The sequence below is a fragment of the Robertmurraya siralis genome (genome assembly GCF_005502275.1).
GTDB lineage: Bacteria > Bacillota > Bacilli > Bacillales > Cytobacillaceae > Robertmurraya > Robertmurraya siralis.
The window spans coordinates 1-57,671 of record NZ_SWLZ01000013.1; the positions used below are offsets into that span (position 1 = coordinate 1).

The 57,671-nt window shown below is 37.5% G+C and carries 62 protein-coding genes and 3 pseudogenes (1 of these 65 running past the window's edge); 38 read left to right on the plus strand and 27 right to left on the minus strand.

The genetic code is table 11. The features are described from left to right. The first annotated feature begins 129 nt into the window (after positions 1–129). From FCJ93_RS14800 to FCJ93_RS14820, 5 genes are all read left to right on the plus strand, one after another. Entirely contained in the window at positions 130–309 is a 180-nt protein-coding gene (locus FCJ93_RS14800; protein ID WP_095306087.1) for a hypothetical protein, read from the plus strand. Positions 310–847: 538 nt separating this feature from the next. Beyond that, positions 848–2,038, plus strand: a complete 1,191-nt coding sequence (locus tag FCJ93_RS14805; protein WP_095306088.1) for a glycine C-acetyltransferase — start codon at positions 848–850, stop codon at positions 2,036–2,038. Between the two features lie 59 nt (positions 2,039–2,097). Next, entirely contained in the window at positions 2,098–3,033 is a 936-nt protein-coding gene (locus FCJ93_RS14810) for an L-threonine 3-dehydrogenase (protein ID WP_095306089.1), read from the plus strand. Between the two features lie 195 nt (positions 3,034–3,228). Beyond that, positions 3,229–4,332 (plus strand): PfkB family carbohydrate kinase, encoded by a 1,104-nt coding sequence (locus FCJ93_RS14815; RefSeq protein ID WP_095306090.1) that lies wholly within the window; start codon positions 3,229–3,231, stop codon positions 4,330–4,332. Further along, entirely contained in the window at positions 4,332–5,240 is a 909-nt protein-coding gene (locus tag FCJ93_RS14820; RefSeq protein WP_095306091.1) for a pseudouridine-5'-phosphate glycosidase, read from the plus strand. The genes FCJ93_RS14815 and FCJ93_RS14820 overlap by 1 nt, the downstream gene beginning before the upstream one ends. A gap of 185 nt (positions 5,241–5,425) precedes the next feature. Here the strand turns inward: FCJ93_RS14820 and selD are convergent, their stop codons facing one another. From selD to FCJ93_RS14835, 3 genes are all read right to left on the minus strand, one after another. After that, positions 5,426–6,526 carry a selenide, water dikinase SelD gene (selD, locus tag FCJ93_RS14825; protein ID WP_373315166.1) on the minus strand — a complete coding sequence of 367 codons (1,101 nt, stop codon included), beginning with the start codon at positions 6,524–6,526 and terminating at the stop codon, positions 5,426–5,428. A gap of 36 nt (positions 6,527–6,562) precedes the next feature. Next, positions 6,563–7,549, minus strand: coding sequence for a ketoacyl-ACP synthase III (locus FCJ93_RS14830; protein WP_095306093.1), 987 nt, complete (start codon positions 7,547–7,549; stop codon positions 6,563–6,565). Between the two features lie 142 nt (positions 7,550–7,691). Then, positions 7,692–8,042, minus strand: coding sequence for a hypothetical protein (locus FCJ93_RS14835; RefSeq protein WP_137744038.1), 351 nt, complete (start codon positions 8,040–8,042; stop codon positions 7,692–7,694). Between the two features lie 309 nt (positions 8,043–8,351). Between FCJ93_RS14835 and FCJ93_RS25920 the strand changes: the two are divergent. Further along, positions 8,352–8,537: pseudogene (locus tag FCJ93_RS25920) on the plus strand (Rdx family protein); the annotation flags it as partial. A gap of 302 nt (positions 8,538–8,839) precedes the next feature. Next, positions 8,840–10,246, plus strand: coding sequence for an L-seryl-tRNA(Sec) selenium transferase (gene selA / locus FCJ93_RS14845; RefSeq protein ID WP_095306096.1), 1,407 nt, complete (start codon positions 8,840–8,842; stop codon positions 10,244–10,246). Between the two features lie 162 nt (positions 10,247–10,408). On the opposite strand, the gene FCJ93_RS14850 is transcribed toward selA, so the two are convergent. Further along, complete coding sequence (locus FCJ93_RS14850; RefSeq protein WP_095306097.1) at positions 10,409–10,552, minus strand: small acid-soluble spore protein P; 144 nt, start codon at positions 10,550–10,552, stop codon at positions 10,409–10,411. 150 nt (positions 10,553–10,702) lie between these two features. Between FCJ93_RS14850 and FCJ93_RS14855 the strand changes: the two genes are divergently transcribed. Beyond that, positions 10,703–10,966 carry a hypothetical protein gene (locus tag FCJ93_RS14855; protein WP_095306098.1) on the plus strand — a complete coding sequence of 88 codons (264 nt, stop codon included), beginning with the start codon at positions 10,703–10,705 and terminating at the stop codon, positions 10,964–10,966. 194 nt (positions 10,967–11,160) lie between these two features. Here the strand turns inward: FCJ93_RS14855 and sspO are convergent, their stop codons facing one another. Beyond that, entirely contained in the window at positions 11,161–11,310 is a 150-nt protein-coding gene (sspO, locus tag FCJ93_RS14860; protein WP_095306100.1) for a small acid-soluble spore protein O, read from the minus strand. A gap of 317 nt (positions 11,311–11,627) precedes the next feature. Between sspO and acnA the strand changes: the two genes are divergently transcribed. The 10 genes from acnA to FCJ93_RS14910 all read left to right on the plus strand — a co-directional run bounded on the left by acnA (position 11,628) and on the right by FCJ93_RS14910 (position 19,834). Continuing rightward, entirely contained in the window at positions 11,628–14,336 is a 2,709-nt protein-coding gene (acnA, locus tag FCJ93_RS14865; RefSeq protein WP_095306099.1) for an aconitate hydratase AcnA, read from the plus strand. An 85-nt stretch (positions 14,337–14,421) separates the two neighbouring features. Continuing rightward, positions 14,422–14,634: a helix-turn-helix domain-containing protein gene (locus tag FCJ93_RS14870; protein WP_137744039.1), complete on the plus strand. Its 213-nt coding sequence runs from the start codon at positions 14,422–14,424 to the stop codon at positions 14,632–14,634. Positions 14,635–14,640: 6 nt separating this feature from the next. Next, positions 14,641–14,973 carry a helix-turn-helix domain-containing protein gene (locus tag FCJ93_RS14875; protein WP_137744040.1) on the plus strand — a complete coding sequence of 111 codons (333 nt, stop codon included), beginning with the start codon at positions 14,641–14,643 and terminating at the stop codon, positions 14,971–14,973. Between the two features lie 230 nt (positions 14,974–15,203). Then, on the plus strand, positions 15,204–15,743 hold the full coding sequence (locus FCJ93_RS14880; RefSeq protein ID WP_137744041.1) for a peroxiredoxin family protein: 540 nt from the start codon (positions 15,204–15,206) through the stop codon (positions 15,741–15,743). A 161-nt stretch (positions 15,744–15,904) separates the two neighbouring features. After that, positions 15,905–16,036 carry an FbpB family small basic protein gene (locus FCJ93_RS14885; protein WP_095306102.1) on the plus strand — a complete coding sequence of 44 codons (132 nt, stop codon included), beginning with the start codon at positions 15,905–15,907 and terminating at the stop codon, positions 16,034–16,036. Positions 16,037–16,103: 67 nt separating this feature from the next. Then, complete coding sequence (locus FCJ93_RS14890) at positions 16,104–16,256, plus strand: acid-soluble spore protein N (RefSeq protein WP_095306103.1); 153 nt, start codon at positions 16,104–16,106, stop codon at positions 16,254–16,256. 123 nt (positions 16,257–16,379) lie between these two features. Beyond that, the gene (gene tlp, locus FCJ93_RS14895; protein WP_095306104.1) at positions 16,380–16,610 is read left to right on the plus strand and encodes a small acid-soluble spore protein Tlp; all 231 of its coding nucleotides are present in this window, start codon (positions 16,380–16,382) and stop codon (positions 16,608–16,610) included. A 102-nt stretch (positions 16,611–16,712) separates the two neighbouring features. Beyond that, complete coding sequence (locus FCJ93_RS14900; protein ID WP_137744042.1) at positions 16,713–19,052, plus strand: AAA family ATPase; 2,340 nt, start codon at positions 16,713–16,715, stop codon at positions 19,050–19,052. After that, a complete protein-coding gene (locus FCJ93_RS14905) occupies positions 19,052–19,480 on the plus strand; it encodes an acyl-CoA thioesterase (RefSeq protein ID WP_137744043.1) in 429 nt (142 codons plus the stop codon). The genes FCJ93_RS14900 and FCJ93_RS14905 overlap by 1 nt, the downstream gene beginning before the upstream one ends. A 51-nt stretch (positions 19,481–19,531) precedes the next feature. After that, a complete protein-coding gene (locus FCJ93_RS14910) occupies positions 19,532–19,834 on the plus strand; it encodes a hypothetical protein (protein ID WP_095306107.1) in 303 nt (100 codons plus the stop codon). A 97-nt stretch (positions 19,835–19,931) separates the two neighbouring features. On the opposite strand, the gene FCJ93_RS14915 is transcribed toward FCJ93_RS14910, so the two are convergent. The 3 genes from FCJ93_RS14915 to plsY form a co-directional block, all read right to left on the minus strand. Next, a complete protein-coding gene (locus tag FCJ93_RS14915; RefSeq protein ID WP_095306108.1) occupies positions 19,932–20,114 on the minus strand; it encodes a hypothetical protein in 183 nt (60 codons plus the stop codon). 89 nt (positions 20,115–20,203) lie between these two features. Beyond that, positions 20,204–21,292: a two-component system sensor histidine kinase NtrB gene (locus FCJ93_RS14920; protein ID WP_137744044.1), complete on the minus strand. Its 1,089-nt coding sequence runs from the start codon at positions 21,290–21,292 to the stop codon at positions 20,204–20,206. 486 nt (positions 21,293–21,778) lie between these two features. Next, positions 21,779–22,363 carry a glycerol-3-phosphate 1-O-acyltransferase PlsY gene (gene plsY, locus FCJ93_RS14925; RefSeq protein WP_095306110.1) on the minus strand — a complete coding sequence of 195 codons (585 nt, stop codon included), beginning with the start codon at positions 22,361–22,363 and terminating at the stop codon, positions 21,779–21,781. Positions 22,364–22,807: 444 nt separating this feature from the next. Here plsY and FCJ93_RS14930 point away from each other — a divergent pair, with 444 nt between their 5' ends. The 8 genes from FCJ93_RS14930 to FCJ93_RS14965 all read left to right on the plus strand — a co-directional run bounded on the left by FCJ93_RS14930 (position 22,808) and on the right by FCJ93_RS14965 (position 33,600). After that, a complete protein-coding gene (locus FCJ93_RS14930; protein WP_137744045.1) occupies positions 22,808–24,526 on the plus strand; it encodes a glycosyl hydrolase family 18 protein in 1,719 nt (572 codons plus the stop codon). Positions 24,527–24,717: 191 nt separating this feature from the next. Continuing rightward, a complete protein-coding gene (locus FCJ93_RS14935) occupies positions 24,718–25,131 on the plus strand; it encodes a CoA-binding protein (RefSeq protein ID WP_137744046.1) in 414 nt (137 codons plus the stop codon). A gap of 406 nt (positions 25,132–25,537) precedes the next feature. Beyond that, on the plus strand, positions 25,538–27,517 hold the full coding sequence (gene parE / locus FCJ93_RS14940) for a DNA topoisomerase IV subunit B (RefSeq protein ID WP_137744047.1): 1,980 nt from the start codon (positions 25,538–25,540) through the stop codon (positions 27,515–27,517). After that, the gene (gene parC / locus FCJ93_RS14945) at positions 27,514–29,958 is read left to right on the plus strand and encodes a DNA topoisomerase IV subunit A (protein WP_095306114.1); all 2,445 of its coding nucleotides are present in this window, start codon (positions 27,514–27,516) and stop codon (positions 29,956–29,958) included. The genes parE and parC overlap by 4 nt, the downstream gene beginning before the upstream one ends. Positions 29,959–30,148: 190 nt before the next feature. Beyond that, entirely contained in the window at positions 30,149–30,628 is a 480-nt protein-coding gene (locus FCJ93_RS14950) for an ArsR/SmtB family transcription factor (RefSeq protein WP_235879498.1), read from the plus strand. After that, on the plus strand, positions 30,629–31,903 hold the full coding sequence (locus FCJ93_RS14955; RefSeq protein ID WP_095306115.1) for an MFS transporter: 1,275 nt from the start codon (positions 30,629–30,631) through the stop codon (positions 31,901–31,903). Positions 31,904–32,230: 327 nt separating this feature from the next. After that, a complete protein-coding gene (locus FCJ93_RS14960) occupies positions 32,231–33,001 on the plus strand; it encodes a hypothetical protein (protein WP_095306117.1) in 771 nt (256 codons plus the stop codon). Positions 33,002–33,120: 119 nt separating this feature from the next. Next, on the plus strand, positions 33,121–33,600 hold the full coding sequence (locus tag FCJ93_RS14965) for a staygreen family protein (protein ID WP_095306118.1): 480 nt from the start codon (positions 33,121–33,123) through the stop codon (positions 33,598–33,600). 253 nt (positions 33,601–33,853) lie between these two features. Here FCJ93_RS14965 and FCJ93_RS14970 read toward each other — a convergent pair whose 3' ends face one another. Both FCJ93_RS14970 and FCJ93_RS14975 read right to left on the minus strand, forming a co-directional pair. After that, a complete protein-coding gene (locus FCJ93_RS14970; protein ID WP_137744048.1) occupies positions 33,854–34,651 on the minus strand; it encodes a Cof-type HAD-IIB family hydrolase in 798 nt (265 codons plus the stop codon). Positions 34,652–34,998: 347 nt separating this feature from the next. Then, positions 34,999–35,415: a carboxymuconolactone decarboxylase family protein gene (locus FCJ93_RS14975; RefSeq protein ID WP_137744049.1), complete on the minus strand. Its 417-nt coding sequence runs from the start codon at positions 35,413–35,415 to the stop codon at positions 34,999–35,001. A 121-nt stretch (positions 35,416–35,536) separates the two neighbouring features. Here FCJ93_RS14975 and FCJ93_RS14980 point away from each other — a divergent pair, with 121 nt between their 5' ends. Then, a complete protein-coding gene (locus FCJ93_RS14980) occupies positions 35,537–35,974 on the plus strand; it encodes an Lrp/AsnC family transcriptional regulator (protein ID WP_137744050.1) in 438 nt (145 codons plus the stop codon). A 210-nt stretch (positions 35,975–36,184) separates the two neighbouring features. Here FCJ93_RS14980 and arsC read toward each other — a convergent pair whose 3' ends face one another. Together arsC and FCJ93_RS25925 are read right to left on the minus strand one after the other, a co-directional pair. After that, entirely contained in the window at positions 36,185–36,604 is a 420-nt protein-coding gene (gene arsC, locus FCJ93_RS14985; RefSeq protein ID WP_137744051.1) for an arsenate reductase (thioredoxin), read from the minus strand. Between the two features lie 25 nt (positions 36,605–36,629). After that, positions 36,630–36,729 (minus strand): annotated as a pseudogene (locus tag FCJ93_RS25925) (ArsB/NhaD family transporter); the annotation flags it as partial. Between the two features lie 306 nt (positions 36,730–37,035). Between FCJ93_RS25925 and FCJ93_RS25495 the strand changes: the two are divergent. The 4 genes and pseudogenes from FCJ93_RS25495 to FCJ93_RS15005 all read left to right on the plus strand — a co-directional run bounded on the left by FCJ93_RS25495 (position 37,036) and on the right by FCJ93_RS15005 (position 39,490). Continuing rightward, positions 37,036–37,268: pseudogene (locus FCJ93_RS25495) on the plus strand (PadR family transcriptional regulator). A 60-nt stretch (positions 37,269–37,328) separates the two neighbouring features. After that, the gene (locus FCJ93_RS14995; RefSeq protein ID WP_137744052.1) at positions 37,329–38,534 is read left to right on the plus strand and encodes a chromate transporter; all 1,206 of its coding nucleotides are present in this window, start codon (positions 37,329–37,331) and stop codon (positions 38,532–38,534) included. 281 nt (positions 38,535–38,815) lie between these two features. Continuing rightward, entirely contained in the window at positions 38,816–39,115 is a 300-nt protein-coding gene (locus tag FCJ93_RS15000; protein ID WP_137744053.1) for a hypothetical protein, read from the plus strand. A 69-nt stretch (positions 39,116–39,184) separates the two neighbouring features. Then, entirely contained in the window at positions 39,185–39,490 is a 306-nt protein-coding gene (locus FCJ93_RS15005; RefSeq protein ID WP_137744054.1) for a hypothetical protein, read from the plus strand. A 168-nt stretch (positions 39,491–39,658) separates the two neighbouring features. Here the strand turns inward: FCJ93_RS15005 and FCJ93_RS15010 are convergent, their stop codons facing one another. Next, a complete protein-coding gene (locus FCJ93_RS15010) occupies positions 39,659–40,147 on the minus strand; it encodes a DinB family protein (protein ID WP_137744055.1) in 489 nt (162 codons plus the stop codon). Positions 40,148–40,232: 85 nt separating this feature from the next. Here FCJ93_RS15010 and FCJ93_RS15015 point away from each other — a divergent pair, with 85 nt between their 5' ends. Then, positions 40,233–40,424, plus strand: a complete 192-nt coding sequence (locus FCJ93_RS15015) for a hypothetical protein (protein ID WP_137744056.1) — start codon at positions 40,233–40,235, stop codon at positions 40,422–40,424. A 338-nt stretch (positions 40,425–40,762) separates the two neighbouring features. Here the strand turns inward: FCJ93_RS15015 and FCJ93_RS15020 are convergent, their stop codons facing one another. The 5 genes from FCJ93_RS15020 to FCJ93_RS15040 all read right to left on the minus strand — a co-directional run bounded on the left by FCJ93_RS15020 (position 40,763) and on the right by FCJ93_RS15040 (position 45,358). Beyond that, positions 40,763–41,128 (minus strand): YybH family protein, encoded by a 366-nt coding sequence (locus tag FCJ93_RS15020; RefSeq protein WP_137744057.1) that lies wholly within the window; start codon positions 41,126–41,128, stop codon positions 40,763–40,765. Between the two features lie 28 nt (positions 41,129–41,156). Next, on the minus strand, positions 41,157–41,411 hold the full coding sequence (locus tag FCJ93_RS15025) for a hypothetical protein (protein WP_137744058.1): 255 nt from the start codon (positions 41,409–41,411) through the stop codon (positions 41,157–41,159). A 696-nt stretch (positions 41,412–42,107) separates the two neighbouring features. Next, the gene (locus FCJ93_RS15030; protein ID WP_137744059.1) at positions 42,108–43,163 is read right to left on the minus strand and encodes a DUF1835 domain-containing protein; all 1,056 of its coding nucleotides are present in this window, start codon (positions 43,161–43,163) and stop codon (positions 42,108–42,110) included. A gap of 18 nt (positions 43,164–43,181) precedes the next feature. Further along, entirely contained in the window at positions 43,182–44,183 is a 1,002-nt protein-coding gene (locus FCJ93_RS15035) for a glycosyltransferase (RefSeq protein WP_137744086.1), read from the minus strand. Between the two features lie 173 nt (positions 44,184–44,356). Beyond that, on the minus strand, positions 44,357–45,358 hold the full coding sequence (locus tag FCJ93_RS15040; protein ID WP_137744060.1) for an LLM class flavin-dependent oxidoreductase: 1,002 nt from the start codon (positions 45,356–45,358) through the stop codon (positions 44,357–44,359). Positions 45,359–45,684: 326 nt separating this feature from the next. Here FCJ93_RS15040 and FCJ93_RS15045 point away from each other — a divergent pair, with 326 nt between their 5' ends. Then, positions 45,685–46,491, plus strand: coding sequence for a S1C family serine protease (locus FCJ93_RS15045; protein WP_137744061.1), 807 nt, complete (start codon positions 45,685–45,687; stop codon positions 46,489–46,491). A 280-nt stretch (positions 46,492–46,771) separates the two neighbouring features. On the opposite strand, the gene FCJ93_RS15050 is transcribed toward FCJ93_RS15045, so the two are convergent. The 6 genes from FCJ93_RS15050 to FCJ93_RS15075 form a co-directional block, all read right to left on the minus strand. After that, entirely contained in the window at positions 46,772–47,011 is a 240-nt protein-coding gene (locus tag FCJ93_RS15050; RefSeq protein ID WP_137744062.1) for a hypothetical protein, read from the minus strand. 865 nt (positions 47,012–47,876) lie between these two features. Next, positions 47,877–48,386, minus strand: a complete 510-nt coding sequence (locus tag FCJ93_RS15055; RefSeq protein WP_095306139.1) for a hypothetical protein — start codon at positions 48,384–48,386, stop codon at positions 47,877–47,879. Then, a complete protein-coding gene (locus FCJ93_RS15060) occupies positions 48,376–48,756 on the minus strand; it encodes a hypothetical protein (RefSeq protein WP_095306140.1) in 381 nt (126 codons plus the stop codon). The genes FCJ93_RS15055 and FCJ93_RS15060 overlap by 11 nt, the downstream gene beginning before the upstream one ends. Positions 48,757–49,138: 382 nt before the next feature. Next, positions 49,139–50,284 (minus strand): zinc-dependent alcohol dehydrogenase, encoded by a 1,146-nt coding sequence (locus FCJ93_RS15065; protein ID WP_095306141.1) that lies wholly within the window; start codon positions 50,282–50,284, stop codon positions 49,139–49,141. A gap of 24 nt (positions 50,285–50,308) precedes the next feature. Beyond that, positions 50,309–50,671: a spore coat protein gene (locus tag FCJ93_RS15070; protein ID WP_095306142.1), complete on the minus strand. Its 363-nt coding sequence runs from the start codon at positions 50,669–50,671 to the stop codon at positions 50,309–50,311. 14 nt (positions 50,672–50,685) lie between these two features. Continuing rightward, on the minus strand, positions 50,686–50,907 hold the full coding sequence (locus FCJ93_RS15075; RefSeq protein WP_095306143.1) for a spore coat protein: 222 nt from the start codon (positions 50,905–50,907) through the stop codon (positions 50,686–50,688). Positions 50,908–51,054: 147 nt separating this feature from the next. Between FCJ93_RS15075 and FCJ93_RS15080 the strand changes: the two genes are divergently transcribed. The 4 genes from FCJ93_RS15080 to speE all read left to right on the plus strand — a co-directional run bounded on the left by FCJ93_RS15080 (position 51,055) and on the right by speE (position 53,226). Beyond that, positions 51,055–51,264, plus strand: coding sequence for a hypothetical protein (locus FCJ93_RS15080; protein WP_095306144.1), 210 nt, complete (start codon positions 51,055–51,057; stop codon positions 51,262–51,264). Continuing rightward, the gene (locus FCJ93_RS15085; protein WP_095306145.1) at positions 51,257–51,565 is read left to right on the plus strand and encodes a spore coat protein; all 309 of its coding nucleotides are present in this window, start codon (positions 51,257–51,259) and stop codon (positions 51,563–51,565) included. The genes FCJ93_RS15080 and FCJ93_RS15085 overlap by 8 nt, the downstream gene beginning before the upstream one ends. Before the next feature lie 466 nt (positions 51,566–52,031). Further along, complete coding sequence (locus tag FCJ93_RS15090) at positions 52,032–52,295, plus strand: DUF1292 domain-containing protein (protein ID WP_095306146.1); 264 nt, start codon at positions 52,032–52,034, stop codon at positions 52,293–52,295. A 61-nt stretch (positions 52,296–52,356) separates the two neighbouring features. Beyond that, on the plus strand, positions 52,357–53,226 hold the full coding sequence (speE, locus tag FCJ93_RS15095) for a polyamine aminopropyltransferase (protein WP_095306147.1): 870 nt from the start codon (positions 52,357–52,359) through the stop codon (positions 53,224–53,226). Between the two features lie 14 nt (positions 53,227–53,240). On the opposite strand, the gene FCJ93_RS15100 is transcribed toward speE, so the two are convergent. Both FCJ93_RS15100 and FCJ93_RS15105 read right to left on the minus strand, forming a co-directional pair. Further along, positions 53,241–54,422 carry a CapA family protein gene (locus tag FCJ93_RS15100; protein WP_095306148.1) on the minus strand — a complete coding sequence of 394 codons (1,182 nt, stop codon included), beginning with the start codon at positions 54,420–54,422 and terminating at the stop codon, positions 53,241–53,243. A 181-nt stretch (positions 54,423–54,603) separates the two neighbouring features. Further along, positions 54,604–55,623, minus strand: a complete 1,020-nt coding sequence (locus FCJ93_RS15105) for a zinc-binding dehydrogenase (RefSeq protein ID WP_095306149.1) — start codon at positions 55,621–55,623, stop codon at positions 54,604–54,606. A 350-nt stretch (positions 55,624–55,973) separates the two neighbouring features. Here FCJ93_RS15105 and FCJ93_RS15110 point away from each other — a divergent pair, with 350 nt between their 5' ends. Then, entirely contained in the window at positions 55,974–56,711 is a 738-nt protein-coding gene (locus FCJ93_RS15110; RefSeq protein WP_137744063.1) for a hypothetical protein, read from the plus strand. A 28-nt stretch (positions 56,712–56,739) separates the two neighbouring features. Here FCJ93_RS15110 and FCJ93_RS15115 read toward each other — a convergent pair whose 3' ends face one another. Beyond that, positions 56,740–57,671 carry the end of a terpene cyclase/mutase family protein gene (locus FCJ93_RS15115; protein ID WP_095306151.1) on the minus strand. Its footprint extends 967 nt past the window's final position, so 932 of the gene's 1,899 nt are visible here — the last part of the coding sequence; its start codon lies off the right edge, out of view — the gene reads right to left on this strand; its stop codon occupies positions 56,740–56,742.

Here is a 57,671-nt window from a genome sequence, read left to right on the forward strand (position 1 = left end):
TCTATGTATTGGAATAGTTTAACATATTAGGTAAATTTTATTAGGAATCGTGTCGAAAAATATTTTTTTGGCACTCCAACAGCGGTTCAAACCGTTGATATATCAATATTTATAGAGGGAGTGATAATAATGATATACATACTTTTATTTGTTGTACCGTTATTAGCTGTATTATGGTTTTTAAACTTTACTACTTTTTTAAAAAATCTAAACGTTGATAAAAACACTCAAACTCAGATTATATTAGGGGCTCTTTTGAGTTTTATGCTTGTTTTTGCAATTATGTATGGCTTTGTAGGACTTCACTAAAGAATTTAGTAGCATATATAATTATTAATACATTTACTCTAAACTTCTCAATAATCTGAGGGTTTTTTTCTTGATAGTTTTACACTCTACTTTCTATAAATTTTCATACAACAACATTATTATGTTTCAGAGTGTCGACAAAAGCCATCGAGAGGCAACCTCTCGGTGGCTTTTGTCATTTTTGGATAGTTGACTGTAAAAATCCGTTGATTTCCGCTCCGGGTGGCGCTTTCCGCAGGCGGGGCCGAGCCGCTTCGTGCACAATTAGAAATACTGACAATAGATCAATTAGTTCCTGATGATCATCTAGTGCGCAAGCTTCCGCCATTCAAGACTAGATCTTTTGAGCTTGATTGCAGCATTTGGAAAAGGAATTTCAGCAAGTTTTTTGTCCGTTATAGGTGTACTAACAAAAAATATATGTTAAAGTAATGGTATACGAAGCCATTCGTATCAAGGATAATACCAATATTTTATTGTCCTTATAGAAAAGACAAATGTATTTCGAGTTTTCGCAAAAATAAGGAGGTACCCTATCATGTCGAGCAAAAAATTAAACGTTTTTTTACAATCAAATTTGCAGGAATTAAAAGAAAAAGGACTTTACAATGTGATTGATCCCCTCGAAAGCGCAAACGGTGCCATCATAAAAATTAATGGAAGAGCACTGATTAATCTATCCTCAAATAACTATCTAGGCTTAGCTACTGATGCAAAACTGAAAAACGCTGCCTCAGAAGCAATCGAAAAATTCGGTGTAGGTGCTGGTGCTGTTCGGACGATCAACGGTACATTACAATTACATCTTCTCTTAGAAGAAAAGTTAGCAAAATTTAAAAATACAGAAGCTGCTATTGCTTACCAATCAGGCTTTAATTGTAATATGGCAGCGATAAGTGCGGTAATGGATAAAAATGATGCGATTCTTTCAGACGAATTAAACCACGCTTCCATCATTGATGGCTGTCGTTTATCCAAGGCAAAAATTATCCGCTACAATCATTCCGACATGAATGATTTACACGCGAAAGCGAAAGAAGCAACTGAATCTGGGCAATTTAATAAAGTAATGGTTATTACAGATGGTGTCTTTTCAATGGATGGAGATATCGCGAAACTACCGGAAATTGTCGAAATCGCTGAAAAATTCGACTTAATCACTTATGTGGATGATGCACATGGGTCAGGTGTACTCGGCAAGGGAGCAGGTACTGTTAAACATTTCAACCTATCAGATAAAGTCGACTTCCAAATCGGTACACTGTCTAAAGCAATCGGCGTTGTAGGAGGGTATGTGGCAGGAAAGCAAGAATTGATTGACTGGTTAAAAGTGCGGAGCAGACCATTTCTTTTCTCCACTTCTTTAACACCAGCAGATGTTGCCGCAAGTATAAAAGCGCTTGATATTTTAATGGAAAGCTCAGAGCTTAATGAGCGCTTATGGAAAAATGCTGATTACTTGAAAAAAGGGCTAGCAGCGCTTGGTTTTGACATCGGTGAGAGCGAAACCCCTATTACACCATGCATTATTGGCGATGAAGTAAAAACACAGAAATTTAGTCAACGTCTAAATGAAGAAGGTGTATATGCCAAATCAATTGTATTTCCAACTGTTCCTAAAGGAACCGGAAGAGTTAGAAATATGCCAACTGCAGCCCATACAAAGGAAATGCTTGATCAAGCACTTTCAATTTATGAAAAGGTCGGAAAGGAAATGGCGCTGATCTAACATTTTCTAGCTTGTGACAAATAAGGATGTAGTAAGGCAAAGGGTGGAGGACAATAGCAATGAAACGAATATTAATTACTGGTGCATTAGGGCAAATTGGTTCTGAATTGACGCTTAAGTTAAGAGAAATATATGGTAGAGATAATGTAATTGCTACAGATATTCGCCAAGAGGAAGAAACAGAAGGTCCATTTGAAATACTCGATGTTTCAGATCAGTTTCGCATGTATGAGATTGCCAAGAAGTTTAGAGTGGATACCATTATTCACCTTGCTGCATTACTTTCGGCAACAGCAGAAACGAAACCAATTTTCGCATGGAATTTAAATATGGGCGGTCTTGTAAACGCTTTAGAAACAGCAAGAGAGTTGAATTGTCAATTTTTCACACCTAGCTCTATCGGCGCTTTCGGACCGACAACACCGAAGGATCATACCCCACAGGTCACCATTCAGCGCCCGACAACGATGTATGGTGTCAATAAAGTAGCTGGTGAGCTGCTTTGTGATTACTATTTTCATAAGTTCTCAGTTGATACCCGAAGCTTGAGATTTCCAGGGTTAATTTCTTACGTCACCCCTCCAGGCGGAGGGACTACTGACTATGCAGTTGAAATCTATTATGAAGCGCTTCGCAAACAACAATATACGTCTTACATTGCAAAAGATACTTACATGGACATGATGTATATGCCAGATGCTTTAAACGCCATCATTCAATTAATGGAAGCTGATCCTGCCCAATTAAAGCATCGCAACGCATTCAATGTCACGGCGATGAGCTTTGATCCAGAAGAAATTGCAAATGAGATCCGGAACCATATACCGAACTTTGAATTAAATTATCAAGTTGATCCTGTTCGCCAGCAAATCGCTGAAAGCTGGCCAAACTCAATCGACGCAACGGCTGCGAAAGAAGAATGGGGCTTTAAGGCAACATACGATTTAAAACAAATGACCATTGATATGTTAGAACAGCTTCGTTCAAGATTATAAAACTACTATATTATCGCAAGCGTATTTTTTTGTACGCTTGCCTTTTTACCTTTATCCCACTGTATAATCTTAACTTATTTGAAAAAAGCTAGAGAGGAGATAAATAACTCTAGCTTTTTTGCATTTTAAACGCTACAATATAAACAAAAGTTTATAATTTATAAACTTTTGTTCGGAGCAAAAGGAGGTGAAAGTATGGCAGAACCACTATCAGAAAAGGAGAAATACCTTCTCCAACTGATACGAAAAAACCCGTATATCTCCCAACAGGATCTAGCGAAAGCGTTATCCATATCTCGACCAACAGTAGCAAATTTGATTTCAGGACTAATCAAAAAGGGTCATATTCTTGGTCGTGCCTACGTGTTATCCAAGGATGAACCGATAGTTTGCATCGGCGGAGCGAATATTGATAGGAAGTTCCATGTCAAAGAGAAAGCACAGTTTGGAACGTCAAATCCCTGCAAGTCGACACAAAGCGCTGGCGGTGTGGCACGGAATATCGCTGAAAATTTAGGGAAACTTGGAATGAATGTTTCATTAATCACTTGTTGTGGACTGGATTCCGATTGGCGTTTCATCAAAGAGGTTTCAGCTCCATATATGAACTTAGACTTTGTTTCACAAATTTCCAAAACTTCAACAGGTTCATATACAGCCATTTTAGAAGAAACGGGTGAGATGATTATGGCCCTTGCTGATATGGAAGTATATGAATTCATTACGCCAAAATTGTTGGAAAATCATCTAACTTTATTGAGACAGGCAAAATGCATCATCGCCGATTTAAATACACCAAAAGAAGGTCTCGAATATCTTTGCCAATTTTCCAGGGAAAATAATAAGGATTTAATTCTAATCCCGGTTTCATCTCCTAAAATGAAAAGACTACCAAAAAATTTACAAGATGTCACATGGTTAATCACGAACCGCGACGAATCCGAAGCTTATTTTAATAGAGAGATTAAAGATGCCAAGGATTGGAGCGTTGCTTTAGAAAGCTGGCTCTCCTTAGGAATCAAAAATGTCATTATTACAAACGGAAAAGACGGTGCTCTTATTGGAAATCGAGAAGAAATACTCTATATACCAGCACTCGAAACGAATGAGATCATCGATGTCACAGGGGCTGGAGATGCTTTCTCAGCCGCGGTTGTCTATTCATGGCTTGAAGGGAAAAGCATTAAAGAAATCGGAAAAGCCGGAACGATCAACGCATTAAAAACCTTGCAGTCCCCTCACACTGTTCGAGAGGATCTTTCGGCTGCACAATTACAGAAGGACATGGAGGAAATATAATGAAGTCATATATCGTTTTATCAGAAGAAGTAAAGCAAGCTCAAGAACAAGGTAAACCAATCGTGGCATTAGAATCAACGATCATCTCCCACGGCATGCCATATCCACAAAACGTTAAAACTGCACGAGAGGTTGAACAAATCATACGTGATAATGGAGCAGTTCCAGCAACAATTGCTATTTTAGACGGGAAAATCAAAATCGGTTTGTCCGATGAAGAATTAGAAATGTTCGGCCAAAGCAAAGAAGTGGCAAAGGCATCTCGCCGCGACATCCCTTATTTAATTGCAACAAAACAAAAAGGAGCAACAACAGTTGCCGCAACAATGATTTGTGCTGATTTGGCAGGGATTCGCATTTTTGTAACAGGAGGAATCGGCGGCGTACATCGGGGTGCTGAAACAACAATGGATATTTCTGCTGATTTAGAGGAGTTAGCGAACACAAATGTCGCTGTCGTTTGTGCTGGAGCAAAATCTATTCTTGACTTAGGATTAACAATGGAATACTTAGAAACGAAGGGCGTACCTGTGATCGGCTATCAAACAGAGCGGCTTCCTGCATTCTATACTAGAACAAGTGAATATTTTGTTAACTTCCGCGCGGACAAGGCAGAGGAAATTGCGGCAACATTAAAAACAAAATGGGATTTAAATTTAAAAGGTGGAGTCGTCATTACAAATCCAATTCCTGAAGAATACGCAATGGATGAAAAGGTAATAACGGATGTAATCGAAAAGGCACTGAAAGAAGCAGAAGAAAATCATATTACGGGGAAGGACTCTACACCATTTCTGCTGGCAAAAGTAAAAGAATTGACAGGTGGAAAAAGTCTCGAGACCAATATTGAACTAGTTAAAAATAATGCTCGCCTAGGTGCTGAAATCGCCGTCAGCTTTAATCAATAAGTAAAGCGTCTCTTTTAATTTTCCTTCGTCATCGCTGTAAAACGGTAAAGGGAGCTGCTCTATCGATCACCGAGCTCAAATTGACTTATCATAGCGAATTCGGTCTGGTACTTGAAGTGTATTCCACTTTAAATGCCTGCACAAACCCAGGTCCGACCACAACAAAAGGTGAAATCACAATGATTTCACCTTTTTACATAAATAAGCTTTTCTTGTTTTTCTCTTACTTTCCCAACAATTGCCGCATCAAACAGCTTGTGCTCATGTAAAGCAGATAAATAAGCTGTCGCACTATCTGCAGGTAATGATACGAGCAGTCCCCCTGAGGTAATTGCATCGCATAAGATCATTTGTTCTTCAAGCTCCAAACCTTCATAATGCACATCATTTTCAAGCCATTTATGATTTGATTTCGATCCTCCTGGAATAATTCCTTGCTTGGCTAATTCATAAGTACCTTTAAGCACAGGAACCGAGCTGTAGGAAATTTCAAAGCTTACATTGCTTCCTCTAGCCATTTCACTTCCATGTCCAAGTAAACCAAACCCGGTAACATCTGTAACAGCTCGAGGAGAGAAAGGATGGAGAAGTTCTGCAGCCAGTTTATTTAAAGTCGCCATCACTTTTGCAACAGTTTTTTCCTGCTCTACTGTAACAGCTTTTCTTTTAATTCCTGTCGTCATAATGCCGACACCGAGTGGTTTCGTCAATACAAGCAAATCTCCAGGCTCAGCACCAACATTTTTCCAAACCTTCTCAGGATGAACGAGACCTGTAACAGAAAGACCGAACTTTGGTTCTTGGTCATCAATTGAATGTCCGCCGATCGTAACTGCTCCAGATTCAACTACTTTATCACCTGCGCCTCGCAATATATCAGCAAGAATATCTGGACCAAGCTTTTTCACTGGATAGCCGACAATATTCAAAACTGTCTTTGGTGTACCGCCCATTGCATATACATCACTTAATGCGTTAGCCGCTGCAATTTGACCAAACATATATGCATCATCAACAATCGGTGTAAAATAGTCCAGGGTTTGCACAAGTGCTATTTCATCGGTTAATTTAAACACACCGCCATCATCAGATGTTTCATGACCTACGATTAATTCAGGGATCGGATCGTGCTTTGGTAATAAACGCAAAACTTGCGTTAAGTCCTCAGGACCAATTTTACAGCCTCAACCAGCTTTACTAGATAAGGAAGTAAGGCGAATAACTTCTTCTTTACTCACATTGTCCACCTCCTTAGTCAAGTATAACTCTTTGTCGCTAGATTTCATAATAATTGAGGCCGCTTAAACGATCATTTCAATATACTAATATTTCATTAATAGGGCTACTAATTGATAGCCACCACCAATCGTCCAGAACAGAATTTTATCTCCTCTTTTAATCCTTCCATTTTCAATTCCATCGTATAGAGCAAGGAGAGGACTAGTAGTGCCTGTATACCCAAAGCGATCTCCTACGTACATGAGCTTATCTTCGTCTAATTGATAATACTCCTGAATGGTCTTAATATTACTAATCGAAAATTGGGAAAAACAATAGGCATCTAAATCCGTAATGGTCAGGTTATTACGTGAGAGCATGGTTTCAAACATCTGATAGGTGGGAGGCATTGCAATGCTCCCATCAAAGGGAATCCATACCATTGATTGCTCTTCATTTTTTTTAATGGCATTTGAAAGACCTGAACGAGGGAAATTCGTATTGCTATAGGTAACAGAATCTGTAAAGTATATTGAATCAATGAAGCCGGTATCTTCCTCCGTTTTTTCCAATATAACAGCACATGCTGAATCACCAAAATTAGCAAATGAAATTTCTTCATCTGGATTAGCCATTAGCGTATTATAATCAGAACCGACAACAAGAGCTTTTTGAACAAAAGGGTTGGCTTGCATATAGCGTGAAGCTTGATCAATTGCAACAAGCATCCCGGCGCAGTTAGCGTTTGTATCCATTGTTAAAGTACTATGTTTACCTTGTAATTTATGATGAAGCTGTATCGCATTCGAAGTAGCTAAATATTCAGGTGTTTGTGAGGAGAATATGATCATATCTAAATCTTCACCTGAAAGATGGGATTTTTCCAAAACAAGCTTTGACGCTTTATAAGCCATTGTTAAACTATTTTCATCGTCATTATCAATCATATATCGAGATTTGCGACCGAGGATATTTTCAATAAAATGTTTAGAATCATCTCCTCTACTCTTAAAATGCTCAAAAAAATAATCATTATCAACAGCATTAGAAGGGTGATAGATAGCAATGTCTTTTATTTTAATATTTGTCATATTTAAATTACAACCTCCCATAAATTAAAAAACAAGACCACGAGAGTCTTGTAGGCCAAATCAATCAATCTTATTCATTTTTCTTTGTAAAAACTAAATAACAAGAACATGTTAATTAGTTCTTTTGCATATAGAAACTTTTCTAAATTTCTTTTACTTCAGCATTTGTGAAATTCGTATTTTTAAAGATTCTGTTTAACTGCATTTTTAAGATTGGACTTTTCTTGATTGTGACAACCAATTTTTGAAATCCTGACTGTTGATACATGCGAATCGTATTTTCCATCGCAGGAACCATTTCTTGTGTTAAAACATCCATATCTGTTGAATCAGCATTTAACGTATATTCCTTAGGATCTATACTTTTTACTTTTTCAGAATAATCTGCTACAAACTCTTGCACTTGTTCAGGAGTAAATGTTCCTACAACCACCAAATCAATTGTCTTAGTTGCTTTATTTACCTTGATAGAGAAAGATCCTTCTTTTGCCATTTGCAAAACTCCTTCGAAATTTATATTTGTCTTACTGAATGTAATTATACGAAATGAAGATTAGGCTGTGAATGCCATTCACAACGAAAAACCTAATGACAATAAAATTTTTTCAAAAAAACAAGGAATTTAGAACTACTAAATAAAATACACAAGGGTATTATGAACTAATTTTATAATATTGGCGAATCAATCTTAATTATTTTAAAATAGAAAGTGAACTTTTTGTGAATTTTTTGTGAAAGGAGGGTTATAATGAAAAGCTATTCAATTACTGTGAAATTTTGCATGCAATGAAATTATGCACCCAAAGCCGCGAGTTTCGCGGAAGAATTATTTAACCATTTCCGAGCGAATATAAAAGAAATGCAACTTATCCCTAGTTCTGGTGGTGCTTTTGAAATTGCTGTCAACGGTAAAACGATTTATTCAAAACTCGAAACCGGTGTTTTTCCAAAAAATACGGAAGTGATTAAAAAAATTGAAAGCATGTAATTGAAAAGCCCTACTAATATATAGGACTTCAGCTTGTCGACATGAGGCATTGAGAGACTCTCGGTGTCTTTTGTCATTTTTTAATAAGGGGGCATTAATACCCGTTAATTTTTTCGCTTTCGCGCACACTTGCTTTCCGCGGGGAGAACGGTGAGCCTCTTCGGATCAGTCACTCTTGCGGGAACTACACATCCCTCAGGAGTCAAGCCCCCTCCGCTCCTAGTAAAGTTGCATTTTTTTATGAAAATGGTCATTATTAAAATGGTATAATGAGGATGATCGAAAATGATGGAGGAATTTTAATGAAGAAGACTGTTCGTTATTTACCACCGATCCATGAATTGCAAAAAGATCCTCGTTTTATCAATTTACTTGATGCATTTACAATACATGAAGGCCATTTGACAGCATTGCTAAAAGCAGTAATTGAGGATATCCGAACGCAAATTTTAACAGAGACTTGGAATGGGCCACTGCCAGACGGCGATGACTTTTGTGAAGAGTTATTTAACATATTGCAAAAAAAATTACATCATCAGTTTCAATATACATTAAAAAAAGTCATCAATGGAACTGGAACGATTTTACATACGAATTTAGGAAGAGCACGTTTAAGTAATAAAGCAATTGAACATGTAGTGGAAACAGCGCAATCTTATTCCAATTTAGAATACAATCTTAACGAAGGAGAAAGGGGATCTCGTCATAATCATGTAGAAGCTTTGCTCAAAGACATAACCGGAGCAGAGGCTGCGATGGTGGTCAATAACAATGCGGCAGCGGTATTTCTCGTTTTGCGGACATTAGCTGCAAACAAAGAAGTTATTGTCTCTCGTGGAGAGCTAGTCGAAATTGGAGGTTCCTTTCGAATCTCATCTATTATGGAAGAAAGTGGGGCTACCCTTGTTGAAGTAGGAACAACGAATAAAACCCATTTATTCGATTATGAACGCGTTTTAAATGAAAACACTTCGATGGTCATGAAAGTTCATACAAGCAACTTCAAGGTGATTGGCTTTACGAAAACCGTCTCAACAGAAGAACTGGCCACATTAACAAAAACTCGCGATGATCTTATTTTTTATGAGGATTTAGGAAGTGGGGCACTCTACAATTATCAACAGCATGGAATCGGCACAGAGCCTGTTGTTAGCGAAGTGTTAAAAAGAGGAGCTGATCTTATTTCCTTTAGTGGTGACAAGCTTCTTGGCGGACCTCAGGCCGGAATTATTGTAGGGAAGAAACAGCTTATTGAGCGATTAAAGAAAAATCAGCTTGCACGAGTTGTTCGTGTCGATAAAATGACTTTAGCAGCGTTAGAAGGCACTTTAATGGACTACTTACTTGGGAAAAGCGCACTAAAAAATATCCCCGTTGTTCGCGACTTACTTACGACTAAAGAAGAAATAAAAGATAGAGCGCTGCAGTTTATGAATGAGTTGCAGAAAAAAACCACTTCATATTCAATTCGGATTGCTGAGGATGAGAGCCAGGTAGGAGGAGGGACGATGCCGGAGGTAAAACTGCCAACATTTGTGTTAGTGTTACAGCATCATGCATATTCTGCTGAAAAATTAGCTGCTAAGTTGCGGACTGAGCATAATCCTGCGATCATCGTTCGAACTCAAAGGGAAGAAACTCTTATCGATCTTCGCTGCATTACAAAGGAAGAAGAAAACATCCTTTTAGAAGCACTAGTTTCAATATAAAGAAAAAATGGACTGAAAATCACTTTAAGATTTCAGTCCATTTTTCTTGCTTTGCCCACAACAAGTAGTCCTAGGCAAATTTGACAGTGAAATTAGCAAGTGAACAAGACATCCAACCGGGTTCAACGATTCGAATTTTTTATAACGCTCAGTTTTTTATACTTACATATCGTGATGCTGGTTGTTCTTTTGACGTGTGTGGTTGCGATTTTTAACTTTTTTTGAACCACTTAACGGCTCTGGCTGGCTTGAATTTTCTCCCTTTGGAGCATTTTTCCGCATATCTTTTCCATCATTTTTATTCATGTTAGTTATCCCTCCTAGTATTAGAATGCTGTCCTTACCCTTCAATTATTCCGCATATTTTCAGGTTGGATTGCACATTTTAACGAGAGAAGTCAATATTTCATAAACCTTATCGTAAAAGAACTTTATAGAGAAAGGGAGTATTCAACATTGCCGTATCATAAAAATAAGCAGCAAGCGTTTCAAGCCGCTCAACAGGGAGTGAATGAAGCGCAGGAACTCTACCATGAAATCGTGAAAGATAGTGCTAGTTACGGACACCAGCTCAAACATTTAAAAGAAGAAGTGAACGAAGCATTACAACAAATAGAGAATGCATTAGAGGTTGCTTCAGAACATCAGAAATCACAGCTTGAGCAATTTCGGCAAGATGTGACGGCAATTGCAAACGAGGTAAACGAAGCGGAATATTAAAAAGGCTTGTGAAACTTTAGTTCACACGAAATGAGCCAAATATTGTTTAACAAAGCCATTAAAAAAGAGCAGCAACTTGCTGTGAGAATAAAATTATAACTGGATTACGGTAAACATTAGTGCTCTCGGCGCATTGAACGGGAGTTTGTGTCGCCAGGCAATGCGCCGATCACCATGTAAAAACAGTGCAAAAATTATTGATTCTTCTTACGTTTTTTATTATTTTGTTTTTGTGCTGCTGTTAACGGTTCATTTGTAAGCTCTTCATTATAACCCGCTCCTTTTCCTTGGGCGCCGGCTGCGTTCATCCCCTCGATAATATGATTCGCTCTTCTCTTAACCAATTCCATTCACCTCCATTTTTTACTTTTTCCTTTCTTTGCGCAGTCATGCAATATTCTTGAAAAAACCGTGCAGAAACACTATTTTATAATAATAACGATAAGTTTCTCTTTTTTAAGAATGAGCAAATAAAATATATTTTCACCCTATTTACACTGTAAATCTGAAATAAAATAAGAAAAACTTATCAAAAACGATAACTTTCTTGTTATTTACTTATGTAGAAGACTGTATTAATATAAGGATTGTAGAAAAGTTCGGATGGGAGCAAATATTCAAACTTTTCAAAAGCGGTATATGATGATGAGGGGGAATTCATATGTCAAAAAACGACGTTTATAGCGCTCGCAAAGCATTTGAGCTTAATGGAAAGCGCTATAACTATTACAATTTAGGCGCACTTGAAGAAGCTGGAATTGGTAACATTTCGAAACTACCATATTCCATCAAAGTTTTACTAGAATCAGTGCTTCGTCAATATGATGGCCGTGTGATTACAAAAGAGCATGTTGAAAACTTAGCAAAATGGGGTACGGATAAGGTAAAGGAAGTTGATGTACCATTCAAGCCTTCACGTGTCATCCTTCAGGATTTTACCGGTGTACCTGCAGTTGTTGATCTTGCGTCACTTCGCAAAGCAATGGCTGACCTTGGTGGGGATCCGGATAAAATCAATCCTGAAAAACCAGTTGATTTAGTTATTGACCACTCCGTACAGGTCGATAAATACGGAACAGCTAATGCACTTCAAGCGAATATGGATCTTGAATTTGAACGCAATGCTGAACGTTATCAGTTCTTAAGCTGGGCACAGAAAGCATTTGATAACTACCGTGCAGTACCACCTGCTACAGGTATTGTTCACCAAGTAAACTTAGAATTTTTAGCAAGTGTTGTTCATGCAGTTGCTGGTGAAAATGGTGAATTTGAAACATTCCCAGATTCATTAGTCGGTACTGACTCTCATACAACAATGATCAATGGAATCGGCGTTCTTGGATGGGGAGTTGGCGGTATCGAAGCTGAAGCAGGAATGCTAGGACAACCTTCATACTTCCCAGTTCCTGAAGTAGTTGGCGTTAAGCTAACAGGTGAACTTCCTAACGGAGCAACAGCGACAGACCTAGCTCTAAAAGTAACGCAAGTCCTACGTCAACATGGAGTAGTAGGGAAATTCGTTGAATTCTTCGGTCCTGGTGTAGTCTCACTTCCATTAGCTGATCGTGCTACCATTGCAAATATGGCTCCTGAGTACGGAGCTACTTGTGGCTTCTTCCCAGTAGATAATGAATCACTAGACTATATGCGTTTAACCGGACGTTCTGAAGAGCAAATCCAAATTGTTGAAGCATACTGCAAAGCAAACGGATTGTTCTTTGATCCAAGCTTAGAGCCTATATACACTGATGTCATTGAAATCAATCTTGCTGATATTGAAGCGAATCTTTCTGGTCCTAAGCGTCCGCAAGATTTAATCCCACTTTCTCAAATGAAAGCAGAATTCAACAAGGCTCTAACTGCACCACAGGGGAATCAGGGCTTTGGTTTAGAACCATCTGAGCTTGAAAAAGAAGTGACAGTACAATTGGATAATGGCAAAGAGGTAACGATGAAAACAGGTGCGATTGCTATAGCTGCAATTACGAGCTGTACAAATACATCAAACCCATACGTTCTCGTTGCTGCCGGGTTAGTAGCAAAAAAAGCAACAGAATTAGGACTAGAAGTACCTAAATATGTAAAAACATCCTTAGCACCAGGTTCAAAGGTTGTAACAGGCTACTTGCGTGATTCTGGATTACTTCCATACCTTGAGCAACTTGGCTATAATCTTGTTGGATATGGATGTACAACTTGTATCGGGAATTCAGGTCCATTAAAGCCTGAGCTTGAAAAAGCGATTGCTGATAATGATTTATTAGTAACATCTGTTCTTTCGGGTAACCGTAACTTTGAAGGACGTATCCATCCACTAGTAAAAGGAAACTACTTAGCTTCACCACCATTAGTAGTTGCTTATTCATTAGCCGGAACCGTTGATATTGACCTTCAAAAAGAATCACTTGGTAAGGACAAAAATGGAAATGATGTCTTCTTCAAGGATATTTGGCCATCAACAGCTGAAGTAAATGAAGTGGTTAGTCGCACTGTTACTCCTGAGCTATTTAAAGCAGAATACGAAAACGTATTTAGTGACAATGAGCGTTGGAACGCAATCAAAACAAGCAATGAACCATTATATTCATTTGATGATAACTCAACATATATTCAAAATCCACCATTCTTTGAAGGTCTAAAGCCTGATCCAGATGAGGTAAAACCATTATCAGGATTACGCGTTGTAGGGAAATTTGGAGATTCTGTAACAACAGATCACATTTCTCCTGCTGGCGCAATTGGTAAGGATACTCCAGCTGGCAAATATCTACGCGAAAATGGTGTCGAAATTCGCGACTTTAACTCTTATGGTTCTCGTCGTGGAAACCATGAGGTGATGATGCGCGGTACATTTGCGAATATCCGTATTCGTAACCAAATCGCCCCAGGTACAGAGGGTGGTTACACAACACACTGGCCTACTGGTGAAGTAACTTCTATTTATGATGCTTGCATGAAATATAAAGAAGAAGGAACAGGCCTAGTTGTACTTGCTGGTAAAGATTACGGAATGGGCTCATCTCGTGACTGGGCTGCTAAAGGAACGAACTTACTTGGAATTAAAACTGTAATTGCTGAAAGCTTTGAACGTATTCACCGTTCAAACCTTGCACTTATGGGTGTTCTTCCACTTCAATTTAAAGAGGGAGAAAATGCTGAAGTCCTTGGCTTAACTGGAAAAGAAACCATTGATGTTCATATCGATGAAAATGTAAAACCTCGTCAGCTCGTTCAAATAACTGCGACTGCTGAAGACGGAACAAAGAAAGAGTTTGAAGCAATTGTTCGCTTCGATTCTGAAATCGAAATTGATTACTATCGTCATGGTGGAATTTTACCAATGGTTCTTCGTGAGAAATTAGCCAACTAAAGAACACGTAATAAAAAGGGCTGAGTCAAAAGGTACTGCACCCCAGAAGTTAGAGTTAATAATCTAACCTCTGGGGTGTTTTTGTATGGCAAAATATCGTGAAGAATTTAAATTAAAAATTGTAATGGAATATTCAGGGGGCAAACTAGGATATTACTTATTAGCCCAAAAATATGGTATTCCTGCTGAATCTCAAGTCAGAAGATGGGTTCGTGCTTATAAAGAATTTGGAGAAGACGGACTACGTAGGAAGCATTCTAAACAAGTTTATTCTGTCAAATTTAAGTTAGATGTATGAAACTTTATGAAACACACAGGTGCTTCTTACCAAGATACTGCGATTATCTTTAAGATGAACAATCCTTCATTGATTACCCATTGGTACAGAACCTTTTTAGAGGAAGGTATAGAAGGCCTGCAGGATAAAGTGAAAGGGCGGCCTTCTATGTCTAAAAATCAGAAAGCAAAATTACCAAAACAAGAAAAAGAGTTATCTCGTGAAGAACAATTAGAACGAGAAAATGAACTTCTACGTTTAGAGAATGCTTATTTAAAAAAGTTAAAAGCTTTTCAAGAAAATGTTGAGTACATAGATTACTACAATATTAAGCGTATAAAAGTAAAATTAGCTGCTTAATAAAAACTCTAACTTTGTGGGGTCACCACCTTAACGACTTTTTGATATCAGCTTTTTTTGTATTCGAGAGAAAGAATTCCCATCTTCCACTTCGAAAATAGGATTGTAGCCAGTAAGTACTTGGATAAAACTTTTCTTATTATGTCACAAAATCCTAATAATATGCTTCTTTTTTTGTCTAAGAAAGGATATACTAACGTTAGATTGTCATAAGAGAGAGGTGGTATTATATGTTCAAGAGAGTTACAGCAAGTTTAACTTTTCTCGTTTTGTTAGCAATCGGGATCAGCTATGGGATAAAGGACGCTGAAACTGAAAACAAAAGTGATGCTGCTGCAATTCCAGTCAATCTCGACCAAGGACCAGAAGTCGGTTCTAAAGCACCGGACTTTCAATTACCTACATTAGATGGCGAAATAATTCGATTGTCTGACCTTAAAGGAAAGAAAATCATGTTAAACTTTTGGACGACATGGTGCCCTCCTTGCAAAGCTGAAATGCCTGACATGCAAAAATTCTATACTGAAGAAGGCGAGCAAATAAAAATTCTTGCTGTCAATATTGATACTGATTACGATGTAGCTGGTTTTGTAAAGGAAATGAAAATTAACTTTCCAGTCCTGCTAGACAATGACGAAAGCGTAATGAAACAATATCGCATCTTAACAATCCCAACAACATTTTTTATTGATGAGAATGGTACTATTCAAAACAAATTTATCGGTGCTATGTCAATTGATAAGATGAAAGAATTAACACAAGAACTGTAGCCTTAGTTATTTTTTACTAAGGTTTATTTAACTTTTGAGAGGATTTTACATATAGTGGCTAATGGAGCATTGTAGCATCATAAATTTTCAAAAAGTTGTAATAATTTTAATATTTAATGGAGATAATGACTGTTACAATAGTGGTAAGGAGGGTGATATAAATGAGAAAACCAAGAAAGCGCTCTTTTTCTGAACTTGTCTTAGAAAATAAACGGCAACTTTTGCAGGATCAAGAAGCTCTTGAAAAAATTGAGCAAAGACTGGAAAAGAAACGTTTAGGACAAGCAAGATAAAACTTATAGAACTTGCCAATTATGATTTCCTTCTCCATGCTGATAATAATAGATAGGAGGGATCATGATGAGCAAGCACAAAACACATAAACGAAATTCAGAACACTATGTACCAAATCATATTGGTACCCAGCCACGTGGGTTTGGAGGAAACAAAGGCAAAAAAATGCAAGATAAATCTGGTCAGCATGCCCAAGTCATCCAAACAAAAGGTGAATAGATCGATATGAAACTCGCCCCAGGCGAGTTTTTTATTTTATAAAATAGAAAAATATGGTTATATATTTTCAAAAGAAAGTCACAAACTAATCCTGAACAAAACTTATGATAGGAGGAAATGTAATTGGCTCATAATAAACCAAATCCAGATGACCGCAGTGATAACGTAGAAAAGCTTCAAGACATGGTTCATAACACAATTGAAAATATGGAAGAAGCAGAAGCAACGATGGATTTGTCGAATGAAAAGGATCGGGCACAGATTGCTGCCAAAAATGAAAGAAGGCGTGAAAGTATTAATTCAATGCGGGAAGAAATAAAAGATGAACATGATGCACAAAATCATCAAAAATAATTCTGCATTTATGACCTGATCTTGAATCAGGTCGATTTTTTTTGTGTAAAAGTAAAAATTTGATAAGATAAAGATTATATAGGTTAGAAAAGAAGTGATATTATGATAAATCAACAAGATGAACAGAGACAACAAATTACGAAGCTCCTTTCAAAATGGAAACAGGAAATCATTGAGAAAGGGTATATAGAGAATGAAAGTCAATTGCTCGAAAAAATAAGGACTTTGGATGAAGAAAAGGATAATGAACTGTTATCGACCCTTTTATCATTAGCGGCAATCTCAAGAATAAAAAAAATCAATGCCCATGATTCTATCGTACGTGCTTGGATGGAAAGAGCGCAAAGTTTAAACCCTAAAAATGACGAAGCTAGACGATTTCTCGCTCAATTTCAATGGGAAGGAAAAAAAGACGTATTAACAAATCTGCAATTTCCAACTATTCGTGAAACGGATAATCGCCAACAAAAAAAGAAAACAGCGGAGCAAATTATTTTTTTATGCAAGCTATTTTTACAGGAAAATGAAGAGCATCTTGAAGCTCTCGAAGAAGCGGCGAAAATTGTCAAGGAATTAAAAGACTTAGAACTCATACATAAATATGAATTACTAATCGATCTTCTTGAAAAAGCCATTGAAGCAGTTGTAGGTATAAGAAAAGCGGCAGAGGAATTCGAACAAACGATTTCAGGTTCTTTCTATAATACAAGCTATTTTTATGATATGAAAGCACATCTTGAAAACATCGAAAGAATCAAGGATGAATGGAGCGAACAATTTCAAGAAAAGGAATTTTATGAATCTCGAAATGCACTCAATGAACTGGATTCAATGATTGGTATGGATCTTGTGAAAAAAAGGGTTAAAGCACTCTATCAATTTCTTAAATATCAGAAGGCCCGGAAAGATATTGGTTTTCAAATAAAGGATGAGATTAGCTTAAATATGGTCGTTACCGGGAATCCAGGAACCGGAAAAACATCATTAGTGCGGCTCCTTGCAAATATTTACCACGAACTTGGCGTCTTGCCTCGAAAAGATGTTATAGAAGTTGATCGTTCACAATTGGTTGGAGCATATGTTGGACAGACAGAAGAAAATGTAAGAAAAATCGTGGAAAAAGCATTGGGAGGAATCCTTTTTATCGATGAAGCTTACAGCTTGAAAAGAGAAGGACAATCGGGCAATGATTACGGTCAGACTGCGATTGACACGCTCGTTTCATTAATGACAGGGAAAGAGTTTGGAGGAAGATTTGCGGTCGTAATGGCAGGATATCCGGAGGAAATGAGTCAGTTTCTAGATGCTAATCCGGGACTACGTAGCCGCTTTCCAAGATCAAATTTGATTCATCTTGAAGATTACAGTGAGGATGAGTTGATATTAATTGCGGAGAAGTTCGCACAAGACAATGATTATGTTTTAACGGAAGAAGCGAAAATACAACTGAGAAAACGACTCGAAAAAGAGCGTGTAGACGAAACATTCGGCAACGCTAGAACGGTTCATAATTTAATCCTTGATGCAATTTTTCATAAAGGAGCAAAGGCTGTTGAACAGCAAACCATTTTCGATTATACATTTTTAGATAAAGACGATTTTGTGACAGAAGAAGCAGAAAACACGGCAACATCAAAGTTTTTATTGGAACAGCTAATTGGACTTGACGAAGTAAAGGAAGAAGTGAGAAAACTGATCTCCTTTGTTAAAGTTCAACAGGCTAGAAGGGAACATGGTCTGCCTGTTCTTCCTTTACAGCTGCATTCCGTATTTATGGGAAATCCAGGAACCGGGAAAACAACTGTTGCTAAAATTTATGCTCAAGCTTTAAAGGAATGCGGTATTTTAAAAAGAGGCCATCTGCTTGTCACGAGTAGAGCTGATTTTGTAGCAGGCTATGTCGGGCAAACGGCGATTAAAACGAAGAAGAAAATTCGTGAGGCTCTTGGCGGTGTACTCTTTATTGATGAAGCGTATTCCCTATTAAGTCAGACATCAGGGGATTTCGGTAAAGAAGTTATTGATACACTTGTTGATGAAATGACGAAGCATAATGAAAATCTTGTCATTATACTTGCAGGCTATCCTCATGAAATGGAGCAATTATTAGAAAGTAATCCCGGACTAAGATCTCGTTTTAAGAAGTTCTTTCATTTTCATGACTATACAAGTGAAGAGCTTATTGAAATAATGGAACATTACGGCTCAAATTATCAATATGAGCTTTCAATTGAAGCGAAAGATTATTTACAAAAAGAACTTAGCAACATCGATGTAAATGGAAATGGCAGATTTGCAACGAACTTAATGGATGAAGCCATTCAAGCCCAAGCTTCGCGACTGATGGAATACGAGAACATAAGTGTCATTAATGAAGCGACTCTCGTTCAAAAGAGTGATATCGAAAAATCATTAAATAAACTGAGAAGAGGAGATTCATAATGGAAGTAGCTACAAAAGAAATTGAAGTGCGCTATGCTGAAACCGATCAGATGGGAGTCGTTTATCACGCCAATTACCTTGTTTGGATGGAAGTTGGAAGGACGGCATTAATTAAACAATTAGGTTTTAATTATGCAGAACTAGAAAAGGAGGGGGTTATCTCACCTGTCCTTGATATCCAAGTCTCTTATAAAAAGCCGCTACGATATGGAGAAACGGCGAAAATCGATACATGGATCGAGGCGTATGACGGGTTAAAAGTAATTTATGGCTATGAAATCTATACGGGAGAAGGGGGACTTGCTGTAACAGGGCAATCGACACATGTTTGTGTCAAAAAGGAAAATTTTCGACCTATTTCAATAAAAAGAAAATATCCTGATTGGCATAACGCCTATGAAAAAGCCAAGAAAAAAGTATCAGTTTAATCGCAAAGAGGATTGTTTTCAGCATTAATGTTCTTAAAGGAGTGCGCGTCTATGGCATTTGGAATCAGAAAAGAAGACTTGCGGGCTTGGAAAAAGGCTATTGAAGATGGGGAAATCGCCTTTCTCACTCACTATTGGCTCGACGACAGATTTCCTGGATGTAAAACAGTAACAAAGGTTGGTTGTCGTGATATACAAAGATTAGCACAATGGGGAAAAACCTACGGGCTAAAAAAAGAGTGGATTCATATACGAGAAGATGGGTATTCTCATTTTGATATATTAGGAGAGCAAGAAAAGATCATTCTGCAAAAGGAAAACAAACTAACGGATCTCATAAAGAAGCAGATGTAGCCCAGTCTGCTTCTTTGCTATATACCCTTTAGTTGGAACGCGGTACTATGCTTGCAAAAGTTAACACGGTGTCGCTGAAAATAATGGAGCACCGGTTTTACAAATTCTCCAGAAAATCAATGAGTTCATCAAAATTATGGAGAACTTTAATAGGAGAGCCGCTACATTGTAAATCAGGACGATAAGGATACAGTTCCACATAAAAGTCTGAATCATCTTCCAAAGCGGATACTTCTGTTAAATAGATATAGTCTTTACCGAATGAACTAGGCTCCTTCATTTAAATCACCTTCTACTTTTCTTTTATTTTAAAGTAGAAGGGAGCATATTCAGGATCCTTATTATGTCAATTTATTGAATTATCACATGTTAAGCATGAAGCTGTAGCTTTGGTTGCAGAGGTAATCGGATGCGAAAAATTGTTCCTTCATTTAAAAAGCTTGAAATTTCAATGTTACCTCCATGCTCACTAATAATTTGTTTACAAATCGCCAACCCTAACCCTGTCCCAGATAATTTCGTTGAATAAAAAGGGGTGAAAAGCCTGTTAAGCGAATCTTCACTTAATCCACAACCGTTATCTTCAATGCTAATGATGATATCATCATCTATTCTCTCACTAGACAATCGTATTTTCCCTTCGTTTCGCTCACTTGAGTGAATCGCCTCAACCGCATTTTTAATCATATTTACGAGCACTTGCTTCAATTGATGTTCCTCAACGAAAATAGACGGAATATCGGACTGCAAGCTCGTTTCCAGGACGATATTTCTTAAGTGCGCTTCCCCTTCATAAAGAAGCGCAATATCTTCAATTAAATCATTAATTACTACTTCTTTCCGCTCATTTATTTGTGGCTTTGCCGCATTCAAAAATTGATAAAGCAACTTATTTGCTCGCTCAATTTCATCCAAAGCAATACTGGCATATTGCTCTTTATCCAGCTCAATTAAATATGGCTTCATTAATTGAATAAAGCCTTTAATGGTCGTCAATGGATTCCGAATCTCATGGGCAATGCCCGCTGCAAGCTGGCCTACATTTGATAAATAACTGCGATGCAGGTCCAGTTCATCATATTTTTCTTTTATTTTCTCAAGCTCTTGAAGGCGCAGTTTTGATTGTCGCAATTTGTGCCTCATGCTTTTCATCTGCTCGAAAGTTTTATTGGATAAAGATTCTAACGGTTGGCAAAATAGATGGCATTTACAGTTCTCTTTTTTTTTATAAATTCGGTACGGTGCAGGCGCTTCCTCACGCAAATTTAATAAAAATACTTTCGACTCCATTTCTGGTGCTCCAATAAATTGCAGAAAATCCTCGATACTGTCTACTGCAATGAAATCATTGACATTTTCGGGACATTTTTTTAAGTTTGCCGATGCTGCAATGACATTTAAATCCGCATCAATACACAAATAGGGGAAAGGTAAGCTTAAATATTGATCGTATTCCATTTTTCATCCATCCTTCATCATTTTAAATCAACCCATTTCCTATTCCACAAACAATAGATTCTGAACGAGAAAGAAATGAAGCTTGATTTGTATATGTCTATGGCGAAAAACATCAAATTATGTATATTTAAAGCAAATTTTAAAGCGGCAAACTAATTTCAAATATGGAGAAAAATTAAGACCATTTTAGATTTTCCTGAACTTTTATACTAGTAGTATACAAAATTTGTAGAATATTATCAATAAAGAACGATATTTATCTTATTAAGAACGTTTTTTATCTTTAATTTTATTTGCCTTTGTTAATGAATACTGCTAAAAAACAATTTTGCATTCGTTCCCACAAATGTGAAAGGAGACTCATTTTAAAACTCCTTAAATTTTTGGAGACTAAAACATGGCTCTGCGGATACATTGCTATTGAATTATCATCAGCAACGATCGTTTCTCACCATAAAAAAGCTATAAAAGACAAGGTTATGCCTTTTATAGCCACTTTACTTTTGGCTCTGTTTTATTTTTAATTCGTGATATGTTGGCCCGATGACGATAAATAACAAAAAATGCGAGAATCGATACAACAATAATAAGCGCATGATCGCCGTCGATAAATGCATATACTATGGCAGCAAAAGCAGCAACAATGGAAGATAAGGAGACGTATTTCGTTATGTACAAACAAAGAATGAAAACAACGACAATTACGACAAACATTAAAGGGGCATAGCATAGGAGCACGCCACCAGAAGTTGCAACTGCTTTTCCTCCTTTAAATCCAGCAAAAATAGGAAACATATGCCCAATGACAGCGATAACTCCCGGAATTAAAGGATGTAAATGTAAGTCTGATTGAAGTAGATCGGGAAGAGCGGTCGCAAGCGTTCCTTTTAAAATATCTGCAAGAGTAACAATAATCCCAGCTTTGACGCCAAGAACACGAAAGGTGTTTGTCGCACCTAAATTTCCACTTCCATGCTCTCTAATGTCAATCCCTTTCGCTTTTCCGACTATAAGTCCAGAAGGAATGGAGCCAAGTAAATAAGATAAAATAATGATTGCAATAATGATCATATATTGTTCTCCTTCGCCATAAAAGCTGAATTTCTTTTTCAGTTGTCTAGCGCAAACACCACTCACCCAACAGTTTTTTTGTTCCTCAGACTCATGGATGATTGTTGTGCAGTGAAGATTTCTTCACTTTAAAGACTGATCGGTCTTCCAGTATGAAGAGCGTGGCATGGAACTAGGAATTCCAGGCGGGCAAACATCGCTGAAACAGGGAAGTTGAAGGTGGGTTTCGCTTTTCTAGTTGTCATTATGACCTACTACTAACATTTTAATATTGTACCATGCGAGGAAGCCATTTCACAATGCTTTGAAAATAGTTCTGATTGTTTGTTTTCTTTTTTCTCCGACAAACCTCGTCAAGATCATTGAAATTTCCTTTTTATGAGAGGTTTTCCTTTTCAAGTTAGAGAGAATTCGTTACGATGGGATTAAGGAGGAAAGTCATTCATGGTACGTGTAAAATATCAGCAAAAGAAAACAATCTCAAAGGGCTGGATCATTGGAGGGCTATTGATCGCATTTTGTATGATCATTTCTAGTATTCTACTGCTTCTTTACCCTTTCGCCTCAAAGGAAAAACGAGAATATTTTAGCGGAGAAAATCCGATTATTTTAAACGGTAGTCAAAAAGGAAATGCGATTATAGATGGAGAAAGCGTCTATATTCCTTTAACATTAATACAGGACAATATTGATGACAGTGTCACCTATGATGAAAAATCTAATTCGATTATTATTACTACAGCGGACAAAGTTGTGCAAATGCCTTCAGAGTCGTTAACCTATTACGTAAATGAAAAACCGGTGAAACTCCAGTTTTCACCGATTAAGGACGAGGCAGGGGAACTTTATGTGGCGCTTGAGCCAGTAATTAATTTTTTCCCTCTGCAATATACCATTCTACCAAATTCGAATGCTGTTTTGATGCAACAAAACGGGGACGAATTTATTCATGGTACTGTTACAGAAAGGGATGTTCATAATGAGAAGTTACGCCTTAGAACAAAAGCCAGTCTTCAATCTCCGTACACAGCTGAACTTGACCAGGGGGAACAAGTTTTCATCGAAGAGCAAGAAGGAGAATATTTTTTAATACGCAAAGAAAATGGGATAGCCGGTTACGTTCACAAAAATTTAGTACGTGCAGAAGAAAAGGAGACCATTGCGGTCGTAAGGGAACAGAAAGAGGTTTCATTGCCGGAAATAGAAGGACCAATTCAATTAACTTGGGAAGCTGTTTATACGAAAACCCCACATCCAAGCAGCCTCCCGCAAATGCCTGGAGTTAATGTCGTCTCACCTACATGGTTTGAATTGGAAAATGCGGCAGGTGATGTTAAAAACCTTGGTTCTATACCGTATGTGGAGTGGGCTAAAAATAAAGGCTACCAAGTATGGGGACTCTTTTCAAATGCGTTCGATCCGGAATTAACTTATCAAGCTTTTAAAGATTTTGACACTAGACAAAAAATCATCAGAACATTGATCCATTACAGCCAAATTTATCAGCTTGACGGCATTAATTTGGACATTGAAAATGTCAAAGCTGAGCACGGCCCACTCGTAACCCAATTTGTAAGGGAAGCGACTCCTTATTTCCATGAAGCCGGCCTTATTGTTTCAATGGATATTACTTTTATCGCGGGAGGAAATTGGTCCGAGTTCTACGAACGAGAGAAGCTCGCGGATATTGTCGATTATTTAGCAGTAATGGCCTATGACGAGCATTGGGGCTCCTCTCCAATTGCAGGGAGTGTTGCCAGTCTTCCTTGGGTAGAGGAAAATTTACAAAAGCTCCTTGAAATTGTCCCAAATGAAAAGCTTATCCTTGGGGTGCCACTGTATGCACGATTATGGCAGGTAAAAGATTCAGGAGAAGTGTCATCATCCGCTTTGTCGATGGATAAAGTGCAAGAATGGTTAGATGTTCATCAACTGACTCCTACTTATGATGAAGCAAGTGTACAAAACTATGCTGAGCTTTATGTTGATGAAGAGAAAAGCACTTATAAAATTTGGCTCGAAGACGAGCTCTCACTTAGAAAGAGAGCCGATTTGGCGGCAAAGTATGAGTTGGCTGGTATTGCCAGCTGGTCACGTTCATTTGCCAACGAATTAGCTTGGCTAGCTTTAAATATGGAAAATGAACAGGTTACACAAAAATAAATACTCACCACCTGAGCACAATGACATGATTTTTTTATACTGAAAGCGTAAAATAAAGGAGATACTACTTTGCATACATTGGCAAGATTGCATGAAAAAGCGATTATGACTCCTTTTCATGCAAACTGCACACCATCCGTCTTATTAAACATAGAAAAAAATCAACTGCACGATCAAAGGAGATGAAAAAAATGGCTATTGAAAATCCAAGCCGTGAAGAAATCGGACAAATCCTTAAAAGAGTGAAACGAATTGCTGTTGTTGGACTAAGCGGAAACCCTGAGAGAACGTCATATATGGTATCGAAGGCGATGCAAGATGCAGGTTATGAGATCATTCCTGTCAACCCTACAGTAGACGAAGTTCTTGGCGTTAAAGCGGTAAAATCATTAAAGGAAATAGAAGGGCATGTCGATGTTGTAAATGTCTTTCGACGTCCTGAGCATTTAATGGAGATTGCGAAAGAGTTTGCCGAAATTGACGCTGAAATTTTCTGGGCTCAGCTTGGAGTCGTTAATGAAGAAGCTTATCAATTTTTAAAGGAAAAAGGTTATACAGTCATCATGGACCGCTGTATAAAAGTCGAGCACGCGTTAACGAAATAAACATTTTTTAGCAAAAACTGTCAGGTTAACTTGACAGTTTTTTTACTTCCTTCTAAAATGATTCTTTATTCCTATATATCGCCGGAAACGCCTTTTCTGAGAACTCCTTAAATTGTCAAGATTACCGTATTGTGCTAGTGAAACTAGAAGTAAATTATTCGTCACCTATTTGCTAAATCGTTATATTTATATACAATAGGGCATAGACGTTTCTTTTTAAGGGATTGAAGCTGTTGTTCTTTTTTCTCTAAAACTTTAAGAAAAAAGTCCGTTGATATGATAAGATAAACACCAGGAACAGTCGTTCTACGAATGAAAACGATTCATCCACAATGAAAGTCGTTCATCGATTGTTGTTAATGAAAACTAAAATTATGAGATTGTAGCAACTGAAAGGGGTATGTAAGTGGCAAGAAATCAGCAAAGCTTCGATTATAATGATGATGCCATTCAAGTGTTAGAAGGTCTCGAAGCAGTTCGGAAACGCCCCGGTATGTACATTGGTAGTACTGATTCGAGAGGACTTCATCACTTAGTATATGAAATTGTCGATAACTCTGTTGACGAGGCTCTAGCCGGCTACGGAGACCATATCATCGTTAAAATACATAAAGACAATTCGATTAGTGTTCAAGATAAAGGGCGCGGAATGCCAACCGGTATGCATAAGCTTGGCAAACCAACTCCGGAAGTCATTTTAACCGTCCTTCATGCAGGAGGAAAGTTTGGACAAGGTGGCTATAAAACAAGCGGTGGCTTGCACGGTGTCGGTGCATCGGTCGTCAATGCACTTTCAGAATGGCTGGTTGTCAAAATAAAAAGAGATGGATTTGTTTATGAACAGCGCTTTGAAAATGGCGGTGTTCCCGTCACAACGCTTGAAAAAGTAGGGAAAACAAACCAAACAGGCACAACCATTCATTTCAAACCGGATCGAACGATTTTTTCAACAACCACATACAATTATGAAACTTTATGCGAACGTCTTCGCGAATCTGCCTTTCTATTAAAAGGAATGAAAATTGAAATTATTGATGAACGAAATGAGACGAAAGAGGAATTTCATTACGAAAATGGAATCGAGGCATTCGTGCAATACTTAAACGAAGAAAAGGATGTACTTCATCCTGTAGTTAGCTTTGAAGGTATTAATTCAGGAATTGAAGTAGATTTTGCTTTTCAATTTAATGATGGGTACTCTGAAAACGTTCTATCTTTTGTGAATAATGTTCGTACAAAAGATGGAGGAACCCATGAAGCTGGTGCGAAAACAGCACTAACTCGTGCTTTTAACGAGTATGCTCGAAAAGTGAGTCTTCTCAAGGAAAAAGATAAAAATCTTGATGGAGCTGACATTCGTGAAGGCTTTGCAGCGATTATTTCCGTTCGTGTACCAGAAGAGCTGCTTCAATTTGAAGGTCAAACAAAGGGAAAACTCGGAACGAGCGAAGCAAGATCAGCCGTCGATGCTGTTGTGTCTGAACACCTTTCTTACTTTTTAGAAGAAAATCCTGATATCAGTTCGCTCTTAATTAAAAAGGCGATAAAAGCTTATCAGGCAAGGGAAGCTGCCCGTAAAGCGCGAGAAGAAGCTCGGAGCGGCAAAAAAAGAAAAAAGGGTGAAGCCGTACTTTCAGGGAAACTAACCCCCGCACAGTCACGCAATCCACAGCGAAACGAACTCTACTTAGTTGAGGGTGATTCGGCAGGTGGTTCGGCTAAGCAAGGAAGAGATCGCAAATTTCAGGCAGTACTGCCGTTACGTGGTAAGGTTATAAATACAGAGAAAGCCAAACTAGCTGATATTTTTAAAAACGAAGAAATTAATACCATTATCCATGCAATCGGTGCGGGAGTTGGGGCTGATTTTAATGTAGAGGACTGCAACTATGATAAGGTGGTCATTATGACCGACGCCGATACTGATGGTGCACATATTCAGGTCCTCCTCTTAACATTCTTTTACCGCTATATGAAGCCACTACTTGAAGCTGGTAAAGTGTTTATCGCGCTCCCTCCTTTATATAAGGTGAGCAAGGGAACTGGCAAAAAAGAAGTGATTGAGTATGCTTGGAGTGATGATGAGCTCGATGGTGCCATTAAAAAAGTTGGCAAAGGCTATATGATCCAACGCTATAAGGGACTTGGCGAAATGAATGCGGATCAGTTGTGGGAGACAACGATGGATCCGGAAACAAGGACATTAATCCGCGTCCGCATTGATGACGCAGCGAGAGCGGAGAGACGAGTAACTACTTTGATGGGTGATAAAGTTGAACCACGTCGAAAATGGATCGAAACGAATGTTGCATTTGGATTAGAAGAGGATGGCAGCATCCTTGAAAATGAGAATATATTGGTGGAAGAGGAGGTTGCTGATTCGTGAGTAGTGTGGAAAAATTTCGTGACCTCCCGTTAGAAGATGTCCTTGGCGATCGATTTGGCCGTTATAGTAAGTACATTATTCAAGACCGGGCATTACCGGATGCGAGAGATGGATTAAAACCTGTTCAAAGAAGGATTCTATATGCGATGCATGTAGAAGGGAATACAAGTGATAAAGGGTTTCGAAAGTCCGCAAAAACGGTCGGAAATGTCATTGGCAACTACCATCCTCATGGCGATAGTTCCGTTTATGAGGCGATGGTGCGGATGAGCCAGGATTGGAAAGTTCGCAATCTCCTCGTTGAGATGCACGGAAATAATGGAAGCATTGATGGCGATCCGCCTGCGGCAATGCGTTATACCGAAGCAAGACTATCTGCGATTGCGGCGGAGCTTTTAAGGGACATTGAGAAACATACTGTTGATCTCGTTCCAAACTTCGATGACACAGCAAACGAACCAACTGTTCTACCTGCGATGTATCCGAATCTTCTCGTAAATGGTTCAACCGGAATATCTGCCGGATATGCAACAGATATTCCTCCACATCATTTAGGAGAAATAATTGATGGTGTAATCATGCGCATGGAAAACCCGCAAACAACGGTGGACGATTTAATGACCGTTATTAAAGGGCCTGATTTCCCAACTGGCGGAATTATTCAAGGTGTTGAAGGAATTAAGAAAGCATACGAAACAGGAAAAGGTAAATTTATTGTACGCGGGAAAACGGAAATTGAAACAACACGCGGTGGCAAACAACAAATTGTCATCACTGAGATTCCTTATGAGGTCAACAAAGCCAATCTCGTTAAAAAAATCGACGAATTTCGATTAGATCGTAAGGTGGAAGGAATTTCGGAAGTACGTGACGAGACGGATCGCACTGGTCTGCGCATAGTCATCGAGTTAAAAAAAGATGCGGATGCAAATGGTGTTCTTAATTATTTGTATAAAAATAGTGACCTTCAAATCACATATAGTTTCAATATGGTCGCCATTCATAATAGAAGACCAAAATTGATGGGCCTCATCCATCTTCTTGATGCGTATATTGAGCATCAAAAAGAGGTCGTAACAAGAAGAACACAATATGATTTACAAAAAGCAAAGGACCGTCAGCATATTGTAGAAGGCTTAATGAAGGCTTTATCAATTCTTGATGAAGTGATCGCAACAATACGCGCTTCAAAAGATAAACGGAATGCGAAAGATAATTTAATCGCAAAATTTCAATTTTCCGAAGCACAAGCAGAGGCGATTGTCTCACTACAGCTTTATCGTTTAACAAACACAGATATTACTGCTTTGCAAGCGGAAGCAGAAGAGCTTGCTAAAAAAGTGGAAGAGCTTTCTACCATATTAGCAAGTGAACGAAAGCTATTATCAGTGATTAAAAAAGAATTGAAAGATGTAAAAAAACGCTTTGCTGACGAACGGCGAACACAAATTGAGGCAGAAATAGAAGAGATTAAAATCAATCTTGAGGTTCTAATTGCGAGCGAAGATGTGATTGTTACCGTGACAAAGGAAGGCTATGTAAAACGGACCAGCCCGCGCTCCTTTGCCGCTTCGAACGGACAAGACTTTGGGATGAAGGACTCGGATCGCCTTTTGGCCCAGCTAGAAATGAACACAACAGATGTGCTCCTTCTCTTTACGAATAAGGGGAATTACTTATACTGCCCTGTCCACGAATTGCCGGATATTCGCTGGAAGGATCTTGGTCAACATGTGGCCAATATTGTGCCAATTGACCGCGATGAATCCATTATTAAGGTTCTGCCTGTAAAAGAGTTCGAAAAAGAGGCAAATCTTCTTTTCTTTACAAAAAATGGCATGATAAAGAAAAGTGAATTAAAGCATTATAAAGCACAAAGATATTCCAAACCACTTGTTGCCATTAATTTAAAAAACGGTGATGAACTTATTAATGTACACGAAACAGATGGCAAAACTGAACTCTTCTTAACAACCTATCTAGGATACGGATTAAGGTTTTCTGAAGAAGAAGTTCCGTTAGTCGGTGCCCGTGCAGCAGGTGTTAAAGGGATTAACTTAAAAGATGGTGATTATGTTACGAGTGGCCATATCATCTCTGATTTAGCTGAAGAAAGTATTGTTATTGTAACTCAACGTGGCTCAATCAAAAAAATGAAATTAACAGAATTTGAGTTGACGTCAAGAGCAAAACGCGGTGTCGTTATGCTGAGAGAACTGAAATCAAATCCACACCGTGTGATCGGCGCTGTCCTCGCAAAGGAAGGGGATGACATTTTCGTTCAAGCAGATAGAGGCCATGTAGAAAGTGTTAAGTCGTCTGATTTGCGATATAATGATCGCTATACAAACGGCTCTTTCATCATTGATGAGAGTGAAAGCGGCAAAGTTCATTCCATTTGGAAAACAACATTTGAAAAAAAAGATGATCATGTTGTTTAATATCTACCCCTGCTAAACAATTAGCAGGGGATTCTTTTGCCCATTTTTTTAAACCATTCTAATTAATTATTGCATTCTAAAAAATTAGAACGTATAATATTTTTAAAATAGAATTTTGTTAGACAATATTTTTTGCAAAATCAACACCTGTATTTAACAAAACCTTCAATTAAAGATTGGATGACGAGAAATGGATAATAAAAAAAAGCAGATGGAGATTACGTTAGATCAGCAAAAATTGATTTCAAGTCCACTTAGGGCAAAGATTATTTATTTATTGAATGAACGTGCTATGACTGCAAAACAAGTCGCTGACGAACTAAGAAAATCAAACGGAAGTATTCATTATCATATTCAACAATTATACAATGGTGGAATTATTGAGCTTGTGAAAACGAAAGACAACAAAGGGATCATTGAAAAGTACTATCGATCTAAAGCCACTGAGTTCAAACTCAAAGATGAATTCACTCCTGAAAAAAGAAATTATTTTATGAGAAGGGGAACGCCTTTATCTTTATCCGATCAGGAATTAACTGAATTCATTAAGGAATTTGATGCTTTATTGGAAAAATATATAGAAAATTCAATAAAAAACGAGGAGAAGCGAACCCCTTATGAAATCAATTGTGAATTTATTAAACTTCCAAATGAAGAGGAGGATATTTAAATGCCGAACTCGGTCAAAAGAAATATTACCCTCTTTTTAACTGGAAAGCTGACGGCCGTGCTTGGTTCCTCCATATACGGATTTGCCATCGGACTCTTTATTTTAGAAGAAACAGGTTCAAGCTTGAATTTCTCAATTACATTGCTCGTAAGTGTGCTGCCACGAATTGTGCTTGCGCCGATTGCAGGAACATTAAGTGATCGCTGGGATCGAAAGAAAATTATCATTATATCAGATTTTGCCTGTTCCATATGGCTTCTATTCATTTTCATCATTTTTACGTCTTTTTATCAACAAATATGGCTGTTATTTTTAGCAACCTTCATTCTCAGCTCTCTTAACACATTTTACTCTACAGCAGTGACGTCGGCCATCCCCAATATGGTTGGTCTGGAATATATTCAAAAAGCCATGTCTTTGAACCAAGCAGCCGTTTCTATTTCTACAATCCTTGGTCCTGTTTTAGGCGGAGTCCTTTTTGGCTTCACATCGATTTCAACCTTCATGGTACTTAATATTATTGCATTTACCATCTCTGGAATAGCTAGTATTTTTATAAACTATCAATTATTTGCCAAAGAAAAAGAAGAAACGAAGCAAAAAAACTTTATTGCTGAATTTAAAATTGGATTCGCCTATGTTAAACAAGAAGCATTTATTAAAAACTTGATTTTCCTTGCAGTTTTTCTTAATTTTTGGTTTGCAATCTTTCCAGTGGCTTTGCCTTATCTTGTTTTAACGATTAGAGGGATGGAGTCCTATCAACTGGGAATCATTGAAGGTGCCTTTTCGATCGGGATGCTAGTCATGTCAGTCATATTAGCCCAAATACGAGAAATTAAAAATAAAAAACGAAGCGTGTTTGGTGGTCTGTTCGGGTTATCTAGCATGTTAATTCTTCTTGGTATTCCCAATCTACCGGGCTTAAGTGAACTATCAAATACATTTTATTTTCCTTTTCTCATTATTCTCGTGATATTACTTTCTGCATTTATTATGATCATTAATATGCCAGTTATGGTTCTTTTACAAAAAAATACTCCTGACAATTACCGTGGCCGTGTTATGTCTTTAGTGGAGACGGGAGCCACTTGCATGACTCCGTTGGGATTTATTGTTTTTGGTTTTCTTCTCGAATCACTACCAGTTTGGCTGCTACTATTGATTTGCGGCGGCAGTATAATTATAATTGCTTTGCATTCATTGAAAAATAAGCAGTTTATGCACCAATTAAACAGAACAATAAATGATGATTATATTGCGGCAGAAGGGTAAAGACTCGAATGATATCATTTACCGGGCAACGTTTTTTATTGCAATTGCTATTTTCCTTTTCCCTTTAATTTCTGTGATCGGAATAAGAAGTGAAGGAATTAGTATCATAGACGTTCATCCCTATCTGTGGATAGGGATTTTTAATTGTTTATATAATGTTATTTGTGTGAGGGCTCTGCAGCTATCGTCTACAGACTTTGCCCAATCAAGTGAAGGATGGGCTAGTCTTTCAGTTATGGGAGAGCAAGCACTTATTTTTCCATCAATTTGCATCTTTTTACCAAAATTGGGCATTCTAATCATAACAGATTAGAGGAGGTCTACATAATGAAAAAAGAAGTTCTAGTCGTCATTTTCGCTTTATTTTTTATGTCAATTACAGCGATAACAGGCGCTTATGCCATAGATGAGAGTGAAAAAATGGAAACGATCGTGGAAGAGCACGAAGATTTAACAGGAGATGGCAAAGATGAGAATATACTGGTAAAAGGAGAAGTAATGGATGATGAAAGTGGTCTCTACAAAAGGTTTTTGATTGAGGTCGTCGACAATCAAGGAGGGAAACATCAAATTGAATTGGAAGAAGGGGTTAACCTATATCTCACGTTTCAGGATCTTAATCAAGACGGGATTAAGGACATGCTCGTCTCTGTCAGCAATAGCGGCAGCGGTGACATAACCAATCATTATTTATATGCCTTAAAAGACGATAGAATCACAGATTTGACTGTACCAGATCCACTTATCATTCAAAGTCAATTTTTAAATGGCTATAAAGCAAAAATTAATATCGATAATAATCATAAGTCACATAAATTTAATCTAAAAAATCGGGCAGAGGATTATGAAAATGCAGGGCTTTATTATAATGGTATTTTAAACGAGCCAACTGAATTAATGGTTCAGTCATATAGCAAACTCGAACCTGTCAAACTAAAAGGGAGCAAATTAGGATTAAAAGGGGTTCAGACGATCAGCGGCGCACACCAAGGAGATGTGATCGCAAATATTGAGTCAACATGGGAGTATAAAAGCGGGGAATGGGCACTTGTTTCCACGAAGGTAATTGAAACTCCATATATAAAAAAAGAACAATAATGATTAATTGGCGGAGGCAAAGATAAATTTAGACATTCATGTTAGGCACATGTCACCCTTGTTATTTTTTAACATATATTATCATTAACCAATACTTTAACATTTGGGGGACACCTTCCATGAGCAAGTTCAATCCTTCTAATTTAAAAGTAACATTTTTTCCGCCTGCTACTCCTTTTAAGCCCGTAGACGAAAGAAAATATACGATGACTCATTCGGAAGAAACAGGGGAAATATTCCTGACAATTGGATATTGCTATGATGAAAGCTGCATCAATCCAAAAGTTCATAATGAAGTTATTGCCGAATGGGTGCCGCGAATGGGGCAATACGTATTAAACGGAAAAGTACATGTGAGCAACGGAGAATATGATGAACAAAATTCAAAAATACGGTTCATGTTTTTCCAACAAAAGCTCAGCTTTGCTTTAACAGCGATCGTATATGGTGATAGAGCTCTATACCAATATTACCCTTGGCTCTTAGATTCACCAATTTATATACAATTTGAAAGTATTTATCCGCTCTATCATCAACTTCTATATTTCGGCACACCAAGACAATATTTAACTGCAGCAATGCAAGAAACCGTTTCATAACACAGGAATTTCCTGTGTTTTTTTGTTTTTATAATACAATTTACAAAAGGATTGCAGGGGAAGAGAGGGCCTTTAAAACAGCTGGTGAAGATGAAACTGACGTTATGAAAAAACGACTGTTTCGCAATTTATGAAAAGCAAGGGGCTTTTCATAATGTCTAGAATTTTATTCAGTCGATACACAATAAAACTATACCATAATATAATTATGTAAACTAATGTAATTTTTAAAGGCAGCTTAAATTAGCTGCTTTTAGAATTCGATTAAATGCTTGACTGCATAGGCAAACCCGTTGTCATCATTTGATTTAGTGATAATATCTGCATGTTGCTGGATTTCAGCAGGAGCGTTCGCCATAGCAACAGAAGTGGTAGCGACTTTAAATTGTTCCACATCGTTTCCACCATCACCAAAAGCAAAGATTTCATCAAAATGGACGTTGATTAATTTTTGGTATCTCAATAATGCAGCACCTTTATTGGCCTCAAGTGATGTAAGTTCAACATTATTTGGATGAGAGGAAGCAATCGTCAATGGTAATTTTTCATGAAGAGCATTCTTTACAGCAGTAATTTTCTCCAATTGATCATGTCGGGAGACAGCCATAACTTTATAAATGACAAGATCTTTCTTATTCAGCATTTGCTCATAATCATAACCTGCAAAAATCCCTTCAATTTCCTCATCACTTTTTCCTTGAAGGTAGGGGTTTCTACACGGGAATCCACCCTGATTCGTATAGACCATAATCCACAATCCAAATTTCTTTAATACGGCAAATAGCTCATTATATAAAGAAAAAGGAATGGAAGCTTCAAACAATACATCCTTAGTATCAGAATAAATAACTGTACCGTTTATTGTAAAAATAGGCAATTTTAATGATTTTATCGCATTAAATTGAATGACATCATCGTAAGCACGACCAGTATTAATGATAACAGAGTGACCCTGAGCTTTTAATTCCTTTAAAACATGTAAGTTTTCAGTCGAGATTTCTCGTTTAGAATTTAATAAAGTTCCATCTAAATCAATAGAAAAGCATTTCATCCTTTAATTCCTTTCCATATAACATATTAAATACTATAACAGAAAAGCAGTAGTAAAAAAACGGATCGTAACAGAAATTTTTCCTTTGTCTCACTATCTAAAGTATACTTTAGAATTGAGACTGAAACTTTCTTTTTTAACTCAACTTCCTATAATGTATATTATGTAAACTAAAAAATGAAATGTTTTGGGGAGCAGTATTTCGTCTTTACTCCCCTGATGATTGACACAAAATTACTTATTAATTGATTTTATAATGAATAGCTTCGGCCCTCTATTCAATTTTAATTTCAATATAATTGATTGGAGTTCACCATTGGAATTCCGTACCTCCCAATTACATTTTGTTATTTTATTGTAGGATCTAGCTTCATAATTGCCCCAAAATATTGTGAAGCAGTTGTGAACGTAATAAAAGCACACAATTCACTGATTTCTTCTTCAGATAAATGCTTCTTCAACACATTAAAGATAGCATCTGGTATATTGCCTTTTAATTTTAAAAATACCTCTGCGAATCCCACAGCAATTGACGTCTTTTCGTCGAAAAGGTCAGGTTCAGGTTTCCCTTTTGCCTTGCAGTACTCACAGCCATTTCCTTGTGCTAGCGTTCGCCGCACTTGCTCTTTTAATTCTGCTGTAAGCTTCCCGTCTTCCCCTAATTCATCTCCTAGTTGATTCCATAATTCCATGATTCCTTTGTTGTGCCCTAACAGTTTTTGAAAGGGACTTTCCCCATTCAAAGATTCTGTAATTCTTGCCATATTGATCCCCTCCTTATAATATTATCTTATCTAATTGTTTTGCTGAGTTACATTAAGTTTTCAATTTGATTCACATAATTTTATTAAAAATTAAATAAAAAAAGGAGGATTTACTTTAAATATGAAAACTGACTTTATTGATCAACAGATAATTGATGAATTGCTTGAAAACAGTCGATTATCAATGAGTGAGCTTGGACGAAGGATCAATTTATCATCTCCATCTGTTACAGAGCGTGTAAGAAAAATGGAATCCTTTGGAATCATAAAAAAATATACATTGGATGTGGATTACGAGAAATTAGGTTATCCAATCCAATGTTTCATTGAAGCAACGGTTAAAAATGGTGATTATAAATCTTTTAAAAAGTTTATTGAGTCGTTCCCAAATGTGGAATTTTGCTATCGTATAGCTGGTAATGCTTGTTATATGTTAAAAATGCAATTTGAAACATTCTCGAAAGCAGAAGAGTTTATTGAAAAAGCGAATCCCTACGCCCATACCGTAACGCATTTTATCTTTTCAAGGGTATCTACAAATCTTAAGATTCATTCTTAATCACACGGTTTTGGGCTTACATTTTAGATATAAAGCGATTTTAAAATCCCCCTCTTTTTGAAGGAAGCATAACTTTTTCAAAAGAAAATAAAATAATCCCTTACGATATCATACTGTAAGGGATTATTTGTAATCAAACTTTATTATCATTTATCGAACTAAATAATCAATCCTTTTATAATCTACACTATAAAACCAACCGTTAATCTATTATTTCCCGGTTTCAGCAAACATTTTTAAGCGTTCTCCAATTTCATCACGCACCCGCTGGAAAAACGCCCATTTTTCACCTTCCGTCCCTTCCGCCTTTGCCGGATCATCAAAGCCCCAGTGCTCTCTTTTGACTTGTGGTGGTGTCATTGGACATTTATCGACTGCATCACCACATAAAGTCACAACTAAATCTGCATAATTGAGAATCTCAGGATCGATGATATCTGAAGTTTGAGTTGAAATATCAATCCCCACTTCCTTCATTGCCTTCACAGCATTCGGATTTAATCCATGTGCCTCAATTCCAGCACTAAAAACATTCCATTCCTCGCCTAAATATTTCTTTCCCCAGCCTTCAGCCATTTGACTTCTACAAGAATTTCCTGTACATAAGAAATAGATTGTCTTTTTATCCATGTTATATAGCTCCTTCATAAGTTTTTTAAATGATGAATAACCAAATATACAGAACAACTAAAGTAATAAATAGAGTAGTTAAAATGATACCGGTTTAAAAAATACATTCCCCATAAGATTTTTACAGATAAAAAATGTGTTAACCATACATTTGTTCCCCCTTAATATATCGACTTTCGATATATGCTTGAGATGCGCAGCCCTTCTTCTTCTAGCTGCTGCAAGCTATTAAGCTTGTACAAATGGATTCATAGCTTTTACACTCTTTTACTTTGTTAAACAATATTGCTTCACCAAAAGGCAAGACCATTAAATAAAAGTAATCATAAAAACTTTGTAAAGGTTTTGTAAATACTATTGAAGACAACAACCAGCATCATATAAAATAAGCTTTCCATATCGACTTTCGATATTGAGATCCGCAATCGGAGATGCGAAGTTGGAAGAAAAAATTGAGGAAATTATTTCTCGGCTTCATCCCAATACATATTTTACACCATGCGAAAGAGAATTTGATTTATCGTGTTTGCATGCTGGATATAATATCAGCTCTGGAACCCTCTAATCCCTTTTACATTCAACGGAGAGTGAAGGACTTCTTTTAAAAGAAGTGAGAAAAATTAGAAAATATTACACTATCACTGAAAAAGAACGTTTAGTTTGAACGGAAGCACGTAATAAAGCATATGAACTTTTTAAGGAGATTAACCAAAAGGAGATTTCTATGACACAAAACCAACAGAACAACAGGATAAAAGCACTTCTTGAGATTCTATACATATCAACTAAATTAGGGCTTACATCATTTGGTGGGCCAGTAGCGCACTTGGGTTATTTTTATAATGAGTACATTCAAAAAAGAAAATGGATGGATGAAAAAAACTACGCAGACTTAGTCGCATTATGTCAGTTCCTTCCTGGACCAGCAAGTAGCCAGGTTGGAATCGGAGTCGGTGTAATGAGAGCGGGAATTGTAGGAGGAATCGTATCTTTTATCGGTTTCACTCTCCCCTCAGTTCTAGCCTTAATTATTTTTGCGTTACTTCTGCAAGGAGTCAATATTGGTGATGCCGGTTGGATTCATGGGTTAAAAATAGTAGCCGTTGTCGTCGTTGCACACGCGATTTTAGGGATGGCAAAAAATTTAACTCCTGACTTAAAAAGAAAAGCATTAGCTTTATTCGCACTCGTTGCGACATTATTATCACAAACTGCTTTTGCACAAGTGGGGGTCATACTCATTTGTGCTCTAATCGGTTTCGTCCTATATAAAAATCATCAAGATAGCCAAGACTCAAACATTCATTTTCCTATCTCGAAAGGATTTGCTATCGCATGTTTAACAATATTTTTTGCGCTCCTTTTCCTGTTGCCTATCTTAAGAGAAGTAACATCTTTAAATTGGCTCGCCATGTTTGATAGCTTTTACCGTTCTGGTTCCCTTGTTTTTGGAGGTGGCCACGTTGTACTTCCATTACTCGAACGTGAGTTTGTACCAACGGGCTGGTTGAGTAAAGATGCGTTTTTAGCCGGTTATGGAGCTGCACAAGCAGTACCTGGACCGCTCTTTACCTTTGCTGCTTATCTAGGTGCCGTTATGAATGGCTGGCAAGGTGGACTGCTCGCAACAGTCGCCATCTTCCTCCCTGCGTTTTTACTCATCCTTGGAACACTGCCTTTTTGGGAGGCTCTTCGCCGAAATCCGAAAGTTAAAGGAGCATTAATGGGGGTTAATGCAGCAGTTGTTGGAATCTTAATCTCCGCTTTTTATCAACCGATATGGGTAAGTTCCATCCTTACTCCAATAGATTTTGCTTTCACAGCTATTCTTTTCAGCATGTTGATGTTTTGGAAAGTACCTCCCTGGGTCATTGTTTTAATAGGAGGTTTGGGTGGGGCACTGATAACAGTGTTTTTTGGGAACGTCTAAACATCAAGACTACTTGGATATAAAGTATGCAACCAAATTCAGTTAACGAGTAAAATCTAGAAAACTATATACCTATAGATTAGGGTTTATTCAGCATGAGTATAGCCAGCTAACGAGATAGTTTTACGTATTAAATAGACTATTTTTATTCGTTGTTCCTCGTAAGATTATAATTTTAAAAAAATGCACGCATTTAATCACATAACATTAAACACTTGTCCAAGCATGATCTTAACTAGGGAATAATATAAAGTAGCTCAATAAAAAGGAGGGAAAAATGAATGAGCAAAGTGTGGAGAAACGAAGATATTTTTGGAAGTTCCAAAAGTCATCGTAGTGATGTTGACGTTGATGTTGACACTAGAAACGATAACGATGCAGAAAATGAAACAGATATTAAACTTAAAGACAAAAACGTGAATATCGCAAGAGCCTTTGTTAAACACAGTGGGAACTCTAAAGTCGATCTAGACATTAAAGTAGATAGCGAATCACTTGCGAGAGTACGTGCAAGATCAGAAGCTGATTCCGATCAGGAGCAGGATCAAGATCAGGATCAAGATCAGAAACTAAGACGTTAATTCAATGTTAAAAAGGGGATACTTAACCAGTGCCTTGTATCCCCTTTTTATTCATATAGGAGGGGAAAAATGCAGAAACCTGTTGAAAATAAACTCAATACAATAGTCAGACATAGCGGGAACTCAGATGTAGATCTGGAAGTGAATATAGACATTGATACAAAAGCGATTGCATATGGAATGTTATGTAGCCTATATGCTAAGGGCGAATTAAGTGAAATGGAATTAAATAAGGCCATTCAAAAGCTTGATACCCTTATCGAGAGGGATAAAAGAAAAAAGAAATTAGATAATAATAACTATCAAGTCAACATTGGAAGAAAACCAAAATTATTTGATCTTCACCCTAAAAATACAAGAAGAGAAAAACTTTAAGTTCTTCTCTTCTTTACTGAAATCAAATCATTTTAACTTTCACGAAGAGTATAAAACTGAGTGATAAATAACACTTTATTCCGAAAATTCGGCTGCAATTACAAAAATAATTAATAAAAATGCTCAAAGTAGAACTCACTAAAATCAGGAGTAGTCTTTTAAAAAATTCTAATTTTTATTCGAGTAAGTTGAGAGCCCCCGCTCAATAACATTAGCAGATACTGGCTTTATCCCCATTTCTCTTACCCAAATTGATAATTGTCCAATATGGTGAATTTCATGGGCAATGATATGCCGTACCACTTCACCCCAAGTATGGCTCACATCCTTTCCATCTTCTAAGGTAAGATGCAAAATCTGATTTTCCTTACTCGCATCCCAGTCTCTCACGAAGGCTGAGACTTCAGAATGATATCGCTCATCCAAAGCTCGAATTTCTTTTAAGCTTTTATAATCGTCAAAGTTCTCCTGAATATCAGGTTTGCCTTCTAGCATCCGAATCCAGCTCCACTCTACATCAATGATGTGAAAGAATGTTCGTAATATACTTCCCATTCCTCCCACTCGGGGTTTCAATAAGTCCTCCTCGCTTAACTGTTCACATAATTGATACCATTCTTTTCTTACCATCCAATTATAGTTAAAAAAGATTTGCAAATTATTTCCTCCTCATTTATTATAAAATTCAGATAAAGAAATCTTTAGTTCCTTTTGAGCTGGGACAAGATTGGAGGGTTTCAATATGTTTGAATTATCCGCTGTTGACATGATCTTATCACTCTTATCTATCTGGGTGATTTTCTTTATCTTTCATAGACTTCTTCACCGCTATTCCCAACAGAACAAAAAGTGGCCACAAGATCTCGTAATTACATTGCTACAATCTTTACTCGTCTTCTTCATCATTATCCCACTTATTCATTATTTTCAATAAGCCAACCTTCTAACTTGAGATACGTAGATAAATAGAGGAACATATCCCCTTCATTTCTCTAAGCTCACATAATCACTAATCTTGACTAAAGCGATCGAATTTTGAGTAGCGAAATCGGTTAAATGGGAACATATATGATCAGGTAGGAAACGAATGATACGAAGATTAAAACCTTTTTTGGTTTGAATAGTTGCATCTTTTTGTCTCCAACCAACACGAATTAATTGTACCTTATTAATTTGAGTGTGACATACACTTTAATTTCCTATTGTCATAAGCCCGTGACTTAAGATGAAGCACTAAAGAAGCTCTTGATGTTAGTTCCATCTTATCGTTTCTCACAAACTACTTAAATGCTCATGGATCAGCTTCCACTGATCATGTTCATCCTTGATAAAGACATTTGTTGCACGACCGCTTCCTTTCACGAATTTCCCATTTAAGTAGCCCTCATAATGATATTGATAAAGGCAGGTTGCGCTGTGATCATTCACAGAAATCCATTTGACATCATTGGCAGAATAGACCTCCTCCTTGATCAGCTCCCACGCATTTTCGAAATAAGCCCTAATTTCTTCCATGGTAGTGCATGTTTTATCTGTAAACCAATAAACAGCTTCAGGATGCAAAAGCTTTTTTACATTGGCAAAATCATGCGTATTCGTCGCTGTAATATATTGTTTTAATGCATCTACATAATTCATCTTGAACACCCCTTTTTATTTAGCTTTGTTAAACAATATGGTACGCTTCCCCTAGTAAATATCCTCTAGTAATTAATATACAGATAGTAACAAAGATTGGCAATTGCAGCACAATAAGCGAAATGTAATGTTTACAAATATTCGAAACCACAATGGCTAAAAGAGCAAAGCTGAGTACTAGCACATACGTAAGTATGATCGTCATCATGATTAATTTTTGAAACGTTAAATCATACCAATATATACTTCCCATAAATGAATTGATTCCATTATTTAAAAACATCGCTACCTCATTTGTGGAGTAGATACTGTAATAAACTGAAACTAGAATAGTTGTAATCACAAAAGCTGAAGCATTCCTGCTGCTACTTTCGATCGAAAAAGCCGTCTCCCTGTTTTAGAGGTGTATTGTAAGGCAATCAAATTGTTTTTATAATCCTTTATAAAAATGGGAGAAATTTTTCATTTAAACAATGTCGCTAACACTATTTTCCAGTATAATAGTTATAAATGGGATTTTGCGATTGAAAGGAATAAAAATGATGCTAAAATGTTGGTTGGAGGTGTAATGATGGCGAAAACACTTTATGTAGCAACGACGCTCATTGCATTAGGTTTTATTTTATATTTTTACGGTATCATTCCTTTTGTAGTTATTATTTCTATATTTCTTATCCTTTTCGCACCTGTTATTTATTTCATTTCTAAAAACAAGAACACAAGTTCTAATATAAGGAAATAATCGAAAGTCTTCTAGATGACTAAAGTCCACTATGAAAGCCAGAAAATATACATAGTGGACTCATTCTTTTTAGACACATTTATTTGATTAAAAAGTTTACTAGCTCTTAACTTTACGACCTGAAAATGAGTTTAGTCCACTTCTTCTTCCATTTTTAAATGAATTAGTTGCCAAACCATTTGAAGCAACGCATGTAAAAAACGTTACCTTAGACGACCATATCCTATTCAAGAAAATTCACCGCAGCATCACACTATAATGCCTCATCGATTTCGGAATCCCTTTTAACGCAAGTTGTCCACTATAAATTAAATAGCGAAGCCGATATTCTAAATAAAATAGATTAATGTTGACTCCTAATTCATCTACCATATTTCCCAACAACAATCCTGCATTTATAAAATCCTTCTTCTCTTGATCATCATGAAGCTTTTGCAGCATCTTCATCAAATGCTGATCATAATAGTTTTCAGGAACGTGCCTAATTTCATCATTTTTCCACAGATGAAGCACTCCTTTTGACTCCGTAAGGCGATTCCACTCTTCCTGTAAGAAATGCCGCTCTGCAAAGGTTAAAGGTGCATTACCGTTATTCTCTGCAAATATTGCTTGCAAAGACTCCGGCTCCAGTTGTGATATATGGAGCTGTTGATTCGAATGAATCAGAATGATGTCGTTTTCCTTTTTGTTTAATAGCTTCAGAAAATAGCGCAAACATATTTGTTCCTCAATATTATTGCTATACCATATGTAAAGAGGAGCCTCGGCTGGAATATCTTCAATCTCTCTTAACGTATTCTTTACTTTTTCTTCAAGTTCAAAATCTTCATCCTCATAATTAATATTTTCCCTTAGCCATTCAAATCGCGCTGCATGTCCCCTCGCTTCATTCAATTTCCACAGTGGTCCAATCGCCAAGAAATCAGGGAAACCAATCACTTTTTTCGGACTCTGTAATGAATATTTTAATGCTCCAGCTCCCGATTCAGATGAAACAAGATGATATGGGTACAAATCCTTCGCTGGATCGCGATATTTTTGGATATAGAGATTGATTGCTTGAACGACATGGTGTAAATCATCCATACTGACGAAATATCCGCGTCCTTGAATGGGCTCTACCTCGAAATGGTTAAATTCCGCAAAAGAATTGCACAACTTATATGTACTCCAATCACCACCTTGATGCATATTAGAAATGGTTATATAATCGTTTGTTTCAATTTTATAAACAAAAACGATATCAGGCTCACGATGAAAATATATATACGGATATTCAGCTCTTGAATGCATCTCAATCACTCCTAGCACTTAGTCTTTTAACCATTCGCTAAAGAACTTGCGATATCCTTCTTTCATGACGGTGCTGGAAAAAGCATCAAAGGCATAGTCTCGATTTCCTGTTGATGTCTTAAGCGGCAGTGCTGCTGCCATATTGACTAACTCAAACCAATTTTTCTCATTTCCTGAGAAAGAGTGCTTGGCACTTATATGATCATAACAGGGGTGCTCTGGCTTCACAACGATTTTTCCCATCGCTAAGCTTTCAGTTAAAGGCATGGCAAACGTATCAAATTTCGAACTGTTCCAATAAACTTTAGCAGAATTCATCAATGTAAAAACCTCATCCTGTGTTAATGCGAATTGTAATTTAACATTACTTGGAATATCATATTTCTTCATCGTATTTCGGTATCTCTCGCCACCAAAAACCATAAATACTTCTTTATCTGGATTGTTACGGGCATAATCAATGACTAAATCCGGGCGGCGATTTTCTTCGTCTCTTCCAATCCATAAAATTCGATTATCAACGACTAAACTCGGATCATAATATTGATTGGCCAGCTCTTCATTAAAACCTATCGGAATGACTGAGACATCCTCAACACCAAAATTGCGCGACATTTCCCTTTTTAAAAACTCAGTTTGAACAATTGCCTTGTCGACCATTTGATAAAACGGCTTCATCATTTCATACCCCGTTAAAGCAGGATCAGGAAAGCTATGGGGAAAAAGTACACTATTTTTTAAAAACATCTTTAAATAAGTAAAACCAGAAACAGTGTAAATAACATGTTCAATCTTATGCGAATTAATTTGCTCAAGAACAATATCATAATTGACGAGATCACCTTTTTCATGCTCATAGCCTGGAATCCAATCGTATCCGCTAACATGTCTTTGCGGTGAAATAAAAACAATTTCTACACCCAGTTCAGCGCTCAGCGCTTGAAGTCTTTCGGCAAAAATCCTCGGTCCCTGCGCTTCAGTAAATTGGATTTTTCTCATGACTAACCCTACTTTTGTCAACTTAAAAAACACCTCTTTTTTCAATTTAAACAATAAAACCTTCCTCAGTATTGAACAGGAAGGTTGCACCATAACTACAGCTACTTATAGAAATAAACTTGTAGATACTGATTTTTGCCAGCATTATAAACAGGAGAAAAGAGCGAATCTTCCCCCTGTTTTTTAAGAGCAGCTTATTTCCCTGAAACCACTTCTTTTAAAATTTCATAAGAGCGCTTTTGCTTCTCTGGGTCATAAATATAGGAGACAGCCATAAGTTCATCCACATTATACTTTTCTTGGAATGCTGTCAATTGTTCTTTAATGGACTGTTTACTCCCAATTAGTGTAACACTCGACATGGAGGTCGCCATTTGCTCCTCATGCGGGCTCCAAAGTCCATCCATCGTTTTAACTGGGGGACTTAAAGGCGTTTGGGTTCCTCGGACAACATTCAAGAAAAATTGCTGCATGGTCGTCGATTCAAATTTTGCTTCTTCATCACTTTCTGCTGCTATCACATTCAAACATACCATCATATAAGGTTTGTCCAAGTAGTTTGACGGTTGGAATCGATCTCTATATATCGATATCGCTTCCTCCATATATCTCGGTGCAAAATGGGAAGCAAACACGTATGGCAATCCTAATTTTGCTGCCAAATATGCCGAATCTGTAGACGAACCAAGAATGTAAATCGGAATATTTGTTGCAACACCTGGATACGCCTTTACATAGCCTTGATTTTCCAAAGGGCCAAAATACGTTAATAATGCTTGTACATCTTCTGGGAACGTAAAGACGGAATCGTTTTTTGATCTCCTCAAGGCACTGGCAGTCATCATGTCCGTTCCCGGTGCCCGACCTAATCCTAAATCCAAACGCCCTGGATAAATGGTTGCCATTGTTCCAAATTGCTCAGCAACAACTAACGGTGAGTGATTGGGAAGCATCACTCCACCGGAACCAACACGAATGCTTTTTGTATGCTCAAGGGTATGTTTAATGAGGATAGAAGTAGCCGAACTCACTAATGTTGGAGTATTATGGTGTTCAGCAATCCAGTATCTTGAATATCCGAGCTCTTCCGTTGCCTGGGCTAAGGAAACCATCGCTTCAATCGCCTCTTTTGCCCCCTGCCCCTTTCGAATAGGAGCTAGATTAAGCACAGATACAGGTACATTTATATTTGACATCGTTACGTTCCTTTCCTTTTGACTTTGCTAAACCATGCTTTTGCTAAAACCATTTTTGACTCATTTTTTGTAAACCTAAGGTTCGATAGAAGAAAATAAGTCATAAATCAACATCGACAAATAACAAAGCCTTTATTTTAAAAGTCCTTTCAGCATTCATTTCTTAGCTAAGCAGCGCTTAATGAAATGAATTTAGTTATATACTACCAATTGATGTTCCAGAAAGAAAATGAAATGCTTATTCTCGATTTTTCCCATATTTCTTTATTTAAATGAGGACTGTCTTTATACTAAAAGAAAAGACTCCTAAAAGCAGGAGGGTTTCAATGGACAGAGAGCAGAAGGAATCAATTGAAAAACAGGAGGAAGAGATAGATTGGGAGGAATTTTTTAACGAAGAAATAGATGAACAATGGGAAAAAGAAAAAACGCAAAGAAAAAAACGACGCTCGTTCATAATGAAGATCATCGGGAGCATTCTAGCCTTTACTTTACTAATCAGCACGTTACAAATATGGTTTAATATCGTCAATATTCCGGCGATCCGTTTCCTAGAAGTTTCTCAAAGACTATCTAAAACACCAGAAGTGAGTAAATATAAAAAATCAGTTGTAACGATTGAATGGGATGGCGCAAAGGGAACAGGCTTCAATATTGATGCTGATGGTCTGATTGTGACAAACAATCATGTAGTTGACCATACAGAGACCGTTCGAATTCATTTTAAGGAAGAAGGATCTTATCTTGGCAAAGTAATTGCCCGAAAGCCTGAACTAGATCTTGCTCTCGTAAAGATTGACGCGACAGACTTGCCTACTCTTTATGTATCTGACGAACCAAACTGGGAGACATTTATTGACGACAAAATCACTTTTATCGGCAACCCGCTCGCTTTTACGCAAATCGCTAATGAAGGGACGATCGTAGACAGTATACAGCTTCAAGATTGGGATGTACCAACGATGGCGATTGATGCGCCAATTTATAAAGGCAATAGCGGCAGTCCTGTTATCAATCAAGAAGGAGAAGTGATTGCTATTATATTTGCAACGATCTCCTCAGATGAACTCAATAAGCGTGTCGGCTTGGCGATTCCCTCCTATCACTTAAAAGAACTGCTGGAAGCTCGCTAGTTACCTGCATGTTGTATACCCTTAAAAAAAGGCTAATGTTGCTGGAAGTTTTCATAGGAATAGGGTTGGGTTTTTTGAACTAGTTGCGGATGCCAAATAAAGAGTGCAAGGGGATTGCTTTTCCACTCATTTTTTTACTAGATGATTTCACATCCGATTTGGAGTCGTAACATGTACCTACATGTAAATGGCAGGAATCCTCCAACAAAGCAAAGAGGAAATAACAATTGTTTTTTCCTCTTGCTTTTTGAATTAATATCTTTCTAGTTTGCATATCTAATTATGCGTATTTTATTCCAGCTTTCTTAATATTGTTTATATCCCCCGAACTACAAGGAGTAACAGCATATGTCATTCCGCATTTAGGGCAGTTCATAATCACTTTATTAAAAATAAATGTTTCTCCGCATTCACAGTTAATTTCATGGACGATTTTTGTCGCCTCTTGAGCTTTTCCCTTGCTCTTCACATGATCAACTACAGCTTTTCCATCCTTTAAACTTGAACATCCACAGCTCATATCGTAACCTCCATTATTAGATATAAGAAAAGAATAGCATAAAGAAGGAAAAATCATTGTGGCAAAGATCACATCTCATTATTATGATCCCTTTCATCGTTTTTCAAATTGATTCTGTTAGAGCGGCATACACAAATGATATCCTTGCATAATATTGCAGTCATTTTCACTTAAAAATAGTTATTGATTAACGATTACCAATTTGCGCAGCATTTATTTTTAAAAATAAAAATACCGCCAATTTAACAAAATTCACTTTAAATTTATGGGAAGAAAATTATCAAATGCTGAGGATATAAGATTTTTTTATTACAATTTTTTCCTGTTTTGACCTTTTGAAGAGCTTTAAATATTATTTTTCATGTACAAGCGGAAATACTATTGTCGATAAGCAAGAACACTCCTATTTTCTTTTTTTATTGAATCAGGTATAATAAAATTGCTTTAAAGTTATTAAAAAAACCGCTTAGTGCTGGTAACACTTAGCGGTCAATACAATAGTAGGTCCCTTTCAAGGGGGATCAGCATTTTCAGGATAATCCACCTAGGCCGGTCAGCTCAAGGGTGGGTTATTTTTTTTGGTTAAATGACAGGACAGCGATGATTAAGCTTGCAAAGGCACACGCAAACATCAATGCTTCAAATACCGTCACAGCATCACCCCCCTTCAATTGGGGATGTGCTGACCACCCTTGAGTTTCTTACTATTGCTTATCCATTATAACATAAAAAATGGAATATATGTTCTGTTTTCTTATGCATCTTTATTCCTGTTTTCAAGCTGAGGATGCTAGGAAATCTAATTATAAATTAAGTGCAACAAAAAAGTTGCACCTTTAAAAAGTGATAAAAAAATCACCATAAATTATTTAAAAATGATCTTCATTACTTCATCTAAAGTCATATTGCTATCCAATTCAAACGTTCCAGGCTTTAAGTCGTTAGAGAGTCCTCTTTTTTCAACTTCATCAAAAAACGTTCTTGCACTATCTATTATTTTCCCTTGAACTAGTGCATTGCCAACATCGATACTGGTCATACCTGGTGCAACATTAACGATTGTTCGATAGATTACATTTTCGCTTTCCTTCTGTTTAGCTTGATCTGCTTGCCCCTCTTTTTCTTTTTGCTCTTTCTGTACCTTTGCTTGAGCTTCTTGTTCCACAGTGGCGATTTGCTCATCCCACTCTGAATCAGTTAAGATAATATACCCTGCGGTTGATAGGCTTTCTTTCATCTCTTCTTCTGTGGGAGAATTTACTGTGGTTTGCTCATTTTTCCCAACAGGAGTTTTCTGAGAAAAATAAACGATTCCACAAATACCGGCACTGACGAGAAGACCAGCAGCAAAGCTATTAAGCAAATTAGCTTTCATTCGCATGCGCTCCCCTTCTCCCTTCACTTTTTGATGACATATATGGAGCGAGTAATTCTTCAACTTGAACCTGCTCAAGCTGAAGCTTCGTTGCAATACCCTCGATTGTATAGTTTCTCTTATATAAATCCAGTAATTCTCGTTGTAATTGTCGCTCTTCTTCACTGAGTCCTACTTTTTGTGAAAACACTTCATTTTCTAGAGCTAGATCTCGAATTTGGTTTTGGAGCTTATTAATTTCCTCCATCATCGACATGTAGACTGTGTCAATTTCACGCTGCTCATTCTTTGAAGCCTGCTTATTTTTGTACATTGAAAACATAAATAACAATGCTGCTGCGACAAATAGCCCAGTTAAAGCCCATTCCATCGATCTTAATCCTCCCTTAATAAAACTAATCTCGCCAAGATAACATTATACCTGCAAATGGGCAAGATTTCGATTAATTTCTACAAAATGCTTCAAAAGTCTAGAATAAGATAAATTGGAAAATGGGACTGAGCATGCTTGAGAACAAATAATGTCAAGTCTTTTAAAAATAACTAATGATTGCGCGTCTGCTTTTACTTGCTTATGCTATGAATCATTCAAAATGATGTTGTTTCTTGAAAAATGAAACAAAACATCAGTCTCAGAGACGTGTGAAGCCAATGATTTCCCGAAATAAGCCTTCATAAATAAGCATGGTAAAAAAATGCTGCAAATGGAAAAATAATCAGTAAAAAAGTAGTAGGGAGAATATCTCTCTCTACTACTCATGAGGCTTTAGAATGACTTTGATGCAGTGATCTGTTTTTGTATCAAAATACTCATAACCCTTTTTTGCCTGTTCAAGCGGAAGCTTATGGGTCACAATATCAGCTAAATTCACCTTCCCATCACTTACCAGCTGATATAGCTGAGGTATGATTGGGATTACATGTGCCTGCCCCATTTTTAATTCCACATTTCGTTGAAAAATATCCCCAAGTGGAAAAGCATTATAGCGCATCCCATATACTCCTGTCAGTTGAATAGTGCCACATTTTCTAACCGCCTGTGCCGCTGTTACAATCGCTCCCATCGAGCCGCCGTGTAATTTCATGCCTGTTGCAAGGAATTCAAGGGGAGTCATTTTCCCATCCATGCCAACACAATCAATGACTACGTCAGCACCTCCGTGAGTCATTTCTTTTAAATATTCGCCAATATGCTGATCTTCCGTTTCAAAATTAACAATTTCGACGTTATTCGTTTTTTTAGCATGCTGCAATCGATAATCAATATAGTCAACAGCAATTACCCGCTTTGCTCCTTTTAACCATGCAAACTTTTGCGCTAGCAAACCAATCGGTCCGCAGCCAAGAATGATCACCGTATCTCCTTCTTTAACACCGGCATTATCAACACTCCAGTAAGCAGTCGTTGCTGCGTCAGAGAGGAGAACTAATTGTTCATCTTCTACTTCGCAATCATCCGGCAATCGCCATGGGGTGAAGTTCCCATATGGAACTCGTAAATATTCCGCTTGTCCGCCTGCATACCCGCCTGTGTTTTCAGAATAGCCGAAATACGCGCCCATGTCTCCATGTGGATTAGCTTCATCACACTGACTCGTATAACCTTGGCTGCAATACCAGCAATGACCACAGCTTATATTAAAAGGAACGATAACTCGATCGCCTTTTTTTACATTTGTTACTTCAGGACCAACGTCTTCTACAATTCCCATTGGTTCATGGCCGATGATAAAATTTTCCGGCATATTAGCAACCATTCCGTGAATTAAATGGAGGTCTGAACCGCATATAGCCGAACTTGTTACTTTGACAATAATATCATCTGCCTTCTCTATCTTCGGATCGTTGACCTCTTTAACGGCTACGTCCTTTATTCCTTGATATGTAACAGCCTTCATTATTTTTCACCCCTTATATCTGTTTTATTTGAATGGAGTTGCAAATGTACCAAGCCGATCCGTATCACGGGGAAATAACTCCATTTCAGCGATCGCTAAAGCCATATCTGCCGCTTTAAGATCAAGCTCTATCTGCTTTCCAAGATCATGCGGATAGAGCCAGCCTTTTTCTAGCAAAAGTTGTACTGTTTCTTCATAAAGATCGATCGCCGCATCCAATTGTTTAAATAATGCTTCCCTTAAAGCACTGCTGGCTGTTTCCGTTAATGCTACCGCATAATAACGAATTCCTGTTTTAATCGTTAACAGAAAATCAAGCGCAACTGAAGAATCGGCCATTTTTGGCATTCCTTCTGCATACTTCGGATCTAAATAGTCTTCGTTCATTTTTTCACCTCATTTCATGTAAGCGTTGTACGTGCTCCTGCATAAAGTTCCTTCAATTCTTGAATCGCTTGCATCGATTGTTGAACATCTTTTTCCATTAAAGCTTTTAAATCATTATCAAAACACAGGCCTTGCATGAGCTTAGCTTTGACTAAACAAATCGTTTTAAAATTAAGTAATTCATGGGTCTCCATTGTTTCATGAAAAGCTAACACTTCCTTTGACTCACTGCCCATATTCTCACCCCCTACACATCGTTACTTTCCCCTGCAAAGAGCGACTTTAACATTCAAGTTTTTGGTAATTAATACCCATTAATGAATAATGAATAATTGCTCAAACAGAAATGCAATATTAGTAACAAGATAGAAAGGAGACAGACGATGACCAAATATTTAGCTCTGCATGAAACATTAGAAGTGCATGAACTTTTAGTTTTTAAAAATTTAACTCTGACAAAATCAGCAACAATGAATAAGCTTGTTCAAGATCCTGAATTAAAAGCCATTCTTACCCAGGAAGTGACGGCGGGAACGGCATTTATTAGCAAACTGCAGGCTTATTTAACAGATAGGAGCGAAAGAAATGAATAATTTCATGAAAACAGTAATGGGGATGGGCGCAATGACTGATAAAGTGATTGCGACAGATTTCCTTGTTTCAACAAAAGCTGGGATTCGGAACCTGGCCTTCGCGATAACAGAAACAACAACGCCAGAATTGCGGGCAGGACTTCGGGAAGAGTTAAGAAATGCAGTCATAACACATGAGCAAATAACGAATTTTATGATTGAGAGAGGCATTTATCACCCCTATGACTTAAGTGAACAACTCCAGGTTGATTTACAAATTACTGAGACAGCATTAAAGCTCTCTGAAAGCGCTCAAAAATAAAACCGCTTCTCCTGATGCCTTTACTTATGACAAAGATTATGAAGCTACAAGACATATGTACAACAGTGAAAGGATAGACACAAGATTAAAATCGCTGATTTTCGACGAAAGAAGCTGTGTCAAAATCAAACATTCCGACTTTGACACAGCTTTAGCTAGTGTTCCTTAAGTATTGTATTTCACCGGCGGTTGAACGTTTAATTGTCCAGTTTTTTCATAACAATTTTGAACATCCGCAGAAAACATTTCCATATTTGGATAGATTTCGTCCACTGATCACTTTCCTCTTCTTCCATTATCTTCACAGTCTCCTTGCGATCTCCATCAATGTAGTAAAGGTCCCCGCTTTTTCCCTTGCCTATCAAATTTTCCAATCTTCCTTTCTAAACATATTTTTCATCATATCAAGAAAAAAAGACATAGTTCAAACATGTAATAATAATGTCGATGATTGGGAGGTGGAAAAATGGGTGATGAATTAAGAGATTATATTACAGTGGTAGAGGAAGATGGTTCTGAAATATTGTTTGCAGTAGAGGCTTTATTTGATATGAACGATAAAACTTATGCCCTTCTTAGGGCTGAACACGATCAAGAAGATACAATCGTCATGGAGGTACAAACAGACGATGACAACAACCAGTACTTAATCGGAATTAACGATCATGATGAAACTAAAAATGTGTTAGCTGCATATGAAATTGCCGTCGAAGCCAGCCCTGCTGATTAATTATTTGTCCTCGTATGATATACTTTCATGTATACATACTCAAATGGAGGATGATTATATAATGGGGTTTTTAGCGCAGAAATATTTAACTGAAAAGGATGGTCAATTATGGCTAACTGAAGATGAAAGAGAGAATTTGAAGATAAGTTACCGAATTAAAAATATTATCTTTGAAGAGCAGTCTCCCTTTCAAGACATTATGATTGCAGATTCCTATGATTTTGGAAAAATGCTTGTATTAGACGGTGTAGTGCAAACCACTTCAGTTGATGGTTATATTTATAACGAAATGATCTCCCATATTCCTCTTTGCATTCATCCTGATCCAAAAAAAGTTCTGATCATCGGTGGAGGCGATTGTGGCGTTGCTCGAGAGATTTGTCGCTACCACCAGGTGGAGCAAATAGAGATGGTAGAGATCGACGAAAGAGTTGTGTACGCAAGCAAAACATTTTTACCAGAAATATCTGGCCACTTAGAAGATGAGCGCGTTCATTTTTACTACGAGGATGGCGTTCATTTTATAAAGGAAAGGGCTGGAGAGTATGACGTCATCATCATTGATTCATCTGATCCTGTAGGACCTGCAACCGCCTTATTTGAGAAAGAATTTTACGAAAATATCGCTACTGCATTAAAGGATAATGGATTAATGGTTTGTCAAAGCCAGTCACCCATTTTTCATCCAGCGACGATGAAACAAAGCTACGAAAGAATCAGCGAAATTTTCCCTACCGCAATGTTATACACTGCTGTAGTTCCAACCTATCCAGGGGGGTTATGGAGCTTTACGATTGGTACGAAAAAATATCAGAAGCTTAACCCTGAAATTTGTCCTACAAAAGAAACACGCTACGTAAATAAATCGATTTTAAGCGCTTGTTTTTCATTGCCGCAGTTTTTGCAACAAGAACTAGAAAGAAAAAAATAGAACAGGTAGACTAGCTAGTCTACCTGTTCTTCCACTTCGTATTGAAGCCATTCCGAACCTTTTATACGATTTGAAACATCAATTATTTTTTGTTTGACACGTTCTTTCTCTTTCCCTTGTAGCATCGTCGGACGATAGTCATTACGGTTCGTTTGAGATGAGATAGAAAAAGGAACTATATTAATTTCTTTTTTATCCGTTAACTTGCCATTTTTTAAATGAAAGGTTTGCTGAAAAACAAATGTATCTTTATCACTTGGATTGCGATTTCCACCAAACATGAAGTTACCTAAGCTGTAGACGATAAATTTCCCATTATACTCTTCAATGCCTTGTACAACATGGGGATGATGGCCAAGCACTAAATCGGCTCCATTATCAATGGTAAAGCGAGCCAAAGTTTGCTGCGATTGGGTTGGCACATATTCTCTCTCAACTCCCCAATGAAAATGAATCAAGATAATTTCAACACCCTGCTCTCTCAATTCAGAAATATCCTTTGCAATACGACTGCGAATTTCTGTCGTATCCGCCCAGCCTTCATAGCCTAGTGCCCCTACTTTCACATCTTTAATGGTCGTGACGAATTTATGTTCATACCCAAAATAACCGATATTCTCATTTTTCAATGTAGTGATTGTGTCCTCGTAGCCTTGCTGCAAATAATCATGAATATGATTATTTGCAAGATTTACTGCTTCAATTCCAGCTAGAGTAAGGATTTTTACATAGGAGGGATCTCCTTTAAAGCGAAATTTTTTCTCAGCTTTTTTTGTAGCATTTGTTAACGTCGTTTCTAAATTTACGGTTGAAAAGTCATCATTTTTAAAAATATCATTCAATCCACCGACAAAATGAGAGAGGCCATTTTGATCGGCCTCATGAACAAATGTCCCATGATAACCAAATGATTCATCTGTACCGAGCGTAAAATCCCCTGCTGCACTAATTTTAATCGTTGTCTCTACAATTGGCTCCTCCTTCGACAGAGGCTGCTTATTTGATTGCGGAATACTACCATTGGCTCCTATTTCTCTTACTACCCCTTTTTCTGATGTACGCTCATCTTCTTTCGCTAAAAACGAAGAGAAAAAAAAGCCGCCAACAACGATGAGAATGATAAAAGCTATATAATAAGGTGCAAACCTTATTTTAGAACGCTTTTTCTCCTTGTTTCTCTCTTTTCTGCTTGTCATTTTAACAATTTCCCCTTTTTTATGTCTTGTTTTAATCAGCTTTATACAAATCGAGTTTGTTCACATAAACTTTAACACATACATTCTACCACCCAAACAAGTGCATAAAAAGAAAGAAATGATAAAATTTCAAAAATTCTCCATTGCTGCAAGATACGAGCTCGGAATGAATTCCTTTAAATCACTGGGGAATTTCTAATACAATTTTTCCAAAATGGCCGCCTGCTTCCATTTGCTCATGAGCTTCCTCTACTTTTTCCAGTGGATAGACCTCACTGACAACCGGCTTCAGCTTATGCTCGTTAAAAAGATTCAGCATCCCGATAAATTCATTACGGTTCCCCATTGTTGTCCCCATAATTGTCAGTTGTTTAAAAAAGATGCGCGGCATGAGAAGATGATTTACAGGACCTAGTGTAGCACCAAAGGAAACGATTTTACTTCCCAATTTGGCTAAATGGATCAGATCCTTCAATGTTTCCCCTCCAATGGAATCAATCGCAAGGTCTGCACCTCCTGATATAATTGACAATTGTTTAACCCAGTCGTCTTGTCGATAATTCACGCCTCCTGTAGCGCCGAGCTTCATTGCCTTATTGATTTTTTCATCGCTGCTGGATGTTACATAAACATGTGCCCCTAAGGCAGATGCAATTTGTAATGCCAATGTGGCCACTCCACCCCCAATGCCAGGAATAATGACCGTTTCGCCCGCTTTCACCTTTCCCTTCGTTACGGCCGCTCGATATGCAGTAAGTCCACCTAACGGCAAAGCTGCTGCCTCTTCCCATGTTAGATGCTTAGGCTTTGGAAATACATTTTCCACCGGAATTTTTATATATTGGGCGTATGTACCATTGATTGGAACTCCTAAAACAGAAAAATTTGCATCTGGATAATCAGGATTTTCACCCCAACCAATGCTAGGGTTGATCACCACTTCATCTCCTATCTCAACCCCTGTAACATCTGTACCAATCTCAGCAACAACTCCCGCCCCATCTGAACCAGGAATAGAGGGAACACGAATTCCCGGGTAAAGACCTTGACGGATAAAGACATCTCTTCGATTCAATGCAGCTGTTTTTAAACGGACAACAACTTCACCAGCTCCAGCTTTCGGAGTCTCTACTTCTTCATAATACAGCTTTGCAGTACCTGTACCAGGTTTGATCTTATCTTTTAATACAAATGCTTTCACCGTGATCTCTCCTTTTTATTAATCTAATCATAATCGTAACATAATTGATAAAGATAAGGATGAAAATTGAAAGCCCTTACTAAGACAATATTATGAAATGATGCGTATTTTTTGTATAGCTTTTTTAAACAATATATCTTTTAAAAGAAACAGACTACTTTGTCCGTCATATTTTCCAAATGTTTATAACATATATTCCGGTTAACGGCTTTAAACATTTTCTAGTTTGTGAATTTTTTCCCCCACAAGCTAAATCCTTTGATTTGAATCATTAGAAGTTCATGATAATCTATTTATATGGAAATTGCTTAAAAAGCCAAATGAAGATTTCATATAGGGATGTGTTATTAATGACCACTTTATTACCGCCAAAAGGAGAATTTCAAACCTTTGCAGATGATGCTCATTATACTGAAAAAGTGAAGGAATGGGGACTGTCAACGACAAAAGAAGTGAAGAGAGAATTTTGGTATAAGACTAGTGAACAAAAATGCAAAGTGACGATAAAGGGCTATGAGATCTATGGCAATAATGAAGATTACAATACCATTGTGATCGAATTTGAAGATGGCGCTTTAAGTTGCATTCATCCGGCCTATTTAAAAGAGATGCAATCTCCAAGCTTTACAAGATCGATAACTGCTGATTCTGAAAAACCGGTCGCTGTTTCAAAGAAGGAAACTAAATCACCAAGCAGTAAAAAAACGATAGCAGCAAATGAAAAAACACCTCAGAAGGAAAAGATATCAACTAAAAAAATCGATCTTCCGTCAGAAAAGGTGCATTTCACAGCAGAGGTGCAACAATTTTCCTATAGCTGGAACCATTTTAATGAAGAAAATGATGAGGTTGTCATCTTGAAAAACGTCTGCATCGAGGAAGAACCGGTGATCGAAATTGGACTAGCTTGGTGCAGCCACTCGAAAACATTAAAAAAATTCGAACTCTCTCCAGGAGATAAGCTCGAATTTGCTGGAAAAATCGTCAAAAAGAAACTCTCAAATGGAAAAGATGTTGAAGAACTATATCTTGTTTCTGAACCAGTTCCATATAAGATAAACAACCCATCAAAAATCGTCAAAAGTTAATCTCACTTCAGGTCATAAAAACATGTCATCATATGTTTTTATGACCTGAAGCCATATACTTATTTTTATAATGACTAAGCGCAAGCAGAGGATAAATGTAACGGTAGCTGTGATAGTGAATATAAAAATCGCCTGCCATGCCCTGTCCCTTCGGGTATGCCGTTGTCCAGTCTTCACGATCCAAATGAGTAAGTAAGAAATCAATCCCTTTATCAATAGCTTTCATCGGTCGCTCCGAAGCAGCGATAAGGGCATCAACTGCCCAAGCTGTGTGGGTAAGAGTGCTCACAAGTGGAACAAATTTGCCTGCACTGTCGCTTTTACAAGATTCTCCCCAACCACCATCTTTATTTTGAATCCTTTTTAACCACTCGATCCCTTTACTAATCGCCGTATGCGACGGCAACACACCTACGGCTGTCAACCCAGTAATCGCTGCCCATGTACCATAAAGGTAGCAAATTCCCCAACGTCCATACCATGAGCCATCCTTTTCTTGATTTCTCAGAATCGAGCGAACCCCAGCTTGAATAGCAGGATGGGGTGCTTTTAAATTTGTAAAATCTCCTAAAAAATGAAGGGTTCGACCTGTTAAATCAGGCGAGGCAGGATCAGCCAAAATAAATTCCGCCTTCTCAATCGGCAACAGCTTTAAAAATGAACGGTTCGTATTTTTCTCAAATGCTGGCCAGCCCCCATCCTCATTTTGCATCGATAAGAGCCACAAAACGCCTCGATCCCATGCTTGACGATGGCTGAAATTGGTCGTTACAGAGCGTGCGAGCGCCCGCAAGGAAGCAGTCGTATCATCGACATCTGGATTAATCGTATTAATATTCGAAAATCCCCAACCTCCAGGAGAAGCGTTTGAATTATGAATGACCCAGTCTCCGTATAAGTGGTGCTGCTTCTGTATTAAATATTGGTTAGCCTTTACAACAACTTCGTCCTCGCTTGAAA

Bases quoted from the DNA above. Each gene is read 5' to 3' on its own strand.
- FCJ93_RS15085 (WP_095306145.1), top strand. From the start codon at position 51,257: ATGAATAATTTCATGAAAACAGTAATGGGGATGGGCGCAATGACTGAT.
- FCJ93_RS14905 (WP_137744043.1), top strand. From the start codon at position 19,052: ATGGAAGTAGCTACAAAAGAAATTGAAGTGCGCTATGCTGAAACCGAT.
- FCJ93_RS15110 (WP_137744063.1), top strand. From the start codon at position 55,974: ATGACCACTTTATTACCGCCAAAAGGAGAATTTCAAACCTTTGCAGAT.
- arsC (WP_137744051.1), bottom strand. From the start codon at position 36,604: ATGGATAAAAAGACAATCTATTTCTTATGTACAGGAAATTCTTGTAGA.
- FCJ93_RS14935 (WP_137744046.1), top strand. From the start codon at position 24,718: ATGGCTATTGAAAATCCAAGCCGTGAAGAAATCGGACAAATCCTTAAA.
- FCJ93_RS14810 (WP_095306089.1), top strand. From the start codon at position 2,098: ATGAAACGAATATTAATTACTGGTGCATTAGGGCAAATTGGTTCTGAA.
- FCJ93_RS15040 (WP_137744060.1), bottom strand. From the start codon at position 45,358: ATGTCAAATATAAATGTACCTGTATCTGTGCTTAATCTAGCTCCTATT.
- FCJ93_RS14955 (WP_095306115.1), top strand. From the start codon at position 30,629: ATGCCGAACTCGGTCAAAAGAAATATTACCCTCTTTTTAACTGGAAAG.
- FCJ93_RS14800 (WP_095306087.1), top strand. From the start codon at position 130: ATGATATACATACTTTTATTTGTTGTACCGTTATTAGCTGTATTATGG.
- speE (WP_095306147.1), top strand. From the start codon at position 52,357: ATGGGGTTTTTAGCGCAGAAATATTTAACTGAAAAGGATGGTCAATTA.
- FCJ93_RS14835 (WP_137744038.1), bottom strand. From the start codon at position 8,042: ATGGCAAAAGAAGGATCTTTCTCTATCAAGGTAAATAAAGCAACTAAG.
- FCJ93_RS15050 (WP_137744062.1), bottom strand. From the start codon at position 47,011: ATGAGCTGTGGATGTTCAAGTTTAAAGGATGGAAAAGCTGTAGTTGAT.
- FCJ93_RS14930 (WP_137744045.1), top strand. From the start codon at position 22,808: ATGGTACGTGTAAAATATCAGCAAAAGAAAACAATCTCAAAGGGCTGG.
- FCJ93_RS15065 (WP_095306141.1), bottom strand. From the start codon at position 50,284: ATGAAGGCTGTTACATATCAAGGAATAAAGGACGTAGCCGTTAAAGAG.
- FCJ93_RS15055 (WP_095306139.1), bottom strand. From the start codon at position 48,386: ATGAAAGCTAATTTGCTTAATAGCTTTGCTGCTGGTCTTCTCGTCAGT.
- FCJ93_RS14820 (WP_095306091.1), top strand. From the start codon at position 4,332: ATGAAGTCATATATCGTTTTATCAGAAGAAGTAAAGCAAGCTCAAGAA.
- FCJ93_RS14900 (WP_137744042.1), top strand. From the start codon at position 16,713: ATGATAAATCAACAAGATGAACAGAGACAACAAATTACGAAGCTCCTT.
- FCJ93_RS14980 (WP_137744050.1), top strand. From the start codon at position 35,537: ATGAAAACTGACTTTATTGATCAACAGATAATTGATGAATTGCTTGAA.
- FCJ93_RS15100 (WP_095306148.1), bottom strand. From the start codon at position 54,422: ATGACAAGCAGAAAAGAGAGAAACAAGGAGAAAAAGCGTTCTAAAATA.
- FCJ93_RS14920 (WP_137744044.1), bottom strand. From the start codon at position 21,292: ATGGAATACGATCAATATTTAAGCTTACCTTTCCCCTATTTGTGTATT.
- FCJ93_RS14885 (WP_095306102.1), top strand. From the start codon at position 15,905: ATGAGAAAACCAAGAAAGCGCTCTTTTTCTGAACTTGTCTTAGAAAAT.
- FCJ93_RS15060 (WP_095306140.1), bottom strand. From the start codon at position 48,756: ATGGAATGGGCTTTAACTGGGCTATTTGTCGCAGCAGCATTGTTATTT.
- FCJ93_RS15005 (WP_137744054.1), top strand. From the start codon at position 39,185: ATGCAGAAACCTGTTGAAAATAAACTCAATACAATAGTCAGACATAGC.
- FCJ93_RS14870 (WP_137744039.1), top strand. From the start codon at position 14,422: ATGGCAAAATATCGTGAAGAATTTAAATTAAAAATTGTAATGGAATAT.
- FCJ93_RS14970 (WP_137744048.1), bottom strand. From the start codon at position 34,651: ATGAAATGCTTTTCTATTGATTTAGATGGAACTTTATTAAATTCTAAA.
- FCJ93_RS14910 (WP_095306107.1), top strand. From the start codon at position 19,532: ATGGCATTTGGAATCAGAAAAGAAGACTTGCGGGCTTGGAAAAAGGCT.
- FCJ93_RS14805 (WP_095306088.1), top strand. From the start codon at position 848: ATGTCGAGCAAAAAATTAAACGTTTTTTTACAATCAAATTTGCAGGAA.
- acnA (WP_095306099.1), top strand. From the start codon at position 11,628: ATGTCAAAAAACGACGTTTATAGCGCTCGCAAAGCATTTGAGCTTAAT.
- FCJ93_RS15025 (WP_137744058.1), bottom strand. From the start codon at position 41,411: ATGTTTTTAAATAATGGAATCAATTCATTTATGGGAAGTATATATTGG.
- FCJ93_RS15030 (WP_137744059.1), bottom strand. From the start codon at position 43,163: ATGCATTCAAGAGCTGAATATCCGTATATATATTTTCATCGTGAGCCT.
- FCJ93_RS15015 (WP_137744056.1), top strand. From the start codon at position 40,233: ATGTTTGAATTATCCGCTGTTGACATGATCTTATCACTCTTATCTATC.
- FCJ93_RS14830 (WP_095306093.1), bottom strand. From the start codon at position 7,549: ATGACAAATATTAAAATAAAAGACATTGCTATCTATCACCCTTCTAAT.
- FCJ93_RS14965 (WP_095306118.1), top strand. From the start codon at position 33,121: ATGAGCAAGTTCAATCCTTCTAATTTAAAAGTAACATTTTTTCCGCCT.
- FCJ93_RS14890 (WP_095306103.1), top strand. From the start codon at position 16,104: ATGAGCAAGCACAAAACACATAAACGAAATTCAGAACACTATGTACCA.
- FCJ93_RS14875 (WP_137744040.1), top strand. From the start codon at position 14,641: ATGAAACACACAGGTGCTTCTTACCAAGATACTGCGATTATCTTTAAG.
- FCJ93_RS14995 (WP_137744052.1), top strand. From the start codon at position 37,329: ATGACACAAAACCAACAGAACAACAGGATAAAAGCACTTCTTGAGATT.
- FCJ93_RS14950 (WP_235879498.1), top strand. From the start codon at position 30,149: ATGGATAATAAAAAAAAGCAGATGGAGATTACGTTAGATCAGCAAAAA.
- FCJ93_RS14815 (WP_095306090.1), top strand. From the start codon at position 3,229: ATGGCAGAACCACTATCAGAAAAGGAGAAATACCTTCTCCAACTGATA.
- FCJ93_RS15090 (WP_095306146.1), top strand. From the start codon at position 52,032: ATGGGTGATGAATTAAGAGATTATATTACAGTGGTAGAGGAAGATGGT.
- FCJ93_RS15075 (WP_095306143.1), bottom strand. From the start codon at position 50,907: ATGGGCAGTGAGTCAAAGGAAGTGTTAGCTTTTCATGAAACAATGGAG.
- FCJ93_RS14915 (WP_095306108.1), bottom strand. From the start codon at position 20,114: ATGAAGGAGCCTAGTTCATTCGGTAAAGACTATATCTATTTAACAGAA.
- selA (WP_095306096.1), top strand. From the start codon at position 8,840: ATGAAGAAGACTGTTCGTTATTTACCACCGATCCATGAATTGCAAAAA.
- FCJ93_RS14960 (WP_095306117.1), top strand. From the start codon at position 32,231: ATGAAAAAAGAAGTTCTAGTCGTCATTTTCGCTTTATTTTTTATGTCA.
- FCJ93_RS14975 (WP_137744049.1), bottom strand. From the start codon at position 35,415: ATGGCAAGAATTACAGAATCTTTGAATGGGGAAAGTCCCTTTCAAAAA.
- FCJ93_RS15070 (WP_095306142.1), bottom strand. From the start codon at position 50,671: ATGAACGAAGACTATTTAGATCCGAAGTATGCAGAAGGAATGCCAAAA.
- FCJ93_RS15080 (WP_095306144.1), top strand. From the start codon at position 51,055: ATGACCAAATATTTAGCTCTGCATGAAACATTAGAAGTGCATGAACTT.
- FCJ93_RS15020 (WP_137744057.1), bottom strand. From the start codon at position 41,128: ATGAATTATGTAGATGCATTAAAACAATATATTACAGCGACGAATACG.
- FCJ93_RS15000 (WP_137744053.1), top strand. From the start codon at position 38,816: ATGAGCAAAGTGTGGAGAAACGAAGATATTTTTGGAAGTTCCAAAAGT.
- FCJ93_RS15045 (WP_137744061.1), top strand. From the start codon at position 45,685: ATGGACAGAGAGCAGAAGGAATCAATTGAAAAACAGGAGGAAGAGATA.
- plsY (WP_095306110.1), bottom strand. From the start codon at position 22,363: ATGATCATTATTGCAATCATTATTTTATCTTATTTACTTGGCTCCATT.
- FCJ93_RS14880 (WP_137744041.1), top strand. From the start codon at position 15,204: ATGTTCAAGAGAGTTACAGCAAGTTTAACTTTTCTCGTTTTGTTAGCA.
- FCJ93_RS14850 (WP_095306097.1), bottom strand. From the start codon at position 10,552: ATGAATAAAAATGATGGAAAAGATATGCGGAAAAATGCTCCAAAGGGA.